We start from the raw sequence: 57,671 nt of genomic DNA on the forward strand, positions 1-57,671 counted from the left end.
ACCTGCGGCGACCTTCATGCAATTGGACCAGCAGGTCAGCCAACGCCTTGAGCACTTGGGCCATCAGCGCGATGAGCTGGCCGAGCAGCAAGATCGCCAGCAAGCCATCGAGAAAGAACAGACTCACCAGCAACATCGCCAGCAGCAACGGGATGCGTTGCTTGTACAAGTCACCGAGTTGGCGGCGCAGCAACAGGCCGCCCAGGAGAAACTCGGCGAACTGCTCGGCACGCACACCAGCGCCGAACACTGGCAGCAACAGTTGGACCAGGCCGTGACCCAGTCCCGCCAAAGCGAGACCGATGCCAACCAGCAGTTGCAGGACACGCGTAATTCGCTTATCCAGTTGGCGGCTGACCTCAAGGCCCAGCAGGAACGCCAACACGCGCTACTCGTCGAGCAACAGCACCTCGACACCCGCATCAGCGAGTGGCGCGCCCTGCACCCGGAGTTGGACGACGTCGGCCTTACCCGCTTGCTGACCTTCGATGACGCGCAGGTCAGCGCGCTGCGTCAGCAGTTGCAACACGGCGAGAAAGCCGTCGAACAAGCCAGGGTGCTGCTGCAAGAGCGTGAGCAACGTCTTGCCGAACACCAAACGCTACATAACGGCAACCTTGAAGCAGCGGAGCTGGACAGCACCCTGGCCGCGCTCAACCAGCAACTGGCCGAGGGCGAGAAACAGGTTGCCGAGTTGCGCGCACGTCAGTCCGAAGACCAACGGCGCCAGGAAGCCAACCATTCCCTGGCACTGACCACCGCCAAAGCCTATGAAGAATGGCAGCGCTGGGCACGCCTTGAAGCGCTGATCGGCTCGGCCAGCGGTGACAAATTCCGCAAGATCGCCCAGGCCTACAACCTCGACCTGTTGGTGCACCACGCCAACGTGCAACTGCGCCAACTGGTGCGTCGCTACCGCCTCAAGCGTGGCGGCAGCATGCTTGGCCTGTTGGTGATGGACACCGAGATGGGCGACGAACTGCGCTCGGTGCATTCGTTGTCCGGCGGCGAGACGTTCCTGGTGTCGCTGGCGCTGGCCTTGGGCCTCGCGTCGATGGCGTCCAGCACCTTGAAGATCGAGTCGCTGTTTATCGACGAAGGCTTCGGCAGCCTCGACCCCGAATCGCTGCAATTGGCCATGGACGCCCTGGACGGTTTGCAGGCCCAGGGCCGCAAGGTGGCGGTGATTTCCCACGTGCAGGAAATGCATGAACGCATTCCTGTGCAAATCCAGGTCAAGCGCCAGGGTAATGGCTTGAGCACGTTGGAGGTCAAGTGAGCGAAGCGCTGCTGTATTCGTTCCGACGCTGCCCGTACGCGATGCGGGCGCGGTTGGCGTTGCGCTACTCAGGTGTGCCGGTGCGCATCGTCGAGGTGAGCCTCAAGGCCAAGCCGGCCGAGATGCTGGCGCTGTCGCCCAAAGGCACGGTGCCGGTGTTGAGCGTTGACGGGCGAGTGATTGAAGAAAGCCTGGAGATCATGCAATGGGCCTTGGCGCAGAACGATCCGCAGGATTGGTTACTGCACGGTGACTCAGCGGTCTTGGCGTTGATTGCAGAAAACGATCAGGGCTTCAAACATCACTTGAATCGATACAAGTACGCCGAGCGTTACCCAGAGCAACCGATGGAACACTATCGGGCCGAGGGCGAGGTGTTCTTGCAGAAGCTGGAGGGGTTGTTGGCCGAGCGGGATTACCTGCTGGCAAACCACCTGACCCTGGCGGATGCTGCACTAGCGCCGTTTGTGCGCCAGTTTGCCCATGTGGATCGAGTGTGGTTTGCCGGTACATCGTATAAACGGTTGCAGGTCTGGCTTGAGCGCTTCCTGGAATCACCGCTGTTTATCGCAGTAATGGCAAAACCCTAAATCCAACACCATTCAGAATGTGGGAGCGGGCTTGCTCGCTAATGCGGTGGGTCAGTCGAAACTTCTTTGGCTGATACACCGCATTCGCGAGCAAGCCCGCTCCCACATTTGGATCTCAGTGTTCGCAGGATCAGTGTTGAATCTTGTGATCCAGAGCGGCATAGAAATTGGCGCTCTGTTGCAGGTATTTCTGGGTGTAGGCGCTGGTGTTGGATTTTTTGCCGGTGACTTCCACGCTGGCGGCGGCAGGCAGGGCTACAGTGGCGGAGACAGCGGAAGCGGCGATGATGGAGAAGAGGTTCAGATTCATGTCGGTAACCCTTGTGTTCGTTTGGTTGGGTGGCCGGGGAAGGCCTTGGAACCAAACTTACGCCCGAGGGCTGAACCTTAGAAATGCTTTGAAACAGTAGCCGCTATTAATGGAATTAATAGAAAGGGTCAGGCCCCGCAGTGCGGGGCCTGTGGCTTATTGACGCACCAGGAACTTGAGGTCGCTGGGGGCATCAATGGCCAATTTTTGCACGGTTTTGCCTAGCAAGCCGGTCTTGGGGTCACGTTCGACTACCACGATTTCGTTGCTTTTCTGGTTGGCGATCAGCAAAAACTTGCCGCTCGGGTCCAGGCTGAACTCGCGCGGGTGGTCGCCTTCGACGGAGCGGCGCTGCAGCTCCTTGAGGTGCGCGGTGGCCGGGTCGATGCTGAACACCAGCATCTGGTTGGCCGTGCCACGGTTGCTCACGTACAGGAACTTGCCGTCGCTGGACGCATGCAGCGCCGCGCCGGCCTTGTCGGAGACCGGTTGGCCAGCGGCGAAGTCCACCAGTTGGGTCTGGCTGAGCGTGCCGTCGTTGTAGTCAAACACCGCCACCTGGGCACTCATCTCGGTGGTCAGCCACGCGTGCTTGCCATCCGCGCTGAACAGCAGGTGCCGTGGGCCACTGCCTGGGGGCAGTTGCACCGAAGCCGGGTTGGCTGGGGTCAGCGGCAGCTCGTGGTTGGCCTTGGGGTCGTAGTGGTAGGCAAACACCTTGTCCGCCCCAAGGTCCTGCACAAACACGTACTTGCCATCCGGCGACGACACCACCGAATGCACGTGGTTGGACGCCTGACGCTCGGGGTTCACACGGCTGGCAGGGTGAGCGCTCAACTGCACCGGTGGCGACAGCTTGCCATTGGCATCCAGCGGCAACACCGCCAGGCTGCCGCCCGGGTCTTCCAGTACCGAATAGTTGGCGACGAACAGGTAACGCCCGTCAGCGGCCAGGCTGGAATGAGTCGGTTCGTTGCCCAGGCTCTGCACCTGGTTGATCAACGTGAGCTGGTGATTCTGCGGGTCGACGCTGTAGCTGCTCACGCGGCCGACCGGGTCTTTCTGGCCAGGGCCATTCTCATTGACCACAAACAGGTGCTTCTGGTCCTTGGAGAGCGTCAACCAGGATGGGTTGGCCGCCTTGGCCGCCAGCACCGGCTGGCCGTGGAATTTACCGGTACGGCTGTCGAACTGCAGGCGGTAGATACCTTCGCTGGTGCCGGCGGTGTAGCTGCCTACCAACAGTTCATAGGTATCGGCCGGGGCGGCCTGTACCGACATGGCGCCGACACTGCCAGCCATCAGCAGGGGCCAGAATTTACGCATCATCATCCGCTTCGTCCTCGTCGTTGTTGTTGTCGCCCTTGATCGCGCTCAAACAGACTAGTCGGTGCTCACCGTCTTCGTTGCTCAAAAGCCAGCTTTGCAAGCTGTCGTCAAAGGTGGCGGCATTCAGTTGTTCTGGACTGAACTTCCAGCGCTTGAGTTCCCGGCCATCCATGCTTTCAATCAGCAGGTGCTGGTCGAAAGTGAAGTCGAAGGCGTGCAGCCCGTTGATGATCAGCATGTCGCTGTCTTTGAGGGCATTACTCAGGTCTGGTGATGCGTCGGTCATGATGTGAAGTCACTGCGGGGGAAAAGACACATGATAGGTCAATTCCCCCGCCGTGCCTTGCGGCAATGGTCTAAATCGATCAATGCGCGAAGAGTGAATTGCCCTTCTGCCCAGCCAACTTCTCCGGCTTGATCAGGAACCGCGCCAGCGCCGGCAACAGCCACAGCGCGCCGAACATGTTCCACAGCAGCATGAAGGTGAGCATCAGGCCCATGTCGGCCTGGAACTTGATGGCCGAGAAAATCCAGGTGCACACGCCAATCGCCAGGCACAAGCCGGTGAACAGCACGGCTTTACCAGTGGACTTGAGCGTCTGGTAGTACGCCTCTTGCAACGGCAGGCCGGCGCGCAGGAAGCTTTCCAGGCGGCTGTAGATGTAGATGCCGTAGTCCACGCCGATCCCCACACCCAACGCCACCACCGGCAGGGTCGCGACCTTCACGCCGATGCCCATGAACGCCATCAGCGCGTTACCCAGCACCGAGGTCAGCACCAGCGGCAGCACGATGCACAGGGTCGCCGCCCAGGAGCGGAAAGTGATCATGCACATGGTGGCCACGCACAGGTACACCAGGATCAGGATGGTCAGTTCGGATTCCTTGATCACCTCGTTGGTGGCCGCTTCGATCCCGGCGTTACCGGCGGCAAGGATGAATTCCAGGCCGTCCTTGTTGTTCTCCTTGGCGAAGTCCTGCACCGCATGCACCGCACGATCGAGGGTTTCGGCCTTGTGGTCATTGAGGAACACCAGCACCGGCGCCAGCGAGCAATTGTTGTTGTACAGGCCATCGGCGCGGGCAATGGAGTTGTTCAGCACGTCCGGGTTACGCGACAGGGTTTCCCATTTCAGGTTGCCCTCGTTCATGCCCTTGATCATCTGCTTGGACACGGTCACCAGCGAGATCGCCGACTGCACGCCCTCGGTGTTCTGCATCTTCCACATCAACTGGTCGATCGGTGCCATGGCCTCGTAGCGCGAGCACCCTTCGGCCTTGGTCTTGACCATCACCACCAGCACATCGGAGCTGGTGGAGTAGTTGCTGATGATGAAGTTGTTGTCTTTGTTGTAGCGCGAATCCGGGCGCAGTTCCGGCGCGCCCTGGTCCAAGTCGCCGATCTTGAGGTTCTGGCTGTACCAGAGGCCGCCGCCAAAGGCCACCAGCGCCAGCGCGATGGAGATCGGTGCGACTTTCGGGCTGGCAAAGTTCGACAGCAAGCGCCAGAACGAGTGTTCGCGATTGGCGTCCTTCTTGCTCTTGGCGATGGCGCGCTTGCTGATACCCACGTAGGAGATCGCCACCGGCAGCAGGATCAGGTTGGTGAACACAATCACCGCCACACCGATGGACGCGCCAATGGCCAACTCGCGGATAACACCGATGTCGATGATCAGCAGTGTGATGAAACCCACAGCATCGGCGAGGATCGCGATCATCCCCGGCAAGAACAGTTGTCGGAACGTACGCCGCGCCGCTGTCAGCGCATTGTCAGCCTCGCTGGATTGCAGGGCGATGCCGTTGATCTTCTGCACGCCGTGGGAAATACCGATGGCGAAAATCAGGAACGGCACCAGCATCGAATACGGATCGAGGCCGAAGCCGAAAAAGTGCATCAAGCCGAGTTGCCAGATCACCGCCACCAGCGTGGTGCTCAACACCGCGACGGTGCTGCGCAGGCAGTTGGTGAACCACAGCAGCAAGATCAGGGTGATGACGAACGCGATGCCGAAGAACATCACCACCATGACCAGGCCATCGATCAGGTCGCCGACCTTTTTGGCGAAACCGACGATGTGAATCTTGACGTTGGGGTTCTGCGCTTCGAACTTGTCGCGGATCTTGTCTTCGAGCTCATGGGAGAACTTGCGGTAGTCCAGGGCCAGCAGCTTGCCTTGGTCCTGCGGGTCCGGGTAGGACTCCAGCAGCGGGATATCGACGATGCTCGATTTGAAGTCGTTGGACACCAGGCGCCCGACCTGGCCGGACTTGAGCACGTTGTTGCGCAGTTGGTCGAGGCTTTCCGGCGAGCCGTTGTAGCTTTGCGGGATGACTTCACCGCCAGCGAAGCCTTCTTCGGTCACTTCGGTCCAACGTACGCTGGGACTCCACAGCGATTTTAGGCCCGAGCGGTCAACGCCGGAGATGTAGAACACCTCGTCGTTGATCTGGCGCAGGGTCTCCATGTATTCCTTCGTAAAGATGTCGCCGTCCTTGGCTTCCACGGAGATGCGCACCGTGTTGCCCAGGTTGGCCAGGTCATTGCGGTGCTCCATCATCTTTTCGATGAAGGGGTGCTTGAGGGGGATCATCTTTTCAAAGCTGGTGGACGGGCGAATCAACGTCGCCTGCCAGAACAGGAAAATACTCACCAGCAGGCAGATCACGATCACTGCCGGGCGGTTGTTGAAGATCAGGCGCTCAAGAAAGGTCGCTTTATCGTTGTGATGACTGCTCATTCTTTCCCCGCCTTCTTATTGTTTTGTCGGTTCGGCGCCGGCAGGCGTCGCCACGCGAACACCACCCTGCCCGGCCAGAATCAAGTTGCCGTTGCCTGCCGCCGTGACGGAAGAAAGCGAAATACGATCCGGCCGATTGAACACGCTGAACGTCACCCCGTCGTCATGGCTGACCACTACGCTGCCGCCGTTGCCCACCACGACGATGGCACCGTCATCGAGCAAGGTGGCGCCTGACAAACCGAACTCCAGCGCTCCCCGCGCGGCGTTCAATTCGACCTGCTCCCAGGTGCTGCCAAAATCGGTGGAGCGGTACAGGTTGCCGCGCAAGCCATAGGCCAGAAGAGTCTGCGGTTGCGCAGTACTGATCACGCCAAACAGCGAGCCCTCGTAGGGGCCTTCGAGTTTTTCCCACGTCTGGCCGTCGTCGCTGGAGCGGAACATGCTGCCCTGCTCGCCGACGATAAACAGGCCGGCATCCTTGATATGGGCGATGGCGTTGAGGTGGTACTGGTCTTCGTTGTCGAGACGATCACTGACGTCTGCCCAGGTCTTGCCGCCGTCGGTGGTTTCAATCAGCGCACCGTAGGCGCCGACCGCCAGGCCGTGGCTAGCATCGTTGAACCAGATGTCGAGCAAGGGTGCTTCGCGCTTGAGGTCCTGGTATTGCTGGGTCCAGGTGGCGCCGCCGTCGGTACTTGCGAGGATTTGTGCATCATGGCCTACCGCCCAACCCTGTTTGTCGTCGACGAAATACACCGCCGTGAGCAGTTGTCGGGTAGGCACTTTGGCTTGGGTCCAGGTACTGCCCTGGTCGTCGGAATAGAGGATATGCCCGCGATCACCGACCGCCACCAGGCGTTTGCCCGCGAGGACCACGTCAATCATCAGGCCTTTGGCGGCCTTGGGGGATTCAATCGCAAAAGCGGTATCACCGGCGGCCTGGACGGCGGTCGGCAACGCGGCGGCCGTTACCCCAAGTCCAAACAGCGAGAGCGCTGTGGCCAGCAACGCAACCCTGCGTGCGGCGCGTGGGCGGCAAACAACCCAACCCATGACAGGCTCACTCATAGACCTTTCTCCCATTTATTATTGTTAGGGGGCGTTCCTGGGCGCTGAAACCTGCAATCTAGAGCGCCTGGAGGAAGCTTCGGTCATCCTATCGGGCTTTCGAATCGTCTGACAATCAGCGCTACGTTATCTTTTGTTAACTAAAGGCCTTTGGCCACGCGCTGAATATAGGCGTATTCGCCAGGCTGATTGCTTCGCAGTAAATGAATTTTTATTCCATCTATTGAATTGTGAGAATTTTTATTCCATAAATAGACCCTCTGAAAACAATAATGCAAAGGACCACGGCTATGCGTGAACTCGGAATCGGCTTGATCGGCACAGGTTTCATGGGCCGCGCCCATGCCTTGGCGTTCAACAACGCCCGTGCGGTATTTGAACTGCCCGTCACCCTCAAGCTGGCCGCCCTGGCCGACGCCGACACCGAACGCGCCCAGCGTTGTGCCAGGGATTGGGGTTTTGCCCAGGCCCATGGCGACTGGCAAGCGCTGATCCATGACCCCGCCGTCGACGTCGTGGCCATCACCACACCCAACCACTTGCACTACCCCATGGCCATGGCCGCCATCGCGGCGGGCAAAGCGGTGTACTGCGAAAAACCCCTGGCCGTCAGCCTCGAACAAGCCGACGCCATGCGCCGCGCCGCCAGTGCCGCCGGCGTGGTGACGCGGGTCGGCTACAACTACCAGCACAACCCGATGATCGTGCTGGCCAAGCAAATGATCGCCAAGGGTGAGTTGGGCGACATCATCAGCTTCCAGGGCGAATTCAGCGAAGATTTCATGGCCGACCCCGCCTCGCCATGGTCATGGCGCTGCGAAGTGGAACACGCCGGCGGCGCCCTCGCAGACCTGGGCAGTCACTTGCTGTCGATGGCGCGATATCTGGTGGGGGAAGTGGCCAGCGTGTGCGCCGACACCCAGACCGTGCATGCCCAGCGCCCGGCCGTAAAAGGCAGCGCCGAGCGCAAAAGCATCGCCGTAGACGACCAGGTGCACGCGCTGCTGCGTTTTGCCAATGGCGCGCGCGGCACGGTGAGCAGCAGTTGGCTCAAGCACGGCTACAAGAACCACCTGAGTTTCGAGATCAGCGGCACCAAGGGCACGCTGGCGTTCGATCAAGAGCGCTTGAATGAACTGCAACTGTGCCGAGTCGGCCAGGAAGGGTTCCAGCGTTTGCTGGCGGGCCCGGCCCTGCCAGGCTACGCAGCGTTCAGCCCGGCTGCGGGGCATCAGTTGGGGTACAACGAACTGAAGACGCTGGAAGTTCAGGAGTTGATCTTGGCGCTGGCGGGCCAGGATACGGATGGCACTGATTTTGAAGCCGCGTGGGCGGTGGAACGATTGGCGACGGCGATACGTCTCGCCGCGAAGGAAGAGCGTTGGGTCCACGTGGGCACCCTCTAAATGAGCCTGCTGTGGTGCACTCGAGGGCGTTGGAGTGCACCGACAAGACGAACTACTCCAGTACAGCCCCCATGGTACGAACATAGGGTTTTCTGAGGGCGCAATCAGGCATGGCCTGAACACCTCCCTCAGAAGGATTTAACCTATGGCTACCATTCCCTCCCCGTTCCCCTGGAGCAAGGTACTGGCCCAAGCGGTCAATACTCAATTCAGCGCACGGCCGACGCTTCGCTCGGTCGTATCCCAGCGGTTGCACGACAGTATTCAGGAAAAATTTCCATCCTTGCCAGTCGATATCGCGACCTTGCGCGTGGCAGAACCAAGCCGTCCTGGTGCGTGGAACCTCAAACCCTTGATCGACGTTGCCTTAGCGTTTCTGGCAAGCGGCATGACTGTAGACTTCTCGGACAAGCATTCGTCTGAGTATTACCTGTGCAATAGCGATACACCGCAAAAACGCATCACCTTCAGCAACGCGCAAATCGACATGCACGTGATCGCCGCTCTGATCAACGAGCTCCCCGTCGTTCTATTCATCGAACTGCAAAGCGCACTGACGGACTTTTGGCAACAAAACGGCGACACCGGTATCAGCCGCTGGCAGTGGATGGGCGACCTGCTGCGCACCTCACTGCGCAACAGCGTCCAGCGCAGCCGGGACCTGAGCGACGACCACCTGCAGCTACTCAATAGCGTGCTTGATTACCCCGACAATCGCGAGCGCGAATATCTCAACCTATCGGGTGAAACCCTTCACGCGTACACACTGGAAACCACGCTCATCCAGGGCAACCTTAGGGTCAGCGTGCAAGCGAGCGAATTGCTGCTCGTACAAGGCGCATGCGTGGTTTCTTGCGGTGTATCAGGCAATATCCGTACCTACCCGACCCTCGATGCGTTCGGTGGAGCCTGGTCGAACGCCATTAAAAATCGCTATCAAACCGAACAAATCGTGTGGAAACGCTTCGAACCTGACGGCAACATTTTCGATACCCAAGCGGCGCTGATATTGAATCAGCAACTCGAAAATCTCGCAGCCCTGCAGTTGCCATCAGAGGTCGGCGTGGAGGCATTGGAGGCGCTCTATGACCGTGTCATGGACCCCGCGCCCCTGTTACTCAATGTCCCGGCGGAGGGAACCCTGCCAATCACCCAACTGCAAGCCGCGTTACCCGACTGGCTTGAGCAAGGTTCACCCGCCGAACGTAGTGCGTACTCCCGCCACCTGGTGGAATTAGCCAACATCAAGCAGCGCACCCAAGGCCGTGGTTTCCTGGATGGCATTGACGGGCTTCGCACATTCGCGGCCAAAACGCTGCAGGCGTTGATGGCCGCCGATTACCCCACCGGGCCCACCTACAACGTCGACGAACTGGAGCTGACCTATGCAGTGCCCGTGGGGGACATGGGAAGCAGCTATATCGAGCACGTCAGGATGACGCTGACAGACCTGGCATTGAAAAATCTGTCGGGAAAACCCAACGGGCGCCTGAGCCTGCGTAGTCGGGATGGCCAGGCACTCGCTACGTGGCTCACGCCCGACTATGTCGAGGGCCTGGTCAGCCGGGCCGACATCGGCGCGGTCTACCCGGCTTTGCTTGAGCGTCTATTTTTTAACGACGGCGAGAAGTCCCGTGAGCGTGAGAACCTGTTTGCCCAACAACTGCGCGTGCACTTGCCGATGACCGCGCTGGAGCTGGCCGTGAGGCAACAGTCAGGCATGACGTGGCAGGGTTATCGACGGGTGGCCGCGGTGGTCAAGAGCACCGCAGCGGACCGCAGGGTGGACGACCAAGACATCGTTATTCACGCCTTGGGGTTCTTGAGAAAGCCAGGCGCGGAACCCGATTACGTGGCCGATATGTTCCTGATCGAGGAGCACAGCTGCGTAACAGGGCCGGTGATTCTCTATCGCCCGCAATACCTACCGGTACTCATGCAATTCAGCACGCGCGCCGCCTTGATGGAAGCTATCGCACTGCCAGGCGCGTTGCAGGCGAGCATGCTGACGTGGCTGTCGGATGGTGCCCGGGCGGTGTACGACAACGGCGGGTTCCAGCAACCCCATTACGTGCGAATCGGCATCGGCATGGAGTTCGATACCCCCGAGATTCCCGCGCCAGCCACCCTGGCAAAGTGCGGGACGCACTCCGAGGTGTTGCAATCGCTGAGCAGAGGAAACCTGATGCAGTACCTGTTCGGCAGCTACGCCAGGACTCTGGTTGCGATAGCCGACCGCCAAGCGGTGTCCAACCACGAAAGCCGCTGGACCAGCCTCTTGGAAGGTGCCGGGCTGTTGTTCAATACGTTGCTGCTTCCCCTATTGAGGGGCCCCGCCATGCTGGTGGGCTGGATGCTGCAAATCGCCTCGGGGCTGGTGCGCGATATTCCGGCGCTGGAAGGTAGCGACCCGCAGGCACGAGAACTCGCCTGGGTCGACCTTTTATTGAGCCTCGGCCTGGTGCTGATGCATGTCGGGGTCAATTCCGGCACGGGCACAACGACCCGCCCTCTGAATGAGAACCGCCAGCGCCCGGTGGCACTTGCCCCCCTGCGCCGCCTCCCAAATACCCCACAAGCCACGCCCACCCGCGTTCGGCAAGGTTCTATCGGCCTGCCTTCAGAGCCCCCAGGCAGCGGTCGCACGCTGATCGACTTCAACCTGTCCACCGCCCGCGAAGCCTCGCGAGCGCGGCTGTTCGAGCAGTTGCTCAAGATACGGGTCAACTGGCCCGATAATCCACCGTCGCCAATGGCGAGCGGTCCGCTCAAGGGCTTGTACCGTATTGGCTCGACCTGGCACGCCAGTGTGAGGGGACGACTGTTTCAAGTCAGTGTGGTGCCGGGTTTTGGCGAGGTGTTTGTGGTGCACCCCGAGCACCCTGATCGCCCTGGGATCAAACTCAGAACCGACGGCCAAGGGCACTGGACACTCGATGAAGGGTTAAAGCTGACAGGCGGTGGACGAAAGAACCGCGTGGCCGAAGCGCGCAAGGCCAACGCCGAAAAACTCGCTGCGCTGGCTAGCCGTAAGGCCGAGGCGCAACAAACACTTGCGCAATACGTAACCGACGAAAACACCGCGTTGGCGACCTTGAATACCGCAAGAACCCAATACACCGCAGAAAACACCAAGCTGACGCGTACTTGGGCGATCTGGAATGCGGCAACCACTGAGCAGAAATCCCGGATAGCCCCCACTTATCAGTTAGCGCTGAGCAAGACACAGGAACAGCGATCGTTCTACAACATCAGCCTGATCAACTATCGCGAGAAGTCAGCCAAAGCGGCCCAGGCGTACAGGGAAGTCATCAGCGTGATTAACGACATCAAGGCCGTCGACCATCAAACCAACAATGACCGTGAGCATGCGGCCCAGCTTTTTGCACTGTGGGATCAGCAAGACACGCTGCGAACTCAACTGGCGCATTTCGGCCTGGGTTCAGGGGTGTTCAGTCGGGGAATGAGTGCAACACAACGCTTCGTGATCGCTTACGAAAAACTCGAACAGGGAGCGTTCGATGACTACAACGCGTTAATCGAAGATTTGAAAACCTCCCGTGCCTACCACGATCAAATCGTCGACGTATCGATCCTCCAAGAGCAATTCCTCGACGAGCTGGCCCAAGCCTCTGCCTTTGGCAAAAGTTTCAGGGACGACCTGGTTGCAAGGCTGGAACACCCGGAAAACTACCTGCCAGACAATACAAAATTGATGGGTATCGATATCGTTCAAGAGCTCAGCCTGGATCGCAGTGTGCCGCTGGCGCAAAACAGTATCGAAGCGTTGTTCTTCCACCAGTTTGAGCAAATACGCTTACGCCCCACCATTTCTGCGCATATAGAGATGACCACCCGCCGAGGCTACAGTACGACCGAACGGATCGATGTGCTCGCGTCCATCGTGGACCGCTATACCACTGCCGAACACATCGGCCAGAGCCTTAAGCGGCTGAACCCGGCCTGCATCCGTAAGCAGTACTTGGAAGACTTTCTGGACAAGGTCACACAAGGCCGGACCAGCGCCGAAAATGACTTGAAAACCCTGATCATCGACAGCGAAGAAGACAAGATTATCGCGCCTCCGCCCAAGGCCATGCGGCAAAAATCGGCCACCAAGCGGGCATTCAAGACACGCAGCCGCGGCACCCTGGTCGGTGACCTCCGAGGGGCGATGCCAGGGCAAGCCGATCAACTTATCGAGATTGTCGACCCCTCTAACGGCGAAGTGGTCGGGCGATTCCACGAACATCCCGAAGAAGGTGTCTACGTCGAGATCGAAGACGCCCCAAAGCCACCGCCTGCCTCCAGGCCGGCTCGTTCGGCCAGGGCAATCACCCGGGCAGCGCAGGATGTGGCCGCCAAGCGCGAGAGCATTGAAAGCACGATACAGCGCGAACTCAATCAGATGGACCGTGACGAAGCCCTGCGGGACGAAAAGGTCCCTAAAGACTGGGAGTTCATGCTGACGACAGAAGCAGAAAAACTAGAGGGGCTGGCATCAGAGCTGGAGCAAACCGCCCCCTCTGATCAAACGACCCTTACCGCGACACAGTGGCGAGCCCAAGCACTGCAAATGAAAGCCGCCGGTCAGCAATACCGCATCACAGGCTACAAAAAACAGTCGCCCACGGTGGGTAGCGTGGACTATCTGTGGCACAAAAAAGCGGTGAACATCGGGCTGGTAAAAGAGCGCGAACCGACAATCGCCAAAGACTTTCTCAGCGAATATGCCATCCGCGACAGCGGCACCGGGAACGTGCTGTGGTATGCCCACTTCCACTACGACAGCTTGGCGGCAGCAAAAATCGCCTACACCAGTGGGCATTTGAAACGCGCCACCCAACGTAACATTGGGTTCAAGGCACAATTGGAGCAATACCGGAACAACAGTTCCAAGGTGATCGCCATCTGGCGAAGCAAAATCCCCCCGGCCATGGCTCATAAGTTGTTCTTCTATATCGACTGATGCCGGCGGGCAACGCCGCGTCAATGTCACAGGACATTGACGCGGTCTGTCAGCGCAAGGCTCTTCGCAACACCTTGCCCACGGTGGTCTTGGGCAACTCCGTCGTGCGAAATTCCACATACCTGGGCAACTTGTACCCCGTCAGGTACTCCCGGCAATGCGCCATGATCTGCTCCTGTGTCAGGTTCGGGTCCTTGCGCACCACGATGATCTTGACCTTCTCGCCGGTCACTGCGTCTTCCACGCCGATTGCCGCCACTTCGCTCACGCCCGGATGCATCGCTACCACGTCTTCGATTTCATTGGGGTACACGTTGAAACCCGAGACCAGGATCATGTCCTTCTTGCGGTCCACCAGGCGGATATAGCCGCGCGCATCCATCACCCCGATATCACCCGTGGACAACCACCCCTCGGCATCCAGCACCTCGGCGGTGGCATCCGGGCGCTTCCAGTAGCCCTGCATCACTTGCGGGCCACGCACTTGCAGCTCGCCTTGCTCGCCAATTTCGGCCAACTCGCCGTCTTCACGCATGAAGCGCACCCAGGTCGAGGGCAGTGGCACGCCGATGCTGCCGGTGAATTCCATCTCGCGCATGCGCGCAATGTTGATCGGGCTGATGCTCACTACCGGTGAGCATTCAGTCAGGCCGTAGCCTTCGATGATCGGCAACCCGGTGACTTCCTTCCAGCGTTTGGCCACCGACGTATGGGTGGCCATGCCGCCTGCGATCACCATGCGCAAATCGGAGAAGTCCCGCGCGCAGAACTCTTTGTTCTCCAGCAAACCATTGAACAGTGTGTTGACCCCGGCAATTCCGTTGAAGCGCTCCTTGCGCAAGATCATTTGCACCCGTTTCACGTCCCGAGGGTTGGCGATCAGGATGTTGCGCCCGCCCAGACACATGAACATCAAGCAGTTCACCGTCAGGGAGAAGATGTGGTACAGCGGCAGCAAGGTAACGTTGGTTTCTTGCTTGTCCTGATCCAACTGGTCGCCGACCCAGGCCTTGGCTTGCAGCAGGTTGGCGATGATGTTGCGGTGGCTGAGCATCACGCCTTTGGCGTCTCCGGTCGTACCGCCGGTGTATTGCAAAAAGGCCAGGTCATCCAGTTGCATGTCCACCGGGAAGTGGTTGAGCCCGCGCCCCTGTTTCAGCACCTGGTTGAAGCGTATCGAGCCGCGCAGCTTGAACGCCGGCACCTGTTTTTGCACCGTGCGCAGGATGAAGTTCATCGCCGCACCTTTGAACGTGCCAAGCAAATCGCCAATCGCCGCCACCACCACGCGCTTGACGCTGCTGCCCGCCACGACCTTTTCCAGGGTATGGGCGAAGTTTTCGAAGATCACCACGGTTTCCGCGCCGCTGTCCTTGAGCAAATGCTTGAGCTCATGGGCGGTGTACAGCGGGTTGACGTTGACCACCACCGCCCCCGCCAGGATCGTGCCCAACAGGCAGATGGGGTACTGCAAGCAGTTGGGCATCATCAGCGCCACGCGATCGCCCTTCTGCACGCCCTGCCCCTGCAGCCAGGCGGCAAACGCGATGCCTTGCACCTGCCAATCGGCGTAGGTCATTTCGGTGCCGATGCTGACGTAGGCCACCCGCTCACGGAATTTTTCCAGGTGCTCCAGGAACACCTCACGCAGCGAGGGGTAGTCCGCGATAGCGGCATCGATGTCCGCCGGTACGCCGGGCAGGTAAGCGTCCAACCAGATCCGTTCGGTGTGTTCCAGGCTTACAGCGTTCATGGCAGTCTCCTTGTTGTTGTTTTTGATAGAGCTACTTTTCGACGATGGCGGTAATGCCCAGCCCGCCCGCCGCGCAGATGGAAATCAGGCCCCGTCCGCCGCCGTGTGCGTGGATCATTTTGGCCAGTGCCGCTAATTGCCGGCCACCGGTCGCGGCAAATGGGTGGCCGCAGCCCAAAGAACCACCGTTGACATTCATCTTTGCGCGGTCGATGGGCCCCAACGGCGCGTCCAAGCCCAGGCGTTCACGGCAGTAGTCGGCGTCTTCCCAGGCCTTGAGCGTGCACAGCACCTGGGCGGCGAAGGCTTCGTGGATCTCGAAGAAATCAAAATCCTCGAAGCTCAGCCCTTCGCGCTTGAGCATGCGCGACACGGCGTAGGCCGGAGCCATCAACAGGCCCTCGGTGCCGTCGACAAAATTCACCGCTGCTGTCTCGCCGGTGCGCAGGTAAGCCAGCACTGGCCAGCCGTTGGCGGCCGCCCATTCTTCACTGGCCAACAGCACCACCGAGGCGCCATCGGTCAGCGGCGTGGAGTTGCCAGCGGTGAGAGTGCCGTTCTGTCGATCGTAGGCGGGAGACAAGCCGGCGAGCTTTTCCAGGCTGGCGTCGGCACGCAGGTTGTTGTCCCGGGCCAGGCCGCGATGGGGGCTGATCAAGTCATCGAAAAAACCGCGCGTGTACGCCGCATCCAAGCGTTGGTGACTGGCGAGGGTCAGTTCATCTTGGGCCAGGCGCTTGATCTGCCAACGCTTGGCCATTTCTTCGCAGTGCTCGCCCATGGACAAGCCGGTGCGCGGCTCGCCATTACGTGGTAGCAGTGGCTTGAAAAACATCGACGGGCGCACCTTGAGCAACGCCTTGAGCTTGTCGCCCAAACTCTTGGCGCGATTGGCTGCAAGCAAGGTGTGGCGCAGGGCTTCATTGATGCCAATGGGCGCGTCGGACGTGGTGTCGGAACCGCCGGCAATACCCACCTCGATCTGGCCCAGGGCGATCTTGTTCGCCACCAACAGCGCCGCTTCCAGGCCGGTGCCGCACGCTTGCTGCACATCATAGGCCGGGGTGTCCGGGGACAAGGTGGTCGACAACAGTGATTCACGCGCCAGGTTGAAATCGCGCGAATGCTTGATCACCGCCCCGGCGGCGAACTCACCCAATCGCTGGCCATGCAGGTTGTAGCGGTCCACCAGGCCTTGCAGCGCGGCCACCAGCAAATCCTGGTTGCTGTCATGGGCATACACGGTGTTGGAGCGAGCAAACGGGATGCGGTTGCCGCCGATAATCGCCACGCGGCGAACCGGGGCCGGGTTGAAGCTGTAATCAGTCATCGACGGTTCTCGTTCCAGACAAAGAGCCCGCGCATGTGCGGTGTGTCACCGGCAACATTGCGCACTTCGAATTCACGGCGTGGGCCGCTTGCGGGGTGGTTCCACAGGGCGACCTGGCCGGGCAGGAAGATTGGCAGCTTGAAGTCGCAATGGGCTTGGGCCTGGTCCAGCCCTCCCGGCGGTTGCTGGGCGGCGAGCGCACGGCCCAAGGTCCACATGCCGTGGGCGATGGCGCGCCGAAAGCCAAAGAGCTTCGCGCCGATCACTGAGGTATGGATGGGGTTGAAGTCTCCCGAGACCTTGGCAAACCGTCGCCCCAGGTCCGCGGGCAACACCCAACGCTGGGTGCGCAGCAGACCGTTTTCCTGCAACGGCAATGCGCCGTCCCACGGTTCGCCAACCGGGTCTTTCACGTCGCGGCGCAGGTACACACTGTCGCTTTCCCACACCAGGGTGTCGGCACCGTAGGCACGGGTGGCGATGCTCAGCGCCTGCCCCTTGGGATGGGCGACCCAGCGTTCGCAATACACTTCCAGGCGCAGGGCCTGGCCTTCCTGCAGGCGCTGGTGCAGACGGATACGATTGGCCAAGTGCACCATGCCGCTGGCCGGGTACGGAAAGCTCGGGCGGGTCAGCAGCATCAAGTGCAACGGGAACGCCAATACATGCGGATAAGACAATGGCACGCCCTGCTCGCGGCGAAAACCGCAGGCACGGCCATAGGCGGCGATTCCAGCGGCGGACAACTCCACGGCCGAGCGCACCAGGCGTTCCCTGGGTAAAACCGGTGCGCCGTCGAGCTTGGGTTTGCGCAAGGCGCGCACGCCATCCATCAATAGCTGGGTGCGTGAAGGTGGTGGGTCGATGACCTGTGTCACGTAGTCCATGGCTCAGGCTCCCAGCAGGCTTTGCCCGCAGACGCGTACGGTTTGGCCATTGACCCCGCCGGACGCCGGGTGCGCCAGCCAGGCAATGGTCTCGGCCACATCAATCGGCTGGCCACCCTGGGACAATGAATTCATGCGCCGCCCCGCCTCGCGAATCATCAGCGGGATCTTTGCCGTCATCTGGGTCTCGATAAACCCCGGGGCCACCGCGTTCACCGTCACCTGCTGCGCGGCTGCTTGCGGCGCCAGGCCTTGCACCAGGCCAATCACCCCGGCCTTGGAGGTGGCGTAGTTGCTCTGCCCCAGGTTGCCGGCGATACCGGAAATCGACGACACACACACGATGCGCCCACCGGGGTTCAGGCCTTGGTTTGCCAGCAAGGCCTCGCTCAGTTGCAACGGCGCTTCCAGGTTGACCGCCAGCACACTGCGCCAGGCCGCTTCGGTCATCTTGGCGATGGTTTTGTCGCGGGTGATCCCGGCGTTGTGCACCACCACATCGAAGGCGCCGTACTGGCGGGTATGGGCTAACAGCTGTGAAACGGCGTCTGCGGCGGTGATGTCCAGCGGCAGCGCCGAACCACCGACACTTTGGGCCGCTTGTTCAAGGTGTTGTTGTGCCTGGGGCACATCCACGCAGACCACATGCGCACCGTCGCGCGCCAGCACCTGGGCAATCGCCAGGCCGATACCACGGGAGGCGCCGGTGACCAGTGCCCGCCGACCGGCAAAGGGTTTGTCCCAGTTGACCGCGACCTGGCCATCCACCGGTTTTTCCAGGCGCACCACCTGCCCCGACACATAGGCCGAGCGGCGCGACAGGAAGAAGCGCAGGCTGCTGTCCAGCGCCTCTTCCGCTCCCGGCGCGACATAGATCAGTTGCACGGTAATCGCCCGGCGCAGCTCCTTGGCCAGCGAGCGCACCAAGCCTTCAAGCGCACGCTGGGCAACGGCCTGGGGCAAGTCCTGGCAGTGCTCCGGCGCGGTGCCGAGTACCACCACGCGGGCGTGCTGGCCGAGGCGCTTGGCGTTGGCGTGGAAGAACACGTACAGCTCATCCAACTGCTGTAGGTCGGCCACGGCGCTGGCGTCGAATACGGCGCCTTGCACCTTGACCGTGGACGGTGCCTTGAGGGTGGCCGCCGTGGCGGTGACCGTGTCAGTGTCGCCGAAAATACGCTGCACTTCGCCGACCAGGCGCCCTGCCCCGGCCAGAATCACCGGGTTGGCGAGGCCCTGCTGGCCGCTGCGATGGCGTTGCAACGGCAAGGGTTGGGGCAAGCCGATGGCCCCGGCCAGGCGGCGACCCCAAGGGGAATTGACGAACGTTAGGTAGCTGTCACTCATAGAGACACTCACACACTGTATTGACCTGTAGACCCAATCCCTGTGGGAGCGGGCTTGCTCGCGAATGCGGTGGGTCAGCAGTGAATCAAGCGACTGATCCACCGCATTCGCGAGCAAGCCCGCTCCCACATTGACCGCGTTTTGCCTAGTTGACCGAGGCGTTTTCACCCTGGCTGGCCTTGCGCTTTGCAGGCGGTTCCAGCGCCTGCTTGCGCTGCTGCAACGCCTCCAGCAAACCGAAGTCCTGCGGGAAGTCGTCGACCTGGATACCGTGGTCGGCGTATTCCACATAGCGCGCCAGCAGGCTGTCCTCGTCTTCGCTGATCAAGTCCAGCGCCCGCGCCTTGACGCGCCAGGCGGTAAACGCCGTGGTGGAAATCGGCAGCGCGTCGATCAGGCCTTGCTTGATCGCCGGTTTGAGTCGTGCGTCGATCAACTCCACCTGCGGCAATAACCGGAAGCCCAATTCGCCGTAGGCCAACTTGTCGATTTCTGGCCGTGGGACGTAGGAATTGGCCAGCAACCGGTCGCGGGTTTCCCCTGGCGTCTGCACCACATCGGCCACTTGGGCCAACAGCCGGTCTGAGGGTTTGCGCAGAGGAATACCAAACGGGAAACTCAAGCCGCGCACCACTGCCGCGGCGGCTTTCGACGGATAGTTCTCCAACACCTCGGCCAGTGCTTCATGCGCCCGCAGCAACGCGTCCTGTGCTGACCAATGCACCAGCGGCAGGTCCGCCTGGGGACGGCCATCATCCTCAAAGCGCTTGAGCACGCAGGACAAGATGTACAACTGCGAAAGAATGTCCCCCAGGCGCCCGGTGATACTTTCCTTGCGCTTGAGGGCACCGCCCAGCACGCCCATGGAAACATCCGAGATCAGCGCCAACACCACCGACAGACGATTGGCCTGACGGTAGTAGGACGCCAGCGCGGGGTCGGTCTTGGCCGGCGCGGAAATCAGCCGTCCACCGGTCAGCGAATGCACCGTTGCACGCACGGTATTGGCCAGCACAAAGCTGATATGACCGAACATGGCGCTGTCGAACTCTTCCAGCGCCTTGCGCCGGTCGGGGTTGCGCGCCGCTTCCATCTCGCGGAACACATAGGGATGGCAACGGATCAGGCCCTGGCCAAAGATGATCAGGCAGCGGGTCATGATGTTGGCACCCTCCACCGTGATGGCGATGGGGCTTTGCTGGTAGGCACGGGCCAGGAAGTTATTGGGGCCCATGCAAATGCCCTTGCCGGCGACGATGTCCATGCCGTCATTGACGATGATCCGCGCTCGCTCGGTGACGTGGTACTTGGCGATTGCCGAAATCACCGACGGTTTCTCACCTGCGTCCAGGGACGCGACCGACACCTTGCGCACCGCATCGCAGGCGTACAGATGCCCGGCCATGCGTGCCAGCGGCGCCTGCACGCCTTCGAACTTGCCGATGGGCAGGCCAAACTGCTTGCGCATCGCGGCATAGGCGGTGGTACCGCGCACCGCGACTTTGCCCAGGCCGACGTTGGCCGACGGCAGCGAAATAGCCCGCCCCGCGGCCAGGCACTCCATCAGCATGCGCCAGCCATTGCCGACTTGCTCGCGGCCGCCGATCACCCATTCCAGTGGGATAAATACATCCTTGCCGGTGGTGGGGCCGTTCTGGAACACCGCGTTGAGTGGCCAGTGACGACGACCACTGTTCACACCCGGATGGGAAGTAGGAATCAACGCGCAGGTAATCCCCAGCGAGCCGGCCGGGCCGAGCAAACCGTCTGGGTCTTCGGCACGGAACGCAAGGCCGAGCACTGTGGCAATCGGGCCGAGGGTGATGTAGCGCTTGTCCCAGGTCACCCGGAACCCCAGCACTTCCTCACCTTCGTGGGTGCCTTTGCAAACGATGCCCAGGTCCGGGATCGCCCCGGCATCGGAGCCGGCATACGGGCTGGTCAGGGCAAAACACGGAATGTCTTCACCCCGCGCCAGTCGCGGCAAGTAGTGGTTGCGCTGGGCATCCGTGCCGTAATGCAACAGCAGCTCGGCCGGGCCCAGGGAGTTGGGCACCATCACCGAAATTGCCGCCGCCGAGCAGCGCGTCGACAGCTTCATCACCACTTGCGAATGCGCGTAGTGGGAGAACCCTTTGCCGCCGTACCGCTTGGGAATGATCATGCCGAGGAAACCGGCATCCTTGGTGTACTGCCAGCCTTCGGGCGACATGTCCTGCCAGACCTGGGTGGTTTCCCAGTCGTTGGCGATGTCACAGAGGGTTTCCACTTCGTTGTCGAGAAAGGCTTGTTCCTCCGCACTGAGGCTGGCCGGTGCCGCTTGCAGCAGGCGCTCCCAGTTCGGCTTGCCGCTGAACAGTTCGGCGTCCCACCACACGGTGCCGGACTCAATGGCAGCGCGTTCGGTGTCGGACATCGCCGGCATGATTTGCCGGAACATCGCCAGAGCACGGCTGCTTATCAACCACCGTCGCAGGGATTTGATACTGAGGATTACGCTGGGCACCAGCAACGCCACTGCCCACAGGCACAAGCCCAACACACCGATGCCACTCAACAAGTAACTGGCTGTCAGCCAAATCAGGCTCCAAGCCGCCCAGACAACAGCCGCCGACTGCCGATACGCCAACGCCGTTACGCACGCCATACCGACCAAGAACCAGAAAACCATACCGCACCTCACTTTGAACATCTGCCCGGATACAGGCCGTGCGCCTGTTCACTGACTAAACAATAGGTGGTTATTTAAAAATATATTTGAAATTTTTATTTAATGCCTGAGCCAAACAAAACAGAGCCGCATGGCTCAGGCAAAAAGGGTGAATTGAGACAGTGAATCCGATCATGCTTTTACAGGCGGTGATAGGTTTTCGGCTTTTTGTAAAAGCCTTGTTCCTGGCACCACCGCCGTTCAAGCGTGTGGGTTGTAGTGCTGCGTTTTAGAACGCGTAAGTGGCGGAAAGGCTGACCACATCCCCATGAGCCTTGGCCTCGGAATCCAGACTCCCCCCACCCAGCCGATCAACGTTTTGGGTCTTGAGTTTGACCTTTTCCACGAATTGGTGGGAGTAAGCGGCATCCAGCGAAAGCCCTGGGATCTGCTTGACGACGTAACCCGCGCCCAACGAGGTGAAGACACGGTCGCCATCAGGAATCCGCGGGTCACGTGTAGAGTTGCGGGTCGGGGTCTGATCGAAAGCCACACCGGCACGTACTGTCCACTGGTCGGTAAGTTTGTAGTCGCCACCCAAGGAGTACATCCAGACATCCTTGTACTTGTATGGGATGGAAACGATGGTGTAGCCCTCAGACTTCAGCGTCAGGTCCTGAAAGGATGACCATTGAGTCCACATCACGCTGGCACCCACTGTCAGCCGATCATCAAACTGGTGGACCCAGTCAAACGCGGCGGTTGCAGGGATGTCCAGTTGGGTCGAAGCCTTGGCACCGTTGGGGCACAGATTCAGCCCTGGGTAAGCGGCACCCAATATCGTCCCTCCGTCTGGGTTTAGCGGGCTAGGCTCTGTCAACAATGCCTGGGTGACTGAATCCGTATAGATGTTGTAGTTGCCCTTCATCTTGTTCTTGATCTTGGCGTGATAGTTCAAACCAAGGGAGTCACGCTCGGTCGGCTGCCAGACCACCCCGGTAAACCAGCCTACAGAGACGTTGTCGACTTTTACGCGGATCAACGAATCGCCGATCCCGGCAGGAAGTGCTACACCCCCCGTTGGACGATCCTTGCCGATACCCGGTGAGTTTGAGGCGGCGGCAAACAAATCGATGTTCTGGCTGACAAACCCCTGACTGCGCTGAACGATAGCGCCCGCGCCGATGGAAAATTCGTCATTGACCTTGAACGATAGAGACCCCGTCAGGCCCACGGTCTCGATTTTTGTGTCCACGGCAAAGTCACGGTATTTCGAATCGTTATCCCACGTTGTACGCGCACCTTGTGGCACCACTTGGCTCAGACCGAACGCGAAACGATCACCGATAGGCATCACCAGAAAACCCGTGGGCACCCATGCGGTAAAACCGCCTTGGCCACCCTCACCGTTCACGACACTGGCGTCGTCAAACAAGATGCTGCCATCCGGAGCAATAGGCGTCCTGGTCAAGGGGTCGCCGTTGTAATCCTTGGACTGCCCCTTCATTTTGATGCTGATCCGTGCATAGTCCACGGTGAACTGTGAAATGGTCTTATCGACAAAGGCCATGGCCGCAGGGTTGTTGAAGGCCGAACTGGGGTCGTTCTTGAACAGCGAACCGCCGCCAAATGCCCGCCCCCACCCTGGAGCACCATAAGTAGGCGTGGATAAACCACCCGCCTGTACCGAAGGGACGCCCGCCATCAGCCCTCCCAATACTGCGATGCTTAATAAAGTACGAGCGTGGTTTTTTTTATTGCTCATGCAACACTCCTTATTATTATCAGTGCCCGGCCACGCCGGTTCACCTTGCAACAACAGGCACCTCGCAAGAAGTGCCTGCCTTCAACGGGTGATCAGCCCTTTACGAAGTTCAGGGGTTGGTGATCGTGATGGTTGCGCCAGACGTGGTGATGTTTAGCGAGGTAATAGTGCAACTGCCTGCCAACGGTTGATTGGTAAAACCAAGAGTGGCACTAGCACCCGGAGTGAATGAGCCATTAATCGAGGTTAACCCGCAGGTTGACTTGGGAAACGGGAACACGGCAGGCAGGTTGTAACCTACGTTATCGACTCGAACGGTTGAGAGGCCGGTAGGTACAACAGGCCAAGGCAAACCAGTGATAGTAGGCAGCGCACACAGACCACCGCCCGTTGGGGTAGCAGTGAGAATTTGCGCGTTACCCGCAGCATCAATACTGCCTGTCACAGACAGCGCGCACGTGACATTCAAATTGTTTGAAGTCGGGGACTTGGCAACGAGAGTACCGGTACCGGAAAACGGCGTACCGCCCGTAACTTTTGGATTGAAACTATAGGCATTGGCCATCGAAGCAGCGCCCATGCAAACAACCAAAGCAGACAACGATACGAGGGTTTTCAAACTTTTCATTGTTTTTCCTCACATGTTATGGCGAATTCATTTCGCCAGGGGTAATGGCCATGATCGAGAAGTCACGGTGAAACAAGCAGAACATCCCTTTCCAGCCAAATCTCAATTCATTTACCGCAGCAACATCCGACGGTTATTCAACCACTTTGAAGTTGGGCGGCATCTTGATCGACACCGTCTTGATCTTGCAGTCTTCACCGATGGGTACATTGGCCGCCTCCAACTTGCCGGTGGCGTTATCCCACGTACCGTCGGCGGTTGAAGGGCCGCACTTGCCGCCTAGACCAAAGGCATGAACATCCACGCTGATCTTCGACATGGAACCGCTCTTGGTATCTTTGGCCACTAATACCCACGGCAAGTTAATGGCCTCGACGCGGCTGCACTTTAGGCCCCCGTCGAATTCGACTTTGTCCACATTCACCGACGTTCCATCCGCTGCCACCTTGCCGGCGACCTTGATGGTGCAGTCGGCGCTGATCAATGCGCCCTTGGAAAAGCTGATGGGGCCTTGGGCAGTAAACGTACTGCCGGCCGGTTCGATACGTGCAGCCTGGGCCTGGTGATAAACGATAAGCCCCAGCGCGGCCAACACGATATGGGTGGTGAACTTGGCAGGTGTTTGCATGGTGTACGTCCTTCCCTTGAAATTATTTTTGTTAGGGTCAAACAACTTCTTGCAACGCTTCATTCACGCATTTCGGGCGAAACAATCCTGCGCGATACACAGATCCCGAGTACGTCAATGGATGTATCAGTTCAAATCAAAACGGCTTGGAGTTGCCGCTGTACTTCTCCAGGTATTTCAAACGCTGTGAAGGTTGAAGATTGGTCAGGGTGATATCCCCGGCGTAATGATTAAGTACTCGATGGTCCATTCGACGCCGCCACAAGTAAGGCACATAGGCCCAGACAATCATGCTTGCATAGCCATATGGCAGTTGCGGCGACTCATCAAAGTGGCGCAACGACTGATAACTGCGCGTCGGGTTGGCATGGTGATCGGAGTGCCGTTGCAGTTGGAACAGAAAGATATTGGTCACAATCCGATTACTGTTCCAGGAGTGGCGTGGCGAACAACGTTCATAACGGCCATTGGGTAACTTTTGGCGTTTAAGGCCGTAGTGTTCGACGTAGTTCACGACTTCCAACAGCGAGAAACCGTAGATGCCTTGGATAATCAGGAACGGAATCACCGCAGCCCCCAACCAGGCAATCATCGCGCCCCACAACACCACGCTGTACATCCAGGCACTGAGAACGCCGTTTTTCCAGTGCCAGGCCGGCAGGCCGAGTTTGCGCAGGCGTTCGCGCTCCAGGTTCCAGGCCGAGCGTGCGCTGTACCACACCGAGCGCGGCAGGAAGGCCCAGAAGCTTTCACCGAGGCGCGAACTGGCGGGGTCTTCCGGGGTCGCGACACGCACGTGATGACCACGGTTGTGTTCGGTGTAGAAGTGCCCGTAGAAGGTCGGTGCCAACGTCACCTTGGCCAGAAAGACTTCCAGTGCATTGGGTTTGTGCCCCAATTCATGGGCGGTGTTGATCGCGATGCCGGTGGCGGCGCCAGTCGACATCGCCATGCCCAAGTAGGTGAACCAGCTGGGTTCGCCATGCAATTGAGTGCGGGCGGTGATGTAGGTGGCGGCGTGGGACAGCCAGCTGGAAGGATCGAGATGAGCGGCCGCTTGTAGCAGGCCTCCCTGGATGATCCATTCGATACCGCCTGCCGCAAGCCAACCGGTGATCACCACCGACGAGATGACGAAAAGTACGCCGGTGTAGACGATCCAGCGGTAGTAGCTTTGGGATTCAAGATGGCCGACGGCGGACTCCGGTGGGTTGCTCACGTCTTCACCGAGCAGGCCGTCAATCAGAGGGATCAGGCCGAAGATCACCAGAACGCCAACCCACCACAATTGCTGAATACCGGTAGTGATGGCGAGTGAGCCAGACAAGAGTGGGGTAGCCAGTGGCAGGATGCCCAACCACCACAGGTGGCGCTTGCCGTCGGTCCATACACTCGGCGCTGCCAGGGTCTGGTTCATGGCAGCCTCCGAATGAGGCGAGTAGGCAGGGACGCGGAAAACAGGTTCGAGGAGCGCTGGATGCCCCGGGAAATCAACCATGCGATAAAAGACGTTTTTTTCATTTTTATTCGCTCTTAGGCATTTCAAAAATCATTTCAAAATAAACATTGAAATATTTTTTTAAAGAAATAGCGCGGAATCGTTAGGTCGTCAACTAGTTTTTCAAACACTTTTTCATGTGACCGAGCAGTCTGTTTTTCAGCCGTTTGGTCAGGTGTCTAGGGCAGGCATTGACGCCGCTGAACCGCGATTCGAATTGCGCAATTATTTGCTCGCCAATGCAAAAGGTGGATGCAACACGCTGGCGTTCGCCGGTGGTCGAGCACGCTTGGCCACCTGCTGCACCACCTCCACCACACGTGCTGTGGCGGTGATCGGCAACATATGGCCGCGCCCTTCTACCAACTGCAGTTTCAGGCCCGGCACCGTGTCGGCCAAGGCCTGGCCATGTTTACGAAAGTCCAGTACCTGGTCCCGCGCGCCATAGATCAAGCCGATGGGCAGGGTCAGTTGCGGGTAGCGCTTGACCATGCCCGGCAGGTGATCGTTGACCTGGTTGATCTCGGTGGACGCTGCATAGAAGTTGTCGGGGCGCATGCCCAGCAGGCCACCGCCGCGAGTGGCAAAGTCCGCCGGGGGCGCGTCCGGGGCGAACACGCCCTTGACCACCGAGCCTTTGGTCAGCAGTCCCACCGGCATGGTCAAGGTGTGGGCCATCCAGCGTCGCAACCACCCTGGGCGCACCGCCAATGACAGGAATACCAGTGGCAAGCGGCGTTGGGGGTGGGTCAAAGGTGCAACCAGGATCAACCCGGATACCGACTCGGGATGATCCAGGGCCAGCGCGAGGGAGATCGCCCCACCGAGGGAATGCCCCAGCACCAACGGCCGTTCCAGATCCAGGGCCTTGATCAGCCCGGCAATCTGTCGCGCCTGATTCGATAAGCCCGCCGCCGTGCCCGCGTGTCGAGTGGAATAGCCTGACCCCGGGCGATCAAGCGTGATCACTCGGAAATGCTCACGCAATTGGCCGGACAAGGCGTAGGTCAAGTTGCGACTGCTGCCCATCAACCCGTGAATCATCACCAGCGGCGGGCCCTTGCCTTCTTCTACATAGTGAAAGCGTTCGCCGTCGACCTCCAGAAAGCGCCCGTTGATCGGCACAGCCGCTTCGATCCGCCGCGTCATCCAGCCACTAAAGGCCCACAACACTGCACTCGCGCCGGCAAACGCACCTGCAGCGACAACCCATTCGACAGCCATAGTTCGGTCCTCTGCATCCCTGCTGCTGTCGGCCCGACCGGTATTGGTCCAGACCTCAGCCATCGTCCACCCCTGGACCTAAACTTATGTGCATTACCGTGCTCGTCCGTCGGACAAGTCGCACATGAGGAGCCAGTGACTAGCGTAGGCGACATTTTCAGGTAGATTATTTAAAATCTTTTTTAAAATAATTAATTCATTTTTTCTTTGCAATGGTGTTCTATCTAAAAGACAAAACAAAAACAGGAGCACGGGAATCCGCCTATGAATGCCCACGACGACTTAATCGACATCGCCATCATTGGCTCAGGCTTTGCCGGCTTGTGCATGGCCATCAAGCTCAAGGAAGCCGGGATCACCGACTTCTTTATTGCCGAGCAAGCCGACAGCCTCGGCGGCACGTGGCGAGACAACCACTACCCGGGCTGTGCCTGCGATGTGCAGTCCCATGTGTATTCGTTTTCCTTTGCCCCCAACCCCAACTGGACGCGCCAGTTCGCGCCGCAAGCCGAGATCCGCGCCTACCTGGAGCAGTGCGCCGAGCGTTTCGAACTGGCGCCCTACCTGTGTTTCGGCATGGGCCTGGTACGTGCAGTGTTCGATGAGCAACGGCAGCGCTGGCAATTGAGCTTCAGCAACGGTCGCCACGTCAGCGCACGGGTGCTGGTCTCGGGGATGGGTGGGTTGTCGCGCCCGGCACTGCCGGACATTCCGGGGCTGGACGACTTCAAAGGCGAGCGCTTCCATTCCCAACAGTGGAACCATGGGTATTCGTTGAAGGGCAAACGCGTGGCCGTCATCGGCACGGGCGCCAGCGCTATTCAGTTCGTGCCGCAGATCGCGCCGCAGGTGGCCCATCTGGACCTGTTCCAACGCACGCCGCCGTGGATCATGCCCAAACCTGACCGGGCGATTTCGCCTGCCGAACGCCTGTTGTTCAAACACCTGCCCTTCACCCAGCGCCTGCTGCGCGGTGCGTTTTACTGGGCACTGGAGGGCCGCGTGGTCGGCTTTGCACTGCACCCACGGCTGATGAAAATGGTGCAGAAAATCGCTCAACGCCACCTGCATAAACAAGTGTCCCGCCCTTCCCTGCGCAAGACCTTGACGCCGAACTACACCATTGGCTGCAAACGTGTGCTGATCTCCAATGACTATTACCCCGCACTGACCCGCAGCAATGTCGAGGTGGTGACCACCCCGGTGCTACGGGTCGAAGCCGACGGCGTAGTCACGGCGGACGGCATCAAGCACCCCGCTGACTGCCTGATTTTCGGCACCGGTTTCCAGGCCACCGATCCCCTGCCCCGGGACTGCATCATCGGCCGTGGCGGCGTGGACCTGATGGACACCTGGCGCGACGGCGCACATGCCTACAAGGGCACTACGGTGCCGGGTTATCCCAACCTGTTCCTGATCGTCGGACCCAACACCGGCCTGGGGCATAACTCGATGATCCTGATGATCGAAGCCCAGGTGACTTACATCCTCGACGCGCTCAAGCAAATGCAGCGGGATCGTATCGCCACGGTGGACGTCAAGCCGGCGGTGGAAAGCGCCTACAACCTGCACCTGCAGACCAACCTCAAGCGCACCATCTGGAACACCGGCGGCTGCCAGAGCTGGTACCTCGACCCACGCACCGGCAAGAACACCACCCTGTGGCCCGGCTCGACCTGGCGCTTCAAACAGGTCACCCGGCAGTTTGCGCTCAAGGATTACGTGGCCGACCTGCTGCCGATCAATGCGCCCGCGCAGCCGGTTGCGCATCCCCTCTCCTCTGCAGAAGGCAGCCTGTCATGAAGTCATTCAACGGCCGCGTGGCGGCGATCACTGGCGCGGCATCCGGCATGGGCCGCGCCCTGGCCCTGGCATTGGCACGGGAAGGCTGCCACCTGGCACTGGCGGACAAAAACAGCCAGGGCCTTGAGCAAACGCTGTCGCTGATCAAGACCTCAACCCTGTCCCCCGTCACGATCACCACCCGAGTGCTGGATGTGTCCGACCGCCAGGCCGTGGAGGATTGGGCTGCGCGCTGCGTTGCCGAACACGGCCAGGTCAACCTGGTGTTCAACAACGCCGGCGTCGCCCTGTCGAGCACGGTGGAAGGGGTGGACTACGCCGACCTGGAGTGGATCGTCGGCATCAACTTCTGGGGCGTGGTGTACGGCACCAAAGCGTTCCTGCCGTACCTGAAAGCCTGCGGCGACGGCCATGTGATCAACACCTCCAGCGTGTTCGGCCTGTTTGCCCAGCCGGGCATGAGTGGCTACAACGCCACCAAGTTCGCCGTGCGCGGCTTTACCGAATCCCTGCGCCAGGAACTGGACATGCAGCGCTGCGGCGTATCGGCCACCTGCGTGCACCCTGGCGGCATTCGGACCGATATCTGCCGCAGCAGTCGCATCGACGCGAACATGACCGGTTTTCTGATCCACAGCGAACAACAAGCCCGCGCCGACTTCGAAAAACTCTTCATCACCGATGCCGACCAAGCGGCCAAGGTCATCCTGCAAGGTGTGCGCAAAAACAAACGTCGCGTGCTGATCGGCCGTGACGCGTACTTCCTCGACCTGCTCGCCCGTTGCCTGCCCGCGGCCTATCAGGCGCTGGTGGTGTTCGCCAGCAAACGCATGGCGCCCAAACCACGCACGCCGGTGTTTGAAACCAACGACGAGCCCCGTCTCTGAACAGGAGCACGCACTATGTTGCCTATCCGTCGCGACATCCATTTCGCCCTGCCCGCCGAACGCATCACCAATTGGCATGAACAGGGTCCGTTCATCACGCATTTTTTCAACGCGTTGTCGCTGCTGTTTCCCCAGGGTGAGCTGTTTTTCATGGACAGCGTGCGCCACTACCGCCAACGCATCGACGATCCCGAGCTGAAAAAAGCGATCCAGGGCTTTATCGGCCAGGAAGCCATGCACAGCCGCGAGCACGTGGCCTACAACGACTTGTTACAAGCCGCTGGCCTGCCGGCACGCACCCTCGACCGCCGGCTCAAATTCATCCTCGACCTGCAAAAGAAACACTTCGCGCCGTCGTTCAACCTGGCAATCACCATTGCCCTTGAGCACTACACGGCGATGCTGGCGGAGATCCTGCTGAGCGACCCGTCACGCTTCGGTGATTCCCTCAAGGGCTACCAGCAGATGTGGTACTGGCACGCCCTCGAAGAAACCGAGCACAAGGCCGTTGCCTTTGATGTGTGGAACGCAGTGATCAAACCTGGCCCCAAGCGCTATTTGCTGCGCACCGGGACCATGCTGACCACCACGGTGTTCTTTTGGCTGGTGGTGCTGGATTTCCACCTGCGCCTGCTGATTGCCGACCGCAAGGCGGTTGGGTTCTGGAAAGGCTCCTGGCGCATGCTGAAATTTCTGTACGGACCCAAGGGCGTATTCCCGCGAATGCTGCGGCCGTGGCTGCACTACTTCAAGCCCGGTTTTCACCCCTGGGACCATGACAACCGCGCACGCTTGGCACACATCGACACGTTGGTCGAAGAGATCGAACAGACTCGGCGTGGCTATGAGACGGCCTAGGCCTCAGCCAGCGCGGCCCGCTCGCGGACAAAACGCTCCAACTGATCGCCCGGCAGCGCCTTGCTGAAATACCAGCCTTGGATGAACAACTCGGTGCCGGTATTCAGGAAAGCCAACTGCTCGGCGGTCTCCACGCCTTCCACCACGACGCCCAGGTCGAGCGCTTCACAAAAGCGCAGCATGCCGGTCAACACCTGGGCCCCCTTGGGGTCGTGCTGGGCCACCACAAAGCTGCGGTCGATCTTGATGAAGTCCACTGGAAACTGGTGCAAGTAACTCAATGCCGAGAAACCGGTACCGAAGTCATCGATATACACCTTGGCTCCAATGGCTTGCAGCTTCTGGATGGTCTGGCGCGTGGCCGAGACGTCACTGACCAGCGCATCTTCGGTGATTTCCACCGACACCTGCCCACGGGCCTGGGCCAGGATCTCCACCAGGCGTTCGCCATAGGCGGCGTCGGTCAGGGTTGCGCTGGAAATATTGATGGTCATCGGCAGGGCGAAGCCGAGCTTCTGCCATTTCTGGTACTGGCGAACCGCCTGTGAGGCCACCCACACATCCACATCGGGCATCAGCCGTGCCTGGGCCAGCCATTGCAGGAACTCCCACGGTGAATGCACGGTGCCCTGGGCGTCGCGGGCGCGCATCAGGGCTTCGCAGCCGGTGCACAGGCCCGTGCGGGTCGAGACTTGCGGCTGGAATTCGAGGTAGAACTCGTAGTCGCTGATCTGCTGGATGCGGCTCAATTCAGCGGCCTGGCGTGCTTGAATCTTGTGGGACGCCAGCACCGGGTCCAACTCGCGCAGTCGGCCTTTTTCTTCCAGGCCACGAAATGTCATATCCAGCGACTTGAGGTACACCGTGCCACCCTCGATGCCCTGTCGATGGATCGCACGTACATAGGGCGCGTACACCAAAGTGCCCAGGCCCAACAACGCCACCTGCAACGCCACCGCCGCGATATCACCGTGGGTACTCAGGTAGGCGTTAAGCAGCACCGGCGCGGTGAACGGCACACTGGCCACCGCCGGGGACACCCAACCCAGCAGCACCACCGTCAACGCCACCAGGGTATTCAGGGCCGGCACCAGCAAAAATGGAATGAACAGGCGCGGGTTGAGAATGATCGGTAAGCCGAACAGCAGCACCTCGCTGACATTGAACAACGAGAGTGGCAGGCTTGCCATCGCCAACAGGCGCATAGACTGGCTCTTGGAGAACAGCAGGATTGCCACCAGCAGGCATAACGCACTGCCTGAACCGCCGATAAACGCGAAGCTGCCCAACAAGCCGCTGTTGAGCACATATCTGATCGGCTCGCCGGCCGCCAGCGCGGCGCTGTTCAGCACCACGGCCTGGTCCAGCACATCGAACAGCGGTTGCATGGCATACACGCCATGGATACCGAAAAACCACAACAGCGAGTTCATCAGCGTCACAAACAAGCCGCTGCCGTAGGGCGTTTCCAGGGCATCGAGAACCTGAGGCCCCTGGAGCTGTGCCACATACGGCACCTGCAACAGCACCGACAACACCAGCACCAACGCCAGAGCGGTGATCGCCCCCGGCACCACCATATTGATGGTGCCCCTAAGGTTATGCCCGACCAGGTCCTCATTGACCAGCCGCGTCCAACGATAGCGGTGCAGCCAGGCAATCGCCGGCACGTTGAGCAGTGGCGAGGCAATTGCAATAAACAATACAAAGGTGGCCGAGGCCCGAGGGTATTCGCGCAGGACAAACGTTGCCACCACCACATGGGCCAGGCACAGGAACGCCACCGGCAGTTGCGGCAGGCGATGTTGGATCGCGAGCATGTAGCCAATGGAGGCAGCCACCAGCAGCGGAATCACCGAGCTGATCTGGTTATGCAGCCCTGCGAGAAACGCCACCACTTGCGGGTCGAACCCCAGCACCCGGGCGCATTCCGGGCTTCGGGCGGCAGGTCTGAAATGTCCGCGCGGGCGATGTGCAACGGCTGCGTCGCCGGCACTTGGCGAGGCTGATCGTCTGCGTCCTGGACAAACACCGTGCGCAACGTCTCGTGGCGCTCGATCAACAGCGCGAACGCCTGCTCCATGGCCGACACATTCAACCGCCCGCCAAGCCGCACCGCCGTCGGCAGGTTGTACGCACCGCTGCTTGGGTCCAACTGCCACAGAAACCACATGCGTTGCTGCGCATAGGACAGCGCCTTGCGATCCTCCACCTCCACCCCTGCCGGAATCGGGAACCGGGAAAAATCCACCCCTTCCTTCTGCAAGGCCTGCAGGAACAACTGGCGTTTTTCCAGGGGCAACCCGATAAACCGGCGAGCAAGTTTCAAGGAGTCTTCAGCATTCATTTGTTGGGATCCGGAGCAATAGGCAGGAAGCACAAAGGCACGTCGTCCCTATAAAACGAATCGGGCGGGGAAAAATTAGCGGGGGATGGGGAAGCCGAAGCGAGGTGTCATCAAGGGTTACATCAATCTCGGGAAAGCAACACGAACCCGAGCTAGCATTGACTCACACCACTTTTTGCAACTACATTTAGTTACACGCAGGGAACGCCGTGTCCAAAAATGAAAAGCTGCTCGCCAAACTGCTCAATGAACAAATGACATTTACATGGCCCGAACTCGTAACGCTGTTGCGAAGGCTGGGTTACACGCAGATAGAAGGGGCTGGAAGCCGCGTCAAGTTCGACATCGGCGATCCCAGTGCAATGATCACCCTGCATAAGCCTCATCCCGGCAACGAACTGAAACACTACATTCGGCGCCAGATCATCGAACAATTGAAATCAGGAGAACTGATTCAGTGAACAACCAACTGAAACACAATGGCTATATCGGCTCCATTGAAGCCAGCCTCGAAGACAACTGTCTGTTCGGCAAGGTGCTGTTCATCAAGGCACTGGTCAGCTACGAAGGAAAAACCGTCGCCGAATTGGACGCAGCCTTTCGCGAAGCCGTGGAAGACTATCTGACAACCTGCCAAGCCCTCGGGCAAACGCCCGAGAAACCCTGCAAAGGCTCATTCAACGTCCGTGTTGGCCATGACCTGCACTTGGCCGCTGCTTTGGCAGCAACCCGCAAGAAGGTGACGCTCAATGACCTGACACGTCAGGCGTTGAACGAATTCCTGCAACACCACAGCGCGGACACTTGCCCGGCGATTGGCTGATCACCCCAACCGCCGATACCCCAACACCGCTGACCCCATTACCACCGCCCCCGCCGCCAGCGCCACCCAGAAACCGCTGGTGGCGCCGAAGTGGTCGATCATCCAGCCGGAGCTGGCGGCGCCGATGGCCACGCCGATGCTGAGGCCGGTGATGAGCCAGGTCATGCCTTCGGTGAGGCGGCTCGGTGGCACAACTTTCTCCACCAGCGCCATGGACACGATCAAGGTTGGAGCGAAGAACAGGCCGGAGATAAAGATCGCCACCGCCAGCCCGGGTATGTTCGTCACCTGCAACAGTGGCAACGTGGTTAACGCTGTAGCGACGCCGCAGAACAGAAATTGTCGGGGCAACGGCGCCTTGAGCTTGAGCGTGCCGAAGGCCAAGCCCGCCAGGCATGAACCGATGGCGTACACCGACAGCACGATACTCGCCGCCGCCGGTTGGCCCTGATGCTGGGCGAAGGCGACGCTGACCACATCCACCACACCCACGATCACACCCATGGCCAACAGCAGGGTCATCAGGATCAGCACCGAGGGCGAAGCGATCAGCCAACCACTGTGGTGCGCCTGATGGGCGTGCACCGGCGGCTCTGTCTCGCGCTGCAGCACAAAGGTGGTGACACCCACGGCGAGCAGCAACGCCGCCACCAACGGCCCGGCTTCCGGGAACAGCACCACACACAGCCCCACCGAGATCGGCGGGCCGATGATGAAGCACACCTCGTCCAGTACCGACTCCAGCGCAAACGCGGTTTGCAGCTTGGGCTGGCCCCGGTACAACTCGGTCCAGCGTGCCCGCACCATCGCCGACATGTTCGGCATGCAGCCGGCCAGCGCGGCAAACAGGAACAGAGTCCAACTGGGCGCCTGCAAGCGGGTGCACAGCAGCAACATCAACAACGCGCCGCCGCCGATCAGCGCTGCGATGGGCAATACGCGGCCCTGGCTATAGCGGTCCACCAAGCGTGAAACCTGCGGCGCACAAAATGCCGTGGCCAAGGCAAATACCGCCGCCACCGAACCCGCCAGACCGTAGCCGCCATGCACCTGCGCCAGCATGGTGATCAGGCCGATACCGGTCATGGACACCGGCATGCGCGCAAGCATGCCGGCCAATACAAAAGCGCGAGCGCCAGGGACCTGGAACAACTCGGCGTAGGGGTTTGCCATCCTGCTGACCTCTTCCTGAATGCCCTTGAACTTGCTATCCGCAATGATCAAGGCAAAATACATACGGTGCGTATGTGACAAATCATGCGTAACATACGTAGCGTATGTCAATCACTCACTGACCCACTGCGAGCCATAACCATGAGCCGAGCCCGTGCCGAAATGATCGAAGACACCCGCGCCCGACTGATCGCCAGCGCGCGCCAGGCGTTCGCCACGCAAGGTTACGCCAACACGTCGATGGACGACTTTACCGCCCGTGCAGGCCTGACCCGGGGTGCGTTGTACCACCATTTTGGTGACAAGAAAGGCCTGTTGGCCGCCGTGGTCGCACGACTCGACAGTGAAATGGACGCCCGCCTGCAGCGCATCACAGATGAGGCCGTCGACCCATGGAATGGCTTTGGCGACCGCTGCCGCGCCTACTTGCGCATGGCCCAGGACAGCGAGATCCAACGCATTGTGCTGCAGGACGCACCGGCGGTACTGGGCGACACCGGCTCCCAACAACACTGCGTCGATTCATTGTGCCAACTGCTGGAAGCGCTGATGCAGTCCGGTGTCATCCACCGTGCCCCGAGTCTCGCGCTGGCTCAGTTGATCAATGGCAGCCTGGTCAACACCGCCCTGTGGATCGCCCGGGATGAACACCCGGACGAGCGACTGGAGCAAGGCTTGCAGGGCCTGGAGTTATTGCTGCGCGGCCTGCCCCTCACACCAACCGTGTGATCTGCTTGTGCCGCCACACCAGCCGGTAATACGCCGTCTGCAACGCCAGCATCGCCAGGTAAGTCACCGGAAACGCCATCCACACCCCTTCCAGTCCGAAGTGTGCATTGAGCAGGTAGGCCATCGGCAATTCAACACAGAGCACGCAGAAGATCGAGATGGCGACCGGCATCAACACTACGCCACTGGCGCGCATGATCCCGCCCACCACTGCCTGGAAACCGAACACCAGGATGCTCCACAACATGATGTGCAACAGGTGCTCGGCCTTGACCCGCGCCGCGTCGTCAGTAATGAACAGGCCCAGCAACCAGTGGGACAACACATAGCCAAGCACGATCAGGCCACCGGTCAGGCAGGTGTTGATCAACAGCCCTGTGCGCAGGATCGGCCCGATACGCTCCAGGCGCCCGGCGCCAATGGCCTGAGCACCAAGGATCGAGGCAGTGATGGCAATCGACAGCGCCGGGAACTGCACGTAGTTGACGATCTGCGTCACCGCGCCATAGGCAGCCGTGGCCTGGGAACCATGGCTGTTGACCAGGGCGAGGATCACTAGCTCCGACAGCGACAACACCACCATCTGTAGGCCGGTGGGCAGGCCAATACGCAGGACCTTTCCCAAAATCACGCGATCCAGGCGCAACGCCGCTATCAGCTGCCGATCCGGCGCCATCACATGGTTTTTATGTCGCAGGCGCAGCACCAGAAACAGCATTGCCAACGCGTTACCCACCAACCCGGCGTACACCGCGCTCTGGATGCCCATGGGCGGCAGGCCGATCCAGCCGCGAATCAACGCCGGCGTCAGCAACAGGCCGACCAGGGTCGAGACCATCAGCGCCAGCAACGGCGAGACGGTATCGCTGACACCGCGCAGCAACTGGGTGTAGAGGATGAACACCAACAGCAGCGGCATGATCAGCATCATCCTCTGCGCGTAACCCACGGCATCGTCCAAGACATCAATAGGCGTGCCCAACGCTTGCAGCGCCTGGCGCGCAAACAGGCTGCCGAGCACCGCCGCAATCAAACCCACCAGCGCGCCCAGGGTCAGGGTCGCACCGGTAATCACCTTGACCAGCCCGGTTTCCTGGGCACCCCATGCCTGGCCGATCAACACTGACGCGCCGGCCCCCAGGCCGATCACCAGGGCAATAAAGAAAAACACGATGGGGAACATGCCCGACACCGCCGCCAGCGCCTGGGTGCCGAGCATTTGCCCGACGTAGATACCGTTGAGGGTGCCGGAAAAACTCTGCAGGAAGTTGGACAGCACCATGGGTGCCAGAAAGATCAGGTAGACCTGCCACAGCGGGCGTTGCACAGGGCTTTGCATGAAAAACGGGGCCTCGGTTAACTAAAGCGTCCGAGGGTTATACCGTAAGTGGAACCCATCTTCCTGTGCTTTCGGGTTCCACTACCAGGCAGGCGTTGCGCACCGTTGCTGTCAGGTGCCGAGCGTTGCCTTGCAACAGGCATTCGGCAAGTGCCGGCTCCAGCTCCACTCGCAGGCGCCTGGCCAGCGCCCGCGCACCAAAGCGCACGTCGTGCTGGCGGCACAACCATGCCCGCGCCTGTTCATCTACGTCCAGGGAACGTTGGTGTGCAGCTAATCGTTGGTTGAGCTTGACCAGTTCCACATCCAACAGCGCATCCAACCACTGCGCATCAATGGGTTCGAACATCAGGATACGGTCAATGCGGTTGAGAAATTCCGGCTCGAAATGACCGTGCAGCGCCTCTTCCAACACTGCTGATTCATTGCGCGCAAACCCTCGCACCATTCGCCGCCAGCCCTGGGCAAACCGCTGGCGGTGGCGACGGGCCTGTTGCGCGCCGATATTGCTGGTCATGAAGATCAGGCTGTTGCGAAAGTCCAACGTCCGCGTACCGCCCGCCAACGTCAGCTGGCCGTTTTCCAGAATGCCCAACAGGCTGCGCACCACTTCCTGGCTGGCCTTTTCCAGTTCATCGAACAACACAATGCCCGGCCGGCTGTAAGTACCCTGGATCAACTCGCTGTTGAACAGGCTGATGCCTTCCTTGCTGCCCACATACCCCGGCGGCGCACCGGTCAGTGCGGCCGCGTAATGTTCCTGGGCCAGGGTATGCATATCGATGCGGCAAAACCCGTCCGCGCGACCGTGCAGCGCCTGGGCCAGCAACCGTACGATCTCAGTCTTGCCCACGCCAGTCGGCCCCATGAACAGGTTGACACTCAGTGGTCGATCACGCTCACCGATATCGGCCTTGACCACCTTTAGCAAGCCTTCCACCTGGGCCAACGCGGCATCCTGGCCGACGATACGGCTGCGCAACAAGGCCATGACCTGAGCCGGTTCAAAGGTAAAACGCATGCCCTACCCCGCGGTCTTTTCTTTGCCGCCATGGGGCAACTGCCCCACCGGGCACTCGGCAACACCTACGGTACTGCGGGTGATTTTTTCCACATTCTCCTGGGCCTTTTGCGCATCCAGCACCCAGGTGCGGTAAAACTCGAACGGGCAGTCCGCCACGCCCTTGTCGCCGTCGCCCGAGGCATGCATGCCGGTGTAGCCCCGGTGCAGCAGCTTGAACAGGTGGTTCTGCGACTGGTCATTGGCCCGTGCGTCGCGGATCTGCGACACCGACAACTGCGCGTACTGGATGCCCATTTCCTCCTCGCCGCACTCGCCCAAGGTACGCCCATCAAAACCGATGATCGCTGAGTGGCCGAAGTACGAATACACCCCGTCGAACCCCGCCGCGTTCGCCACGGCCACGTAGCAGTTGTTCGCCCAGGCCATGCTCTTGGACATCTGCACCTGCTGCTCTTTGGCCGGGTACATATAGCCCTGGCAACGCACGATCAGTTCGGCGCCCTTCATCGCACAGTCGCGCCAGATCTCCGGGTAGTTGCCGTCGTCACAGATGATCAGGCTGATCTTCATGCCCTTGGGCCCCTCGCACACATAGGTGCGGTCACCCGGATACCAACCTTCGATGGGGCACCAGGGGATGCACTTGCGATACCGCTGGACGATTTCGCCGAGGTTATTGATCAGTACCAACGTGTTGTACGGTGCCTTGTGCGGATGTTCTTCGTGGCGCTCGCCCGTCAAGGAAAACACGCCCCAGGTATTCGCCTGGCGACAAGCTACCGAGAAGATCGCGGTTTCTTCACCAGGAATGCTCGCGGCAGTCGCCATCATTTCATCGTGGTCATACATGATCCCCATGGTGCTGTACTCGGGGAACACCACCAGGTCCATACCGGGCAAGCCCTGTTTCATGCCGAGAATAATCTCGGCAATTTTCTTAGCGTTCTCGATCACCTCGGCCTTGCTGTGCAGGCGCGGCATCTTGTAGTTCACCACCGCTACACCGACGGTGTCCGGGCTGCTGGAAATGTCGCCATGGCGCATTGCAACGCTCCTGTTCTAGTGACTGATCATCCACGGCCGTGGCCCGGTCTTGGTCTTGAGGCCCAAGGGGTTTGCCTTGCTTGGAACGACTTTTTTGCTGGTGCCACAGCAGCTGCAACCGGCCGGGTGTTTGCGACTCTCTTGGTATTCGCCAACCGTTTGCGGAGCATGGGCGCTGCGTTCATTGCCGGCGATGGCCTTGCGTTGGTTGGCCGACAAGGTCTGCAGCGCCGGGGCGGACACCAGCAGGTGCCCGCCCGGCCCTTCGCAGTACGGGCACTGGCTGGGTTCGTTGCGCTGGGCGATGGGCCGCAACATCGTAAAGGTGCCGCACGCCGCGCAGGCGTATTCGTAGGTCGGCATGGCTACAGGTCCGGTGCGATAGGCAGGTCGATGCTGCCGTCGAGGAACTTGGTCGGGCCGTTGGCATTCGGGTTGATGTCGAATTCGAAGATTTCGGTGGGCAACCACAAGGTCGCGCAAGCATTCGGAATATCCACCACGCCGCTGATATGCCCCTGCACCGGTGCCGAACCGAGCAGTGCATAGCCCTGGGCTGGCGAGTAGCCGAATTTGGTCAGGTAGTTGATCGCATTCAGGCACGCCTGGCGGTAGGCGACGTTGACGTCCAGGTAATGCTGCTGGCCCTGCTCGTCCACCGAGATGCCTTCGAAGATCAGGTAATTCTTGTAGTTCGGTGTGATCGGGCTGGGCTTGAACACTGGGTTCTTAATGCCGTACTTGGCCATGCCGCCCTTGATCAATTCGACTTTCATGTGCACCCAGCCGGCCATTTCGATAGCGCCGCAAAAGGTGATTTCGCCGTCGCCCTGGCTGAAGTGCAAATCCCCCACCGACAAACCGGCGCCGTTGACGTAGACCGGGAAGAAGATCTTCGAGCCTCGGGACAAATCCTTGATATCGCAGTTACCGCCATGCTCGCGCGGTGGCACGGTGCGCGCGCCGGTTGCAGCGGCATCGTCACGGGCCTGGCCCTGCATCTTGCCCATGTGCGCCGTTGCGGCAAGCGGTGCGTTGGCCAGCGGTGGAACGCGGGTCGGGTTGGTGTCGATCAGTTCCTGTTCGCGACGGTTCCAGTCGGCGAGCATCACCGGGTCAGGCAGGCAGCCGATCAGGCCGGGGTGGATCAGACCGGCGAAGTTCACGCCCGGAATGTGCCGGGAGCTGGTGAACATGCCCTTGAAATCCCAGATGGCTTTTTGCGCGCTGGGGAAGTGATCGGTCAGGAAGCCGCCGCCGTTCTGGCGTGAGAAGAAACCGTTGAAGCCCCATTGGGAATCGGCCTTGGCACCAATGTCCAACAGGTCCACCACCAGCAAATCACCCGGCTCGGCGCCGTGCACACCGACTGGGCCCGAGAGGTAGTGCACGGTGGACAAGTCCACATCACGCACATCGCTGGCGTCGTCGTTGTTCTTGATCGCGCCGGCAGTCCAGTCGTAGGTCTCCAGGATGAAGTCATCACCCGGCTTGACCCAGCAGGCCATCGGAATATCCGGATGCCAGCGGTTGTGGATTTGTTCGTTTTCAGTGACAGGCTGGTTAAGGTCGACTTTGATCAGCGTTTCGGTCATGGACAGGCTCCTGGACGGATGGCTTGGTGCGTTGGAACCAGTCTCGTGGAGCGTGCAAAAACGGGAAATACGTTGGATGACGTATAAAAATCCGGTTGGAACGCGATAAAAAAGTGGGAGCGGGCTTGCTCGCGAAAGCGGCGTGTCAGTCGATGCATTCATCAATTGACAGACTGCATTCGCGAGCAAGCCCGCTCCCACCTTGTTGGACGGCGCTGCTTAGACGGAGAGGTATCGGCTTATGATCGCCTCATCCACCCGATCACGGGTCTCTTCAATCACGAAGCGGCCCTTCTCGATCACCAGGAAACGGTCAGCAATTTCCAGGGTAAAGGACAGCACCTGCTCCGACACCACGATGGTCAAGTCCCTCAAGTTGCGGATCTCTTTGAGCGTGCGGGCGATGTCCTTGATGATCGACGGCTGGATGCCCTCAGTGGGCTCATCCAGCAGCAGCACCTTGGGGTTGGTCGCCAATGCCCGGGCAATCGCCAGCTGCTGTTGCTGGCCGCCGGACAGGTTGCCGCCCTTGCGCGATTGCATGTCGTAGAGCACCGGGAACAACGCATACAAGTCTTCCGGCACCTTGCCGCGCGCCGAGGCCGGCAGGCCGGTCTGGATATTTTCCAGCACCGTCATGCTCGGGAAAATCATGCGGCCCTGGGGCACATAGGAGATGCCACGCTCCACGCGTTCATGGGTTTCCAGCGCTGACACATTGTGCCCGTCCACACTCACCTGGCCTTTCCACTGCGGCAGGATGCCCATCAAGCTCTTGAACAAGGTGGTCTTGCCCATGCCATTGCGGCCCATCACCGCGACAATCTCACGCTTGGCCACGTTCAGGTCCAGGTCGTGGAGGATCTGGCTCTGCCCGTAGCCGCAGGACAACTGGTCGATCTTGAACATGCCTGCTTCCTCAGTGGCCCAAATACACTTCGATGACTTTAGGGTTGCTTTGCACCGACTCCATGCTGCCCTCGGCCAGCACTTTGCCCTGGTGCAGCACCGTGACTTTGTGGGCGATGCTTTTGACGAACTCCATGTCGTGCTCGATCACCAGCACCGAACGGCCCTGGCTGATGCGGTTGAGCAATTCGGCGGTTTGCGCGCGCTCGTTGACGCTCATGCCCGCCACCGGTTCATCGAGCATCAATAACTCCGGGTCTTGCATCAGCAACATGCCGATTTCCAGCCACTGCTTTTGCCCGTGGGACAACAGGTCCGCCTGCTGTTGCAGCAGGTCGCCGAGGAAGATTTCCCGTGCAACCTCCTCCACCCGCGCAATCACTTGGGCATTGCGCTTGAAGAACAGCGCGCCCCACACCTTGCGACCGGAGGGATAAGACATCTCAAGGTTTTCGAACACGGTGAGGTTTTCGTAGATCGACGGGTTCTGGAACTTGCGCCCCACGCCCGCGCGCACGATGTTGTACTCGCGCATCTTGGTCAGTTCCTGGCCGTCGAACTGAATACTGCCGCTGGTGGCGCGGGTCTTGCCGCAGATCAGGTCGAGCACGGTGGTCTTGCCGGCGCCATTGGGACCGATCACCACGCGCACTTCATTGCGGTCGATATACAGGTTGAGGTTGTCGACCGCCTTGAAGCCGTCGAACGACACGGTGAGGCCTTCGATGGCCAGCACCGGTTTTTTCATTTCAAAGCCGACGGCGGTCATGGCTGGGTCTCCAGGATCTTGGTGTTGGCCTTGGCCTCGGCTTTAACTGGGGCTCTCACCACCGGTTTGCGCCGTAACAGTTTTGCCAACGCCTGGCGCCCATGGCTCTCCCACAAACCGGCCAGGCCATTGGGGAAATACATCACCACCGCAATAAACAACCCGCCCATCAGGTACAGCCACAGCTCGGGGAAGGATTCGGAAAAATAGGTCTTGCCGTAGTTCACCAGCAACGCGCCGTACACCGCGCCGAGCAGCGACATGCGCCCGCCCACCGCAGCAAAGATCACCATTTCGATAGACGGCACGATGCCGACGAACGAGGGCGACATAAAGCCCACCTGCAAGGCAAACATCGCCCCGCCAATCGCCGAGAACGCGGCGGCCACGCAGAACACGAAGATCTTGAAGCTGGCCACGTCATACCCGGAAAAACGCACGCGCTCTTCCTTGTCGCGCATCGCCATCAGCAGCCGACCCAGCTTGGACGCGAGGATAAAGCGCCCGATAAAGATGCAGCCAAACAGCAAGCCCGCGTTAATGAAGTACAGGATCATCTTCGCGCTGTCGGTACGCAGGTCCCAGCCCAACAGGGTCTTGAGGTCGGTAATACCGTTGACGCCGCCAGTCAGGCCCTGCTGGCCGACGATCAGTACGGTGAGGATCAGTGCAATCGCCTGGGTGACGATGGAGAAATACACATCACCCACCCGCCGCTTGAACAACGCCATGCCGATGATGAACGCCAGCAGTACCGGCACGGCGATCACGGCGAAAACGGTAAAGCTGAAACTGTGGAACGGCTGCCACAACCACGGCAGTTCGGTGATCTGGTTCCAGTCCATGAAATCCGGAATGCCCGGTGTGGATTGGATCTTGGTGCTCTCCGGGTCCGAGGCTTCGAGCTTGAGGAACATCGCCATGCAATAGCCGCCAACACCAAAGAACACCCCCTGCCCCAGGCTGAGAATGCCACCGTAACCCCAGCACAACACCAGGCCCACCGCGACGAACGCATAGGTCAGGTATTTGCCCACCATGTTCAGGCGGAACGCGTCCAGCGTGAGGGGGAATACCACCAGGATCAACAGCGCCAACAACACGATGCCGATCAGGTTTTGCTGGCCGCCCAGCAACTTGTCTAAAGCCTTCATCCGGTCGCCTCTACTTGCGCACTTTGATGGAGAACAACCCTTGCGGGCGCAGCATCAGGATCAGAATCACCGAGGACAAGGTGAGCACCTTGGCCATCGAGCCACTGAGGAAAAACTCCGACAGCGATTGGGTCTGGGCAATCACGAACGCCGAGGCGATGGTGCCGAACAGGCTTTGCGCGCCGCCGAACACCACCACCAGGAACGTGTCGACGATGTACTGCGAACCCGCCGTCGGCCCAGTGGAGCCGATGGTGGTGAACGCAGCGCCCGCCACTCCGGCCACGCCGCAACCGAGGGCGAAGGTCATGCGGTCGACCTTGCGCGTATTGATGCCCACGGCGCGGCTCATCAAGCGGTTCTGCACGGTGGCGCGCACCTGCAGGCCCCAGCGTGAGCGGTACAGCATGATAAAGATCGCACCGGTCAGCAGCAGGGTCAGGCCCATCATGAACAGGCCGTTGCGCGGGATCTCGATGGCGTCGGTGAAATTCACCGACCCCATCAGCCACGCCGGCGGTTCGGCACTGACTTCGCGGGCGCCGAATACCGAGCGGAAGGTTTGCTGCATCACCAGTGACAGGCCCCAGGTGGCGAGCAAGGTGTCCAGCGGGCGCTTGTACAAGCGGCTGATCATCGCCCATTCCACCAGCCAGCCAATGGCACCGGCCACCAGGAATGACAGGGCGATGGCGAAGAAGAAGTAATAGGGTTGGAAGCTTGGCGCAAAGTGCGCGGTGAGGCTGGAACACACGTAGGTGGTGTAGGCGCCGATGGTCAGAAACTCGCCGTGGGCCATGTTGATCACGCCCATCTGGCCAAAGATGATCGCCAGCCCCAATGCCATCAGCAACAGCACGCAGAACACGGACAAACCGTTGAACCCCTGCATTGCCGCGATGGCTCCAAATTCCGATAGCCATTCCATGATGATGGTCTCCGACAGAGAGATGAAGTGCAGACTGCTTTTTGCTCTATGTGGGAGCGGCGGTGCGAGCAAGTCGAATCGTCGCACCGCCGCTCCCACATTTGGACCCTGGTATGCCAGTTACTTATTGGTAGCCTTTAGGAAACGGATTCGGCTCGATCAGATCCGACTCGTAGATCACCTTGAACTGCCCGTTCGGCTGCACTTCACCAATGCGCGCCTTGCTCCACAGGTGGTGGTTCTCGTGGATCTTCACGTAGCCTTCCGGCGCGGTTTTCAGCTCGATCCCTGGGGAGGCAGCCACCACTTTATCCACGTCGAAACTGCCGGCCTTTTCCACCGCCGCTTTCCACAACCATGGGCCGAGGTAGGCGGCCTGGGTCACGTCGCCGATCACCGCGTCTTTACCGTATTTGGCCTTGAAGGCTTCGACGAAGGCTTTGTTGTTCGGGTTGTCCAGGCTCTGGAAGTACTTCATCGAGGCATAGAAACCGGCCATGTTCTCGCCGCCGATACCGAGCAGTTCGTCTTCGGTCACCGACAGGGTCAGCAGGGTCTGCTTGGCCGAGTTCACACCGGCTGCGTTGAGCTGCTTGTAGAAGGCCACGTTGGAGCCGCCCACCACGGCTGCGAACACCACGTCAGGCTTTTTCAGCTTGACCTTGTTGATCAGCGAGCCGAACTGCGTGTTGCCCAGCGGGTAGTAGTCTTCACCGACCACAGTGCCGTGCAGCACGTTTTCAATGTGCTTGCGCGCGATCTTCATCGAGGTACGCGGCCAGATGTAGTCCGAGCCCACCAGGTAGAAGGTCTTGGCGCCTTTGGTCTTGGCGATCCAATCGAGGCTGGCGAGGATCTGCTGGGTCGCTTCCTGACCGGTGTAGATCACGTTTTTCGACTGTTCCAGGCCTTCATAGAAGGTCGGGTAGTAGAGCAGGCCATTCTCTTTTTCGAAGATCGGCAGTACGGCTTTGCGCGAAGCCGAGGTCCAGCAGCCGAACACGGCGGCGACCTTGTCGTTGACCAGCAGTTTTTTGGCTTTTTCGGCGAAGGTCGGCCAGTCGGAAGCGCCGTCTTCCTGGATCACCTTGATCTGTCGTCCCAGGATCCCGCCCGAGGCGTTGATCTGTTCGATGGCCAGGCGCTCGGCCTGGATCGAACCCGTCTCGGAAATCGCCATGGTGCCGGTGGCCGAGTGCAATTGGCCGACGGTGACTTCGGTGGGGGTCACGGCCAGGCCTTCGTTATCGGCCAGCACGCCCTGGCTGAACAGAGCGGCGGCCAGTAACGACAAGGCCAACAGCGGTTTGGAGCGGATCAATCTTTGTGCCATGGGGCGACTCCTCTGCAATGAGGGGTCCAGCATGGCGGCATGGGGCCAGCGCGGGTATACGCAGCCTGACGTAACGGCGTACGTCATTTGACGTATGCCGCTACGCACCATTTTCGAGCAGGATCGCGAGCTCCCAGGCACTGGAGATCCCCTGTGGGAGCAAGCCCGCTCCCACATTTAGATCTCAGTGCTTGCAAGGGCATGGAACTTGCTCACCCAATCTCGCCCACCTCCCGGAGCCTCCCACCGTGCACCCTCCTTCCGGCACCCAGCGCATCGTCAAGATCCGCCGCGACTACAACACCTGGGTCGCTGACGAGACCATGGAAGACTACGCCCTGCGCTACACCCCCAAGTCCTTTCGCAAATGGTCGGAGCTGCGCATTGCCAATACGGCGCTGGGCGCGGTGTCGTTCCTGGCGTTGGAGGCCATCGGCGGCGTATTGGCATTGAGCTACGGCTTCACCAACACCTTTTGGGCCATCCTCGCCATCAGCCTGGTGATCTTTCTCACCGGCCTGCCCATCAGCTATTACGCGGCGCGCTACGGTGTGGACATGGATTTGCTCACCCGTGGCGCCGGTTTCGGCTATATCGGTTCCACCATTACCTCGCTGATCTACGCCAGCTTCACGTTCCTGTTCTTTGCCCTGGAAGCGGCGATCATGGCCCTGGCCCTGGAGTTGTATTTCCATATCCCGCTGGCCTTCGCCTATGTGATCTGTTCGCTGCTGGTGATTCCGCTGGTGGCCTACGGCGTGACCCTGATCAGCCGCCTGCAACTGTGGACGCAACCCCTCTGGCTGCTGCTATTGGTGTTGCCCTACGGCTTTGTGTGGTGGAAAAACCCCGACGCCTTCAGCGACTGGACCAGCTTCGTCGGGCGCAGCGGCGATGGCGGCGGGTTCAACCTGCTGGCGTTCTGCGCCGCTTGCACCGTGGCGCTGTCGTTGGTGACGCAGATCGGCGAGCAGGTCGACTACCTGCGCTTTCTGCCGGAAAAAACCGCCGCCAACCGCAAACGCTGGTGGGCCGCCCTGCTCTGCGCCGGCCCCGGCTGGATCATCCCTGGCGCGTTGAAGATGTTCGCCGGTGCGTTCCTGGCGTTTCTCGCCCTGCAACATGAAATCCCCATGGAGCGCGCCGCCGAGCCGACGCAGATGTACCTGGTGGCGTTCCGCTACGTGTTCAGCTCGCCGGAATGGGCCCTCGGCGCCATGGTGCTGTTCGTGTTCATCTCGCAAATGAAGATCAACCTCACCAACGCCTACGCCGGCTCCCTGGCCTGGTCGAACTTCTTTGCCCGCGTGACCCACAGCCACCCCGGCCGCGTGGTGTGGCTGGTGTTCAACGTGGCCATCGCGTTGATGCTGATGGAGCTGGGCGTGTTCGATGTGATCGACCAGGTGCTGGGCCTGTACGCCAATATCGCGATTGCCTGGATCGGCACGCTGGTCGCCGACTTGGTGATCAACAAGCCATTGGGCCTGTCGCCCAAGCACATCGAGTTCAAACGCGCGCACCTCTACGACATCAACCCGGTAGGCGTCGGCTCGATGCTGATCGCCTCGTTGCTGTCGATCCTCGCCCATTTTGGCCTATTCGGCGCGCTGGCCCAGGCGGCACCACCCTTTGTCGCGCTGGGGACGGCCCTGATTATGGCGCCGTTGCTGGCCTGGCTGACCAAGGGCAAGTACTACATTGCCCGCACCAGTGATGCGCAGTTGATTCACCCGGTGGCACCCGCCACCCACGCGGTGTGCGGGCTGTGCAGCAACCCGTTTGAAACAGCGGACATGGCGTTCTGCCCGGCCTACTGCACGCCGATCTGCTCGTTGTGTTGCTCGCTGGATGCGCGCTGCGGTGACCGCTGCAAACCCCACGGACGGCTGGTGAGCCAGTTTGAGGGCGTACTGCGCTGGTTGCTGCCCAATACGATGATGCCGCGCCTGCACACGCGGTTGGCGCACTACCTCGGGTTGCTGCTGGCGCTGGTGCTGATGCTCGCCGGTGCCTTGGCGTTGATCTACGTGCAGGCGGCGCAGGGGTTACCCCACTCGGAGACCTTGTACCAGGCGTTCTTCAAGGCGTTCCTGACCTTATCTGTATTGGCCGCCGTGCTCGCCTGGTGGGTGGTGCTGACCCGCGAAAGCCGTGGTGTGGCCCAGGAAGAATCCGACCGCCAAACCCTGCTGTTGATGCAGGAGATCGACGCCCACAGCCTGACCGACCAGGCGCTGCAACAGGCCAAGGAAGCCTCGGAAGCCGCGAACGCCGCAAAAAGCCGCTACGTCACCGGGCTGTCCCACGAGCTGCGCACGCCGCTCAATAGCATCCTTGGGTTCACCCAGATTCTGCAGCGTGACAGCGCCATGCCCGAGCAGCATCAAGACGCCCTGGCGACGATATTGCGCAGCGGCTCGCACTTGGTGTCGCTGATCGATGGGCTGTTGGATGTGGCCAAGATCGAGGCCGGCAAGTTGCGCCTGGAACTCACCGAAATCCCCTTCCCGGAACTGCTCCACGACCTGGAGCAGATGTTCACGCCCCAGGCCCAGGACAAGGGTTTGCGCTTTCGCCTGGACTGCGTGGGCAAGATCCCGGCGGTGGTGCGCGGCGATGAGAAGCGCGTGCGGCAGATCCTGATCAACCTGTTGGGCAACGCGGTGAACTTCACCGACAGCGGTGAGGTGCGCCTGCGGGTCAGCTACATGCGCGAGACCGCCAACTTTGAAATCATCGACACCGGCATTGGTATCGACCCAGGGCAACTGGAGCGGATTTTCCAGCCGTTCGAACGCGGCGACCTGATGCGCCAGGACAACGGCGTAGGCCTGGGCCTGACCATCACGCGCATGCTCACCGCCTTGATGGGCGGCGAGTTGCGGGTGACCAGCGAACTGGACAAGGGCACCTGCTTCCAGGTGCGGTTGTTCCTGTCGCAAGTGCGCGCACCGCAAGCGGTGGTGCATGTGGAGCACGACATCATCGGCTACCAGGGCGAACGCCGGCGCATCCTGGTGGTAGACGACCACGTGGACCATCGCAAGGTACTCGCCGGCATGCTCACGCCCCTGGGTTTCGAGGTGATCCAGGCGAGCAACGGCCAGGACGCGATTCGCCAGGTGGCGCTGCTGGCACCGGACCTGATCCTGATGGACCTGTCGATGCCGACGCTGGACGGCTATGAAACCAGCCGTCTGATCCGCCGTAATGCGCTGTCCACCGCGCCGATCATCGTGATCTCCGCCAACGCTTTTACCGACGACCGCGAGCGCAGCATTGCCGCGGCCTGCAACGACTACCTGGCCAAGCCGGTGCGCACCCCGGAACTGCTAGGGCGCGTGCAACAGCACCTGGGCTTGCAGTGGTTGCGGCGCACCCAAAGCCGCGTGCCGCCGCCACCGCCCAGCGTATTGCCCAGCCCCGAAGACCTGGCCGAACTCGCCGAACTCAGCGCCATCGGTTATGTGCGCGGCCTGCACGCCAAACTCGACAGCATCCTTGCGCAGCGCCCAGACACCGAGCCGTTCATCAGCAAGGTGCGCGGGCTGCTCAAGGGCTTTCGCCTGGATGAACTCAACCGAACCCTCAAGGAGGCCGAACATGAATGCGCTCACCCACAGCACTGAACCTGGCGTCGTGCTGATCGTCGACGACACGCCGGACAACCTGGCCATGCTCTCGGATGCACTCGACGACGCCGGCTACATGGTGCTAGTGGCCCTCGACGGCCTCAGCGCGCTGAACCGCGTGCAACGCCGGCGCCCGGACCTGATCCTGCTGGACGCAATGATGCCCGGCCTGGACGGCTTCGAAACCTGCCGCCGGCTCAAGGCACAACCGGCCAGCGCGGATATTCCGGTGGTGTTCATGACCGGCCTGACGGACACCAAGCATGTGGTGCAAGGCTTCGAAGTGGGCGGCAGTGACTATGTGACCAAGCCGATCCAGACCGACGAAGTGCTGGCGCGGGTGGCGGCGCATTTGCGTACCTCGCGCATTTTGCTGTCGGCGCGGGAGGCCCGGCAGCCGAGTGTGTTGACGCTGGAGGATGAGCCGGCGCATCGGTTGTTGTCGGCGCGGTTTGCGCTGACGGAGCGCGAGGTGGAGGTGCTGCGGTGGGTGGCGTGCGGTAAGACCAATCGGGATATTGGCGATATTTTGGGGTTGAGTCCGCGGACCGTGAACAAGCATTTGGAGCATGTGTATGTGAAGCTCGGCGTGGAAACACGCACGGCGGCAACATCAGTTGCGTTAGCCGCACTCTGAATGTTGGTGAAGTTCTTCTTGTGGGAGCGGGCTTGTGTGGGAGCGGGCTTGCTCGCGAAGGCGTAGTGTCAGTCAAAGACCTTCTAACTGAACCACCGCCTTCGCGAGCAAGCCCGCTCCCACATTTGATCTGCAGTGTTATGAAAATCGGTTACCCGCCGAAGGCTTGGGAGGGCCTGCGCAACGTCGGATCAAACGGATTGATCCTCGGCCCGATCGCCGCCGCTTCGCGCTTCAACAACTCCACCACCATCGGCAACCGGCTCGGCCCCAGCCGATCACTGATGGTCGCCACACTCAACGCCGCCACCGCGTGCCCATCGCGATTGAGGATCGGCACCGCCAACCCGGCCATGCCTTCCAGCACCCCGGTATTGCGCGCGGCGTAACCCAGGTTGCGCACGTTCTCCACCTCCGAGCGCAACAGCACCTCGTCATACAGGTGAAAGTCCTTGAGCCGTGGCAGGTTGTAGCGGATCACCGTTTCGCGCTCTTCCTCCGGCAGGAACGCCAGGATCGCCAAGCTGCCCTGCCCCACGCCCAACGCGACGCGCCCGCCAATATCGCCGGTGAAGGTGCGGATCGGGTACGGGCCTTCGCTGCGGTCCAGGCAGATCGCGTCAAAGCCGGAGCGCGCCAGCAGGAACAACGAATCGCCCAACGAAGCACTCAGGCGCAACATGCTCGGCCGAACCAGGTCGCGCAGGTTGCCGGTCTTGCCTGCGTTCGCCGCCAGCGCGAAGAACTCCAGGCTCAGGCGATAGCGTTTGCTGCGCGCGTCCTGTTCCACCATGCCTTCGTCCATCAGGCTGCGCAGCAGGCGGTGGGTGGTCGGCTGGGACAGGCCCACCTGTTGCGCCAACTGAGTCACGCGCTCGCCGCCTTCGGGCACCTCGCCCAAGGTGCGCAAGAGCGCAAACAAACGTGACACCCCGCCAGCACCGACTTCTTTGCCGCCGCTATTTCGATCAGTGGAATCCATAGCACCCGTTACCTTGGTAAATTCCGGTGAGTGAATAAAACTGAAAATAATAGTCCGATCAGTGAAATTCCATCTTCCGCCCATCCTAGTCTTCGTCCTAATCTGCGTCCACAGGGGCGAAATGAACAACAACGGCAGCCGACTTTGAGATCGAGCGCCAACGCACCCGCAACACCCTTTTCGCATCTGCCCAAAACAACAAAGCGCGTTTCGACGCGACTTAAAAAAGGTGGAACGCACCCATGGCATTTCTCCAACTCAACGCCTTGAGCAAACGCTACGGCGCCGTCGACGCGGTGGTTGCCACCGACCTTGCGGTGGAAAAAGGCGAGTTCGTGTCCCTGCTCGGCCCCTCGGGCTGCGGCAAGACCACCACCCTGCAAATGATCGCCGGCTTCGTTGATGTCAGCGGCGGCCAGATCCTGCTGGACGGCCGCGACATCACCCACGCCAAGCCCGCCAGCCGTGGCCTGGGCGTGGTGTTCCAAAGCTACGCGCTGTTCCCCCACATGACCGTGCGCGACAACGTCGCCTTCGGCTTGAAGATGCGCAAGGTGCCGGCCACCGAGATCGCCAGCAAGGTCAAGACCGTGCTGGAGCTGGTGCGCCTGGCCCAACACGCCGACCGCTACCCACGCGAACTCTCTGGCGGCCAACGCCAACGCGTCGCCTTGGCACGCGCCTTGGTGATCGAGCCGCCGGTGTTGCTGCTGGATGAACCGCTGTCCAACCTCGACGCCAACCTGCGCGAAGAGATGCAATTCGAGATTCGCCGCATTCAGTGCGCCGTCGGCATCACCACCTTGATGGTCACCCACGACCAGGCGGAGGCGCTGTCCATCAGCGACCGCGTAGTGGTGATGCAAGCCGGGCGCGTCACCCAGATCGACGCGCCGTACAAGCTGTACGAACACCCGCGCACTCGTTTTATCTCGGACTTCGTCGGCAAGGCCAACCTGCTGCCCGGGGACTACGACGAACTGCGCATCCCGCAAGTGCGCCACGCAGGTGGCGACGGCGAACTGACCCTGAGCCTGCGCCCGGAAAAAATCCAGTTGGTGGACGCAGGTACGGGCCGCCTGCAAGGCCAGGTGATCAACCGCTATTTCTTCGGCAGCCAATGGCTGTACCACGTCGACACCGCCTTGGGCGAAGTCACCGTGGTGCGCAGCAACGACGGCAATGCACCGCTGCGTTGCGGCACGGCAGTGGGCCTGGATTGGCACGCGAGCCTGCTGCGGGTATTGGCAGCGGATGAGGTGCACCCATGAGTCGAGGGTATCTGCTGTCGTTGCCGGCCCTGGTGCTGTTTATCGGGCTGCTGATTGTGCCCCTGGGGCTGACATTGGTGCTGTCGTTCAACGTGTTCGACTACCAGCTAGGGGTGAAGGCCGATGAGTGGACCTTTGCTCATTATTGGTCGCTGCTGAGCGATTCGTACTTCTACGGGATTTTCTGGCGCACCTTCTGGATCAGCGCCCTGGTCACCCTGCTGTGCGTGGTGATCGGGGTGCCCGAGGCGTACATCCTCAGCCGCATGGGCACGCCGTGGCGCTCGATTTTCCTGATCCTGATCCTCACGCCACTGCTGATCTCGGTGGTGGTGCGTGCCTTCGGCTGGAGCCTGCTGTTGGGGGCCGATGGGCTGGTGAACCAAACCATCCAGTTCCTCGGCGGGCGCCCGGTGAAACTGCTGTATACGCCGTTCGCGGTGATCATCGCGCTGGTGCACGTGATGCTGCCGTTCATGATCATTCCGGTATGGACTTCCCTGCAAAAGCTCGACCCGTCGGCTGAGCAGGCGGCGTTGTCACTCGGTGCAAGCCAGGCCACGGTGATGCGCAAAATCGTCTTGCCGCAAGTCATGCCTGGAGTGCTGTCCGGCACCCTGATCGTGTTCGGCCTGGCGGCCAGCTCCTTCGCCATCCCCGGCCTGCTGGGCGGGCGACGCCTGAAAATGGTCGCCACCGTGGTGTACGACCAGTACCTGTCGGAACTCAACTGGCCCATGGGCGCGACCATCGCGGTGGTGCTGCTGTTGGTCAACCTGCTGATCATGCTGAGCTGGAACCGCATGGTCGAAGGCCGCTACAAAAAGTCCCTGGGGGTTTAAGCGCATGTCCAGAAACGGTCCTTTGGCCCTCGGTTTCCACGGTTTGGTGGTGCTGTTCATGATGGCCCCGCTGGTGGTGGTGTGCCTGGTGGCGTTCACCCCGGAAAACACCCTGAGCCTGCCCACGTCGGGCTTCTCGCTGCGTTGGTTTCGCGCGGTGTTCGAGCGCGCTGACTTTATCCAGGCGTTCTATAACAGCGTGATCCTGGCGTTCACCGCCGCGAGCCTGGCGACGTTGATCGCGGTGCCGGCGGCATTGGCGATCAGTCGCTATCAGTTTCCGGGGCGCAACTTCTTCAGCGCGTTGTTCCTGTCACCGATCATCATCCCGCACCTGGTGCTGGGGGTGGCGATGCTGCGTTTATTCGCACTGATGGGCGTTAACGGCAGCTTTACCTGGTTGATGCTGGCGCACGTGGTGATCATCACCCCGTACGTGCTGCGCCTGGTGCTGGCAGCGGCCATCGGCATTGACCGCAGTGCCGAACAGGCCGCGGAATCACTAGGTGCCAGCCGCTTTACGCTGTTTCGCCAGATCACCCTGCCGATGATCCTGCCCGGCGTGGCTGGCGGTTGGTTGCTGGCGTTCATCAACAGTTTCGACGAGGTGACGCTGTCGATCTTCGTCAGCTCACCCGCCACGCAAACCCTGCCGGTGCGCATGTACGTGTACGCCACCGAATCCATCGACCCGATGATGGCGGCCGTTTCTGCGTTGGTGATCGCGCTGACCGCCGCCACCATGATTCTGCTGGACCGGGTCTACGGTCTTGACCGCGTATTGGTGGGGAAACATTGATGGCCTTGTTCAAACGCCTGGCCGAGACCCAGCGCCCTGCCGTGGCCTTTACCCTCGACGGCCAACCGGCCAGCGGCTTGCTGGGCGATACCTTGCTGACCGCCGTGCTGACCTGCGCCGAGCACCTGCGTGGCAGTGACTTCAGCGCCGAACGGCGTGCCGGTTTCTGCCTGATGGGCGCGTGCCAGGATTGCTGGGTGCGGCTTGAAGATGGGCGGCGCGTGCGCGCGTGCTCGACGCTGCTGGAGGAAGGCCAGGCGATCAGCCGCGACCTGGGGCGTCAGCCATGAAGCCGGTGGTGATTGTGGGCGCAGGCCCAGCGGGGATCAGCGCGGCGCGCACCCTGCTCGACCACGGCATCAAACCCTGCCTGGTGGATGAGAGCCTGCGCGGCGGCGGGCAGATCTATCGCCGCCAACCGGCAAATTTCCAGCGCTCGGCAAGGCAACTCTATGGCTTTGAGGCGAGCAAGGCCGAGGCCGTACACCGCACCGTGGATGAGCTGGCACCGTTGATCGACTACCGCCCGGAAACCTTGGTGTGGAACGCCGAAGAGGGCCGCCTGGACATGCTCAACAACAGCCACGCCACGAGCATCGAATACGCACAGATCATTGTTGCCACAGGCGCCACCGACCGCATCCTGCCGGTGCCGGGCTGGACCTTGCCCGGCGTGTACAGCCTGGGCGCTGCGCAGATCGCCTTGAAATACCAGGGCTGCGCCATTGGCGAACGCGTTGCGTTTTGTGGCAGCGGGCCGTTGCTTTACCTGGTCGCTTATCAATATGCCAAGGCCGGTGCCAAGGTCGTCGCAGTGCTCGACAGCGCGCCGTTCAGCGCCCAGTGCCGTGCATTACCGGCGCTGCTCGGACAACCGGCGACCTTGGCCAAGGGCGTGTATTACCGCGCCTGGCTGACCGCCCATGGCATTCCTGTGCATCAGGGCGCGACGCTCACGCACATCGACGGTGAGCAACGGGTCAGCGGCATTCGTTGGGGCGATCACACCCTTGAATGTGACGCCGTGGCCTTCGCCCACGCCCTGCGCAGCGAGACCCAACTGGCGGACTTGCTCGGCTGCCAATTCACCTGGAACGCATTGAATCGTGCCTGGTTGCCGCAACGGGACAACGCCGGACGCAGCAGCGTCGAAGGCGTGTACCTGGCGGGTGACGGTGCCGGGATCATGGGCGCCGATGCCGCACAGATGGCCGGTGAACGTGCAGCATTGGCGGTGCTGGAGGACTGCGGTATCGCGATAGATCATCGCCGCCCCGCTGTACTGGAGCAGCAATTGGCAGGCATCCAACGTTTTCGCCAGGGCCTGGAAACCGCGTTCCCCTTCCCCGAACAATGGGCGGCGCAAGCGCCAGATGAGTTGATCCTGTGCCGTTGCGAAGAAGTCAGCGTCGGCGATGTGCGTAAGGTGGTGGATGAAGGCCATTGGGAGATCAATCGGGTCAAGGCCCATTGCCGTGTCGGCATGGGCCGCTGCCAGGGGCGCATGTGCGGGCTGGCGGCAGCGGAAATCGTGGCCGAACGCAGTGGCCGAGCGATTGAACAAGTGGGACGTATGCGCGGCCAGGCACCGATCAAGCCACTGCCGTTTGGCGTGGAGGTGCAGCCATGATCGACGTGATCGTACTCGGCGGCGGCATTGTTGGCGCGTCGGCGGCGTTGATGCTCGCGCAAAAAGGCCAACGCGTGGCGCTGGTGGAGCGTGACTTCTGCGGCTCCCATTCCAGCGGCGTGAATTATGGCGGTGTACGGCGCCAAGGGCGACCTCTGCACCAGTTGTCGCTGTCGCAGCGTGCGCATGAACTGTGGGCCGACTTGCCGGGGTTGATCGGCATCAATGGCGAATATGTGCGTTCAGGCCATTTGAAGTTGGCGCGCAGCCACGCCGATTTTGCCGCGTTGCAGGCCTATGCCGAACAGACTCGGGGGTTTGGCCTGGGTTTGCAGTTGCTGGACTACGCCGAGTTGCGCGCGCGTTTCCCCTGGGTCGGTGATATCGCCGTGGGCGCCTCGTTGTGCCCAGAGGACGGCCATGCCAACCCACGCCTGGTCTCGCCCGCCTTCGCCCGTGCCGCGCAGCGCTGCGGTGCCGACGTGTACGAACAGGCCGAAGTGACTTGCATCGAACATGACAGCCGCCAGTTTCAGGTGCACTGCGCCAATGGCCTGCACCTGCAAGCGCCGTGGCTGCTGAATTGCGCCGGGGCCTGGGCCGGCACCGTCGCCGCGCAGTTTGGCGAAGCGGTACCGATGACCTCGGCGCACCCGGCAATGCTGGTGACCGAGCCGCTGCCGGTGGTGATGAACGTGAGCACCGGCGTCGAAGGCGGCGGCATTTATGCGCGCCAGGTTTCCCGGGGCAATTGCATCCTGGGCGGTGGTCGTGGTTTTGCCTTGGGCCCCGCGCAAGCGCGACCGGGACAAGCCGCCGTCCTGGAGATCCTGCGTAATGCCGGCGAACTGTACCCGTTCCTCAAAGGTGCCCAGGCCATCCGTACCTGGAGCGGCACCGAAGGTTACCTCCCCGATCATGAACCGGTGATCGGGCCCAGCAGCACCCAACCTGGCCTGCTCCACGGTTTCGGCTTTGCCGGCGCCGGGTTCCAGCTTGGTCCCGCCGTCGGTGAAGCCCTGGCAGAGATCGTCTGCACCGGAGCCAGCCGTCACCCCATCGAAGCGTTTTCCATCCGTCGTTTCCAAGCCTGAGAGGAAAAACACCCATGAACCCACGTATTGCGCTGTCCTGCTTGTCCCTCGCCCTGCTCGCCTCCACCGCCCATGCAGCGCCCACGCTGTACCTGGGCATGAACGGCGGCACCATGGAACGGGTGTACGCCGACAAGGTGCTGCCCGCGTTCGAAAAGGCCAATAACGTCAAGGTGGTGATCGTGCCCGGCACCTCGTCGGACATTCTCGCCAAGGTCCAGGCCAACAAAGACAACCCGCAGATGCACGTGATGTTCCTCGACGACGGCATCATGTACCGCGCAATTTCCATGGGCCTGTGCGACACGCTCGCACCAAGCCCGACCCTGGACCAGATTCCCGCCAAAGCGAAGATCAAGGAACAGGCGGTGGCCGTCACCCTCGGCGTCACCGGCCTGGGTTACAACGCCAAGATGTTCAAGGAAAAAGGCTGGGCCGCCCCCACTTCCTGGATGGACCTGGCCGACCCGCGTTTCAAGGAAAAAGTGGTGTTCCAATCCCTGGCTTCGTCCACCTTCGGCCTGCACGGTTTCCTGATGTTCAACCGCATCCAGGGCGGCGACGAGACCAACGTCGAGCCCGGCTTCAAGGCCTGGCCAAAGACCATCGGCCCCAATGTGCTGGAATACATCGCCAGCTCGGCGAAAATCTCCGAGATGGT

At 60.7% G+C, this 57,671-nt stretch carries 47 protein-coding genes and 2 pseudogenes (2 of these 49 cut by a window edge); 20 read left to right on the forward strand and 29 right to left on the reverse strand.

Translation table 11 applies throughout. The features are described 5' to 3' along the window. Positions 1-1,279 carry the final stretch of an AAA family ATPase gene (locus HF257_RS29590; RefSeq protein ID WP_185705529.1) on the forward strand. The gene continues 2,360 nt to the left of window position 1, outside the view, so only the last 1,279 of its 3,639 coding nucleotides appear in the window; its start codon lies off the left edge, out of view; its stop codon occupies positions 1,277-1,279. After that, complete coding sequence (locus tag HF257_RS29595; protein WP_185705527.1) at positions 1,276-1,869, forward strand: glutathione S-transferase; 594 nt, start codon at positions 1,276-1,278, stop codon at positions 1,867-1,869. Before HF257_RS29590 ends, HF257_RS29595 begins: the two co-directional genes overlap by 4 nt. Positions 1,870-1,999: 130 nt before the next feature. Here HF257_RS29595 and HF257_RS29600 read toward each other — a convergent pair whose 3' ends face one another. The 5 genes from HF257_RS29600 to HF257_RS29620 all read right to left on the reverse strand — a co-directional run bounded on the left by HF257_RS29600 (position 2,000) and on the right by HF257_RS29620 (position 7,305). Continuing rightward, positions 2,000-2,179 carry a hypothetical protein gene (locus HF257_RS29600; protein WP_185705525.1) on the reverse strand — a complete coding sequence of 60 codons (180 nt, stop codon included), beginning with the start codon at positions 2,177-2,179 and terminating at the stop codon, positions 2,000-2,002. Positions 2,180-2,335: 156 nt separating this feature from the next. Beyond that, entirely contained in the window at positions 2,336-3,511 is a 1,176-nt protein-coding gene (locus HF257_RS29605) for a lactonase family protein (RefSeq protein ID WP_185705523.1), read from the reverse strand. After that, complete coding sequence (locus tag HF257_RS29610) at positions 3,498-3,794, reverse strand: DUF5629 family protein (protein WP_185705521.1); 297 nt, start codon at positions 3,792-3,794, stop codon at positions 3,498-3,500. Before HF257_RS29610 ends, HF257_RS29605 begins: the two co-directional genes overlap by 14 nt. Before the next feature lie 79 nt (positions 3,795-3,873). Next, positions 3,874-6,249 carry an efflux RND transporter permease subunit gene (locus HF257_RS29615; RefSeq protein ID WP_185705519.1) on the reverse strand — a complete coding sequence of 792 codons (2,376 nt, stop codon included), beginning with the start codon at positions 6,247-6,249 and terminating at the stop codon, positions 3,874-3,876. Between the two features lie 15 nt (positions 6,250-6,264). Further along, complete coding sequence (locus HF257_RS29620) at positions 6,265-7,305, reverse strand: WD40/YVTN/BNR-like repeat-containing protein (protein ID WP_185706308.1); 1,041 nt, start codon at positions 7,303-7,305, stop codon at positions 6,265-6,267. A 305-nt stretch (positions 7,306-7,610) separates the two neighbouring features. On the opposite strand from HF257_RS29620, the gene HF257_RS29625 reads away from it, so the two are divergent. Beyond that, positions 7,611-8,726: a Gfo/Idh/MocA family protein gene (locus HF257_RS29625; RefSeq protein ID WP_185705518.1), complete on the forward strand. Its 1,116-nt coding sequence runs from the start codon at positions 7,611-7,613 to the stop codon at positions 8,724-8,726. Between the two features lie 145 nt (positions 8,727-8,871). After that, positions 8,872-13,695 carry a dermonecrotic toxin domain-containing protein gene (locus HF257_RS29630; protein WP_185712135.1) on the forward strand — a complete coding sequence of 1,608 codons (4,824 nt, stop codon included), beginning with the start codon at positions 8,872-8,874 and terminating at the stop codon, positions 13,693-13,695. A 49-nt stretch (positions 13,696-13,744) separates the two neighbouring features. Here the strand turns inward: HF257_RS29630 and HF257_RS29635 are convergent, their stop codons facing one another. The 5 genes from HF257_RS29635 to HF257_RS29655 form a co-directional block, all read right to left on the reverse strand. Beyond that, positions 13,745-15,448 (reverse strand): AMP-binding protein, encoded by a 1,704-nt coding sequence (locus HF257_RS29635; protein ID WP_185705516.1) that lies wholly within the window; start codon positions 15,446-15,448, stop codon positions 13,745-13,747. A gap of 31 nt (positions 15,449-15,479) precedes the next feature. Then, positions 15,480-16,778 (reverse strand): acetyl-CoA C-acetyltransferase, encoded by a 1,299-nt coding sequence (locus HF257_RS29640; RefSeq protein WP_185705515.1) that lies wholly within the window; start codon positions 16,776-16,778, stop codon positions 15,480-15,482. Next, positions 16,775-17,665, reverse strand: a complete 891-nt coding sequence (locus HF257_RS29645) for a MaoC/PaaZ C-terminal domain-containing protein (protein ID WP_185705514.1) — start codon at positions 17,663-17,665, stop codon at positions 16,775-16,777. Before HF257_RS29645 ends, HF257_RS29640 begins: the two co-directional genes overlap by 4 nt. Positions 17,666-17,668: 3 nt before the next feature. Further along, positions 17,669-19,012: a 3-oxoacyl-ACP reductase gene (locus HF257_RS29650; RefSeq protein WP_185705513.1), complete on the reverse strand. Its 1,344-nt coding sequence runs from the start codon at positions 19,010-19,012 to the stop codon at positions 17,669-17,671. A 145-nt stretch (positions 19,013-19,157) separates the two neighbouring features. Beyond that, the gene (locus HF257_RS29655) at positions 19,158-21,683 is read right to left on the reverse strand and encodes an acyl-CoA dehydrogenase (protein WP_185705512.1); all 2,526 of its coding nucleotides are present in this window, start codon (positions 21,681-21,683) and stop codon (positions 19,158-19,160) included. 106 nt (positions 21,684-21,789) lie between these two features. Here HF257_RS29655 and HF257_RS33725 point away from each other — a divergent pair, with 106 nt between their 5' ends. Beyond that, positions 21,790-21,840 carry a hypothetical protein gene (locus tag HF257_RS33725; protein ID WP_353744888.1) on the forward strand — a complete coding sequence of 17 codons (51 nt, stop codon included), beginning with the start codon at positions 21,790-21,792 and terminating at the stop codon, positions 21,838-21,840. A 111-nt stretch (positions 21,841-21,951) separates the two neighbouring features. Here HF257_RS33725 and HF257_RS29660 read toward each other — a convergent pair whose 3' ends face one another. From HF257_RS29660 to HF257_RS29680, 5 genes are all read right to left on the reverse strand, one after another. After that, complete coding sequence (locus tag HF257_RS29660) at positions 21,952-23,427, reverse strand: outer membrane protein transport protein (RefSeq protein ID WP_185712136.1); 1,476 nt, start codon at positions 23,425-23,427, stop codon at positions 21,952-21,954. 109 nt (positions 23,428-23,536) lie between these two features. Beyond that, positions 23,537-24,055, reverse strand: a complete 519-nt coding sequence (praB, locus tag HF257_RS29665; protein ID WP_185705510.1) for an alkane oxidation protein activator PraB — start codon at positions 24,053-24,055, stop codon at positions 23,537-23,539. Between the two features lie 133 nt (positions 24,056-24,188). Beyond that, positions 24,189-24,683 (reverse strand): alkane oxidation protein activator PraA, encoded by a 495-nt coding sequence (gene praA / locus HF257_RS29670; RefSeq protein WP_185705509.1) that lies wholly within the window; start codon positions 24,681-24,683, stop codon positions 24,189-24,191. A 136-nt stretch (positions 24,684-24,819) separates the two neighbouring features. Further along, positions 24,820-26,100 carry an alkane 1-monooxygenase gene (locus HF257_RS29675; protein ID WP_185705508.1) on the reverse strand — a complete coding sequence of 427 codons (1,281 nt, stop codon included), beginning with the start codon at positions 26,098-26,100 and terminating at the stop codon, positions 24,820-24,822. A gap of 306 nt (positions 26,101-26,406) precedes the next feature. Further along, entirely contained in the window at positions 26,407-27,405 is a 999-nt protein-coding gene (locus HF257_RS29680) for an alpha/beta fold hydrolase (RefSeq protein ID WP_233081298.1), read from the reverse strand. A 264-nt stretch (positions 27,406-27,669) separates the two neighbouring features. Between HF257_RS29680 and HF257_RS29685 the strand changes: the two genes are divergently transcribed. Genes HF257_RS29685 through HF257_RS29695 form a run of 3 tightly spaced genes read left to right on the forward strand, consistent with a single transcriptional unit; the run spans position 27,670 to position 30,953 of the window. After that, positions 27,670-29,208, forward strand: a complete 1,539-nt coding sequence (locus HF257_RS29685) for a flavin-containing monooxygenase (protein ID WP_185705506.1) — start codon at positions 27,670-27,672, stop codon at positions 29,206-29,208. Further along, on the forward strand, positions 29,205-30,095 hold the full coding sequence (locus tag HF257_RS29690; RefSeq protein ID WP_185705504.1) for an SDR family NAD(P)-dependent oxidoreductase: 891 nt from the start codon (positions 29,205-29,207) through the stop codon (positions 30,093-30,095). The genes HF257_RS29685 and HF257_RS29690 overlap by 4 nt, the downstream gene beginning before the upstream one ends. A 15-nt stretch (positions 30,096-30,110) precedes the next feature. Next, positions 30,111-30,953, forward strand: coding sequence for a metal-dependent hydrolase (locus HF257_RS29695; protein ID WP_185705502.1), 843 nt, complete (start codon positions 30,111-30,113; stop codon positions 30,951-30,953). On the opposite strand, the pseudogene HF257_RS29700 reads toward HF257_RS29695, so the two are convergent. Together HF257_RS29700 and HF257_RS29705 are read right to left on the reverse strand one after the other, a co-directional pair. Further along, positions 30,950-32,884: pseudogene (locus HF257_RS29700) on the reverse strand (PTS sugar transporter subunit IIC/EAL domain-containing protein); the annotation flags it as partial. The gene HF257_RS29695 and the pseudogene HF257_RS29700 sit on opposite strands and share 4 nt — an antisense overlap. Continuing rightward, positions 32,884-33,300 (reverse strand): annotated as a pseudogene (locus HF257_RS29705) (condensation domain-containing protein); the annotation flags it as partial. The pseudogenes HF257_RS29700 and HF257_RS29705, both read right to left, overlap by 1 nt. Positions 33,301-33,509: 209 nt before the next feature. On the opposite strand from HF257_RS29705, the gene HF257_RS29710 reads away from it, so the two are divergent. Next, entirely contained in the window at positions 33,510-33,761 is a 252-nt protein-coding gene (locus HF257_RS29710) for a type II toxin-antitoxin system HicA family toxin (protein WP_185710291.1), read from the forward strand. Beyond that, positions 33,758-34,123, forward strand: a complete 366-nt coding sequence (locus HF257_RS29715; RefSeq protein ID WP_159959743.1) for a type II toxin-antitoxin system HicB family antitoxin — start codon at positions 33,758-33,760, stop codon at positions 34,121-34,123. Before HF257_RS29710 ends, HF257_RS29715 begins: the two co-directional genes overlap by 4 nt. Here the strand turns inward: HF257_RS29715 and HF257_RS29720 are convergent, their stop codons facing one another. After that, entirely contained in the window at positions 34,124-35,296 is a 1,173-nt protein-coding gene (locus HF257_RS29720; protein ID WP_185710290.1) for an MFS transporter, read from the reverse strand. 141 nt (positions 35,297-35,437) lie between these two features. Here HF257_RS29720 and HF257_RS29725 point away from each other — a divergent pair, with 141 nt between their 5' ends. After that, positions 35,438-36,025: a TetR/AcrR family transcriptional regulator gene (locus tag HF257_RS29725; protein WP_185710289.1), complete on the forward strand. Its 588-nt coding sequence runs from the start codon at positions 35,438-35,440 to the stop codon at positions 36,023-36,025. Here the strand turns inward: HF257_RS29725 and HF257_RS29730 are convergent. From HF257_RS29730 to urtA, 10 genes are all read right to left on the reverse strand, one after another. Then, a complete protein-coding gene (locus tag HF257_RS29730; protein ID WP_185710288.1) occupies positions 36,009-37,364 on the reverse strand; it encodes an MATE family efflux transporter in 1,356 nt (451 codons plus the stop codon). The genes HF257_RS29725 and HF257_RS29730 overlap by 17 nt on opposite strands. Positions 37,365-37,401: 37 nt before the next feature. Next, positions 37,402-38,385 carry an AAA family ATPase gene (locus HF257_RS29735; protein WP_185710287.1) on the reverse strand — a complete coding sequence of 328 codons (984 nt, stop codon included), beginning with the start codon at positions 38,383-38,385 and terminating at the stop codon, positions 37,402-37,404. Between the two features lie 3 nt (positions 38,386-38,388). Then, positions 38,389-39,432 (reverse strand): aliphatic amidase, encoded by a 1,044-nt coding sequence (locus HF257_RS29740; RefSeq protein WP_185710286.1) that lies wholly within the window; start codon positions 39,430-39,432, stop codon positions 38,389-38,391. A 15-nt stretch (positions 39,433-39,447) separates the two neighbouring features. Then, positions 39,448-39,795, reverse strand: a complete 348-nt coding sequence (locus HF257_RS29745) for an FmdB family zinc ribbon protein (RefSeq protein ID WP_185710285.1) — start codon at positions 39,793-39,795, stop codon at positions 39,448-39,450. Between the two features lie 2 nt (positions 39,796-39,797). Then, complete coding sequence (fmdA, locus tag HF257_RS29750) at positions 39,798-41,027, reverse strand: formamidase (protein WP_122673366.1); 1,230 nt, start codon at positions 41,025-41,027, stop codon at positions 39,798-39,800. A gap of 219 nt (positions 41,028-41,246) precedes the next feature. Then, positions 41,247-41,936 carry an urea ABC transporter ATP-binding subunit UrtE gene (urtE, locus tag HF257_RS29755; protein WP_185710284.1) on the reverse strand — a complete coding sequence of 230 codons (690 nt, stop codon included), beginning with the start codon at positions 41,934-41,936 and terminating at the stop codon, positions 41,247-41,249. 10 nt (positions 41,937-41,946) lie between these two features. After that, positions 41,947-42,705 carry an urea ABC transporter ATP-binding protein UrtD gene (gene urtD / locus HF257_RS29760; RefSeq protein WP_185710283.1) on the reverse strand — a complete coding sequence of 253 codons (759 nt, stop codon included), beginning with the start codon at positions 42,703-42,705 and terminating at the stop codon, positions 41,947-41,949. Further along, a complete protein-coding gene (urtC, locus tag HF257_RS29765; protein WP_185710282.1) occupies positions 42,702-43,859 on the reverse strand; it encodes an urea ABC transporter permease subunit UrtC in 1,158 nt (385 codons plus the stop codon). The genes urtD and urtC overlap by 4 nt, the downstream gene beginning before the upstream one ends. A 10-nt stretch (positions 43,860-43,869) precedes the next feature. Continuing rightward, complete coding sequence (gene urtB / locus HF257_RS29770; protein ID WP_176996539.1) at positions 43,870-44,787, reverse strand: urea ABC transporter permease subunit UrtB; 918 nt, start codon at positions 44,785-44,787, stop codon at positions 43,870-43,872. A 124-nt stretch (positions 44,788-44,911) separates the two neighbouring features. Further along, on the reverse strand, positions 44,912-46,120 hold the full coding sequence (urtA, locus tag HF257_RS29775) for an urea ABC transporter substrate-binding protein (RefSeq protein WP_185710281.1): 1,209 nt from the start codon (positions 46,118-46,120) through the stop codon (positions 44,912-44,914). Positions 46,121-46,368: 248 nt separating this feature from the next. On the opposite strand from urtA, the gene HF257_RS29780 reads away from it, so the two are divergent. Next, positions 46,369-49,752 carry an ATP-binding protein gene (locus HF257_RS29780; RefSeq protein ID WP_185710280.1) on the forward strand — a complete coding sequence of 1,128 codons (3,384 nt, stop codon included), beginning with the start codon at positions 46,369-46,371 and terminating at the stop codon, positions 49,750-49,752. Next, positions 49,727-50,392 carry a response regulator gene (locus HF257_RS29785; protein ID WP_185710279.1) on the forward strand — a complete coding sequence of 222 codons (666 nt, stop codon included), beginning with the start codon at positions 49,727-49,729 and terminating at the stop codon, positions 50,390-50,392. Before HF257_RS29780 ends, HF257_RS29785 begins: the two co-directional genes overlap by 26 nt. A 151-nt stretch (positions 50,393-50,543) precedes the next feature. Here the strand turns inward: HF257_RS29785 and HF257_RS29790 are convergent, their stop codons facing one another. Further along, positions 50,544-51,374: an IclR family transcriptional regulator gene (locus tag HF257_RS29790; protein WP_185710278.1), complete on the reverse strand. Its 831-nt coding sequence runs from the start codon at positions 51,372-51,374 to the stop codon at positions 50,544-50,546. Positions 51,375-51,616: 242 nt separating this feature from the next. On the opposite strand from HF257_RS29790, the gene HF257_RS29795 reads away from it, so the two are divergent. The 7 genes in view from HF257_RS29795 to HF257_RS29825 are tightly spaced (at most 14 nt apart) and all read left to right on the forward strand, a layout consistent with a single transcriptional unit that may run on beyond the window. Beyond that, complete coding sequence (locus HF257_RS29795; RefSeq protein WP_185710277.1) at positions 51,617-52,645, forward strand: ABC transporter ATP-binding protein; 1,029 nt, start codon at positions 51,617-51,619, stop codon at positions 52,643-52,645. Further along, complete coding sequence (locus HF257_RS29800; RefSeq protein ID WP_185710276.1) at positions 52,642-53,487, forward strand: ABC transporter permease; 846 nt, start codon at positions 52,642-52,644, stop codon at positions 53,485-53,487. The genes HF257_RS29795 and HF257_RS29800 overlap by 4 nt, the downstream gene beginning before the upstream one ends. Positions 53,488-53,491: 4 nt before the next feature. After that, on the forward strand, positions 53,492-54,286 hold the full coding sequence (locus HF257_RS29805; protein WP_185710275.1) for an ABC transporter permease: 795 nt from the start codon (positions 53,492-53,494) through the stop codon (positions 54,284-54,286). Next, entirely contained in the window at positions 54,286-54,576 is a 291-nt protein-coding gene (locus HF257_RS29810; RefSeq protein WP_185710274.1) for a (2Fe-2S)-binding protein, read from the forward strand. The genes HF257_RS29805 and HF257_RS29810 overlap by 1 nt, the downstream gene beginning before the upstream one ends. Next, positions 54,573-55,916 carry an FAD/NAD(P)-dependent oxidoreductase gene (locus HF257_RS29815; protein WP_185710273.1) on the forward strand — a complete coding sequence of 448 codons (1,344 nt, stop codon included), beginning with the start codon at positions 54,573-54,575 and terminating at the stop codon, positions 55,914-55,916. Before HF257_RS29810 ends, HF257_RS29815 begins: the two co-directional genes overlap by 4 nt. Then, positions 55,913-57,010, forward strand: a complete 1,098-nt coding sequence (locus HF257_RS29820; protein ID WP_185710272.1) for an NAD(P)/FAD-dependent oxidoreductase — start codon at positions 55,913-55,915, stop codon at positions 57,008-57,010. The genes HF257_RS29815 and HF257_RS29820 overlap by 4 nt, the downstream gene beginning before the upstream one ends. Positions 57,011-57,024: 14 nt before the next feature. Beyond that, on the forward strand, positions 57,025-57,671 hold the 5' portion of the coding sequence (locus HF257_RS29825; RefSeq protein WP_185710271.1) for an ABC transporter substrate-binding protein. The gene runs 385 nt beyond the window's last position; the window shows 647 of its 1,032 coding nt (coding positions 1-647); it begins with the start codon at positions 57,025-57,027; its stop codon lies off the right edge, out of view.

The sequence above is a fragment of the Pseudomonas cremoris genome (genome assembly GCF_014230465.1).

What these genes read in the sequence shown, in the direction of transcription:
- HF257_RS29600 (WP_185705525.1), bottom strand. Translation starts at nt 2,179, where the DNA reads ATGAATCTGAACCTCTTCTCCATCATCGCCGCTTCCGCTGTCTCCGCC.
- HF257_RS29605 (WP_185705523.1), bottom strand. Translation starts at nt 3,511, where the DNA reads ATGATGATGCGTAAATTCTGGCCCCTGCTGATGGCTGGCAGTGTCGGC.
- HF257_RS29610 (WP_185705521.1), bottom strand. Translation starts at nt 3,794, where the DNA reads ATGACCGACGCATCACCAGACCTGAGTAATGCCCTCAAAGACAGCGAC.
- HF257_RS29615 (WP_185705519.1), bottom strand. Translation starts at nt 6,249, where the DNA reads ATGAGCAGTCATCACAACGATAAAGCGACCTTTCTTGAGCGCCTGATC.
- HF257_RS29620 (WP_185706308.1), bottom strand. Translation starts at nt 7,305, where the DNA reads ATGGGTTGGGTTGTTTGCCGCCCACGCGCCGCACGCAGGGTTGCGTTG.
- HF257_RS29625 (WP_185705518.1), top strand. Translation starts at nt 7,611, where the DNA reads ATGCGTGAACTCGGAATCGGCTTGATCGGCACAGGTTTCATGGGCCGC.
- HF257_RS29630 (WP_185712135.1), top strand. Translation starts at nt 8,872, where the DNA reads ATGGCTACCATTCCCTCCCCGTTCCCCTGGAGCAAGGTACTGGCCCAA.
- HF257_RS29635 (WP_185705516.1), bottom strand. Translation starts at nt 15,448, where the DNA reads ATGAACGCTGTAAGCCTGGAACACACCGAACGGATCTGGTTGGACGCT.
- HF257_RS29640 (WP_185705515.1), bottom strand. Translation starts at nt 16,778, where the DNA reads ATGACTGATTACAGCTTCAACCCGGCCCCGGTTCGCCGCGTGGCGATT.
- HF257_RS29645 (WP_185705514.1), bottom strand. Translation starts at nt 17,665, where the DNA reads ATGGACTACGTGACACAGGTCATCGACCCACCACCTTCACGCACCCAG.
- HF257_RS29650 (WP_185705513.1), bottom strand. Translation starts at nt 19,012, where the DNA reads ATGAGTGACAGCTACCTAACGTTCGTCAATTCCCCTTGGGGTCGCCGC.
- HF257_RS29655 (WP_185705512.1), bottom strand. Translation starts at nt 21,683, where the DNA reads ATGGTTTTCTGGTTCTTGGTCGGTATGGCGTGCGTAACGGCGTTGGCG.
- HF257_RS29660 (WP_185712136.1), bottom strand. Translation starts at nt 23,427, where the DNA reads ATGAGCAATAAAAAAAACCACGCTCGTACTTTATTAAGCATCGCAGTA.
- praB (WP_185705510.1), bottom strand. Translation starts at nt 24,055, where the DNA reads ATGAAAAGTTTGAAAACCCTCGTATCGTTGTCTGCTTTGGTTGTTTGC.
- praA (WP_185705509.1), bottom strand. Translation starts at nt 24,683, where the DNA reads ATGCAAACACCTGCCAAGTTCACCACCCATATCGTGTTGGCCGCGCTG.
- HF257_RS29675 (WP_185705508.1), bottom strand. Translation starts at nt 26,100, where the DNA reads ATGAACCAGACCCTGGCAGCGCCGAGTGTATGGACCGACGGCAAGCGC.
- HF257_RS29680 (WP_233081298.1), bottom strand. Translation starts at nt 27,405, where the DNA reads ATGGCTGTCGAATGGGTTGTCGCTGCAGGTGCGTTTGCCGGCGCGAGT.
- HF257_RS29685 (WP_185705506.1), top strand. Translation starts at nt 27,670, where the DNA reads ATGAATGCCCACGACGACTTAATCGACATCGCCATCATTGGCTCAGGC.
- HF257_RS29690 (WP_185705504.1), top strand. Translation starts at nt 29,205, where the DNA reads ATGAAGTCATTCAACGGCCGCGTGGCGGCGATCACTGGCGCGGCATCC.
- HF257_RS29695 (WP_185705502.1), top strand. Translation starts at nt 30,111, where the DNA reads ATGTTGCCTATCCGTCGCGACATCCATTTCGCCCTGCCCGCCGAACGC.
- HF257_RS29720 (WP_185710290.1), bottom strand. Translation starts at nt 35,296, where the DNA reads ATGGCAAACCCCTACGCCGAGTTGTTCCAGGTCCCTGGCGCTCGCGCT.
- HF257_RS29725 (WP_185710289.1), top strand. Translation starts at nt 35,438, where the DNA reads ATGAGCCGAGCCCGTGCCGAAATGATCGAAGACACCCGCGCCCGACTG.
- HF257_RS29730 (WP_185710288.1), bottom strand. Translation starts at nt 37,364, where the DNA reads ATGCAAAGCCCTGTGCAACGCCCGCTGTGGCAGGTCTACCTGATCTTT.
- HF257_RS29735 (WP_185710287.1), bottom strand. Translation starts at nt 38,385, where the DNA reads ATGCGTTTTACCTTTGAACCGGCTCAGGTCATGGCCTTGTTGCGCAGC.
- HF257_RS29740 (WP_185710286.1), bottom strand. Translation starts at nt 39,432, where the DNA reads ATGCGCCATGGCGACATTTCCAGCAGCCCGGACACCGTCGGTGTAGCG.
- HF257_RS29745 (WP_185710285.1), bottom strand. Translation starts at nt 39,795, where the DNA reads ATGCCGACCTACGAATACGCCTGCGCGGCGTGCGGCACCTTTACGATG.
- fmdA (WP_122673366.1), bottom strand. Translation starts at nt 41,027, where the DNA reads ATGACCGAAACGCTGATCAAAGTCGACCTTAACCAGCCTGTCACTGAA.
- urtE (WP_185710284.1), bottom strand. Translation starts at nt 41,936, where the DNA reads ATGTTCAAGATCGACCAGTTGTCCTGCGGCTACGGGCAGAGCCAGATC.
- urtD (WP_185710283.1), bottom strand. Translation starts at nt 42,705, where the DNA reads ATGACCGCCGTCGGCTTTGAAATGAAAAAACCGGTGCTGGCCATCGAA.
- urtC (WP_185710282.1), bottom strand. Translation starts at nt 43,859, where the DNA reads ATGAAGGCTTTAGACAAGTTGCTGGGCGGCCAGCAAAACCTGATCGGC.
- urtB (WP_176996539.1), bottom strand. Translation starts at nt 44,787, where the DNA reads ATGGAATGGCTATCGGAATTTGGAGCCATCGCGGCAATGCAGGGGTTC.
- urtA (WP_185710281.1), bottom strand. Translation starts at nt 46,120, where the DNA reads ATGGCACAAAGATTGATCCGCTCCAAACCGCTGTTGGCCTTGTCGTTA.
- HF257_RS29785 (WP_185710279.1), top strand. Translation starts at nt 49,727, where the DNA reads ATGAATGCGCTCACCCACAGCACTGAACCTGGCGTCGTGCTGATCGTC.
- HF257_RS29790 (WP_185710278.1), bottom strand. Translation starts at nt 51,374, where the DNA reads ATGGATTCCACTGATCGAAATAGCGGCGGCAAAGAAGTCGGTGCTGGC.
- HF257_RS29795 (WP_185710277.1), top strand. Translation starts at nt 51,617, where the DNA reads ATGGCATTTCTCCAACTCAACGCCTTGAGCAAACGCTACGGCGCCGTC.
- HF257_RS29800 (WP_185710276.1), top strand. Translation starts at nt 52,642, where the DNA reads ATGAGTCGAGGGTATCTGCTGTCGTTGCCGGCCCTGGTGCTGTTTATC.
- HF257_RS29805 (WP_185710275.1), top strand. Translation starts at nt 53,492, where the DNA reads ATGTCCAGAAACGGTCCTTTGGCCCTCGGTTTCCACGGTTTGGTGGTG.
- HF257_RS29810 (WP_185710274.1), top strand. Translation starts at nt 54,286, where the DNA reads ATGGCCTTGTTCAAACGCCTGGCCGAGACCCAGCGCCCTGCCGTGGCC.
- HF257_RS29815 (WP_185710273.1), top strand. Translation starts at nt 54,573, where the DNA reads ATGAAGCCGGTGGTGATTGTGGGCGCAGGCCCAGCGGGGATCAGCGCG.
- HF257_RS29820 (WP_185710272.1), top strand. Translation starts at nt 55,913, where the DNA reads ATGATCGACGTGATCGTACTCGGCGGCGGCATTGTTGGCGCGTCGGCG.